The 57671-nt window shown below is 35.8% G+C and carries 58 protein-coding genes and 2 riboswitches (2 of these 60 only partly in view); of the genes, 37 read left to right on the top strand and 21 right to left on the bottom strand.

What is annotated here, in order from left to right; all coding sequences use genetic code 11:
• The 13 genes from dnaX to rsmI form a co-directional block, all read left to right on the top strand.
• A protein-coding gene (gene dnaX / locus BP17_RS11845) for a DNA polymerase III subunit gamma/tau (RefSeq protein ID WP_035054651.1) crosses the window boundary here: on the top strand, positions 1–760 show its 3' end. Its footprint begins 1070 nt before the window's first position; the window shows 760 of its 1830 coding nt (coding positions 1071–1830); its start codon lies beyond the left edge, outside the window; the stop codon is at positions 758–760.
• 27 nt (positions 761–787) lie between these two features.
• Entirely contained in the window at positions 788–1102 is a 315-nt protein-coding gene (locus BP17_RS11840) for a YbaB/EbfC family nucleoid-associated protein (RefSeq protein WP_198022534.1), read from the top strand.
• Between the two features lie 99 nt (positions 1103–1201).
• Positions 1202–1798, top strand: a complete 597-nt coding sequence (gene recR, locus BP17_RS11835) for a recombination mediator RecR (protein ID WP_035054637.1) — start codon at positions 1202–1204, stop codon at positions 1796–1798.
• Positions 1799–1832: 34 nt separating this feature from the next.
• Positions 1833–2069 carry a YaaL family protein gene (locus BP17_RS11830; protein ID WP_035054635.1) on the top strand — a complete coding sequence of 79 codons (237 nt, stop codon included), beginning with the start codon at positions 1833–1835 and terminating at the stop codon, positions 2067–2069.
• A 26-nt stretch (positions 2070–2095) separates the two neighbouring features.
• Positions 2096–3523 carry an aminotransferase class I/II-fold pyridoxal phosphate-dependent enzyme gene (locus tag BP17_RS11825; RefSeq protein WP_035054633.1) on the top strand — a complete coding sequence of 476 codons (1428 nt, stop codon included), beginning with the start codon at positions 2096–2098 and terminating at the stop codon, positions 3521–3523.
• Between the two features lie 103 nt (positions 3524–3626).
• The gene (gene tmk, locus BP17_RS11820; RefSeq protein WP_035054631.1) at positions 3627–4262 is read left to right on the top strand and encodes a dTMP kinase; all 636 of its coding nucleotides are present in this window, start codon (positions 3627–3629) and stop codon (positions 4260–4262) included.
• A gap of 23 nt (positions 4263–4285) precedes the next feature.
• Positions 4286–4615, top strand: a complete 330-nt coding sequence (locus BP17_RS11815) for a cyclic-di-AMP receptor (protein WP_035054629.1) — start codon at positions 4286–4288, stop codon at positions 4613–4615.
• Positions 4616–4627: 12 nt separating this feature from the next.
• Positions 4628–5614, top strand: a complete 987-nt coding sequence (gene holB / locus BP17_RS11810; RefSeq protein ID WP_035054627.1) for a DNA polymerase III subunit delta' — start codon at positions 4628–4630, stop codon at positions 5612–5614.
• A gap of 55 nt (positions 5615–5669) precedes the next feature.
• Positions 5670–6014 (top strand): initiation-control protein YabA, encoded by a 345-nt coding sequence (locus tag BP17_RS11805; RefSeq protein ID WP_035054625.1) that lies wholly within the window; start codon positions 5670–5672, stop codon positions 6012–6014.
• A gap of 175 nt (positions 6015–6189) precedes the next feature.
• Entirely contained in the window at positions 6190–7176 is a 987-nt protein-coding gene (locus BP17_RS11800) for an NAD(P)H-quinone oxidoreductase (protein ID WP_035054623.1), read from the top strand.
• 92 nt (positions 7177–7268) lie between these two features.
• Positions 7269–8021: a tRNA1(Val) (adenine(37)-N6)-methyltransferase gene (locus BP17_RS11795; protein WP_035054620.1), complete on the top strand. Its 753-nt coding sequence runs from the start codon at positions 7269–7271 to the stop codon at positions 8019–8021.
• The gene (locus BP17_RS11790) at positions 8008–8364 is read left to right on the top strand and encodes a GIY-YIG nuclease family protein (RefSeq protein ID WP_035054618.1); all 357 of its coding nucleotides are present in this window, start codon (positions 8008–8010) and stop codon (positions 8362–8364) included. Before BP17_RS11795 ends, BP17_RS11790 begins: the two co-directional genes overlap by 14 nt.
• Positions 8342–9220, top strand: coding sequence for a 16S rRNA (cytidine(1402)-2'-O)-methyltransferase (gene rsmI, locus BP17_RS11785; protein ID WP_035054616.1), 879 nt, complete (start codon positions 8342–8344; stop codon positions 9218–9220). The genes BP17_RS11790 and rsmI overlap by 23 nt, the downstream gene beginning before the upstream one ends.
• Before the next feature lie 114 nt (positions 9221–9334).
• Here the strand turns inward: rsmI and mscL are convergent, their stop codons facing one another.
• Complete coding sequence (mscL, locus tag BP17_RS11780) at positions 9335–9745, bottom strand: large conductance mechanosensitive channel protein MscL (RefSeq protein WP_035054614.1); 411 nt, start codon at positions 9743–9745, stop codon at positions 9335–9337.
• Positions 9746–9967: 222 nt separating this feature from the next.
• Between mscL and BP17_RS11775 the strand changes: the two genes are divergently transcribed.
• Positions 9968–10768: a hypothetical protein gene (locus tag BP17_RS11775; RefSeq protein ID WP_035054612.1), complete on the top strand. Its 801-nt coding sequence runs from the start codon at positions 9968–9970 to the stop codon at positions 10766–10768.
• 191 nt (positions 10769–10959) lie between these two features.
• On the opposite strand, the gene BP17_RS13780 is transcribed toward BP17_RS11775, so the two are convergent.
• The 4 genes from BP17_RS13780 to BP17_RS11760 all read right to left on the bottom strand — a co-directional run bounded on the left by BP17_RS13780 (position 10960) and on the right by BP17_RS11760 (position 14672).
• On the bottom strand, positions 10960–11088 hold the full coding sequence (locus tag BP17_RS13780) for a hypothetical protein (protein WP_269544545.1): 129 nt from the start codon (positions 11086–11088) through the stop codon (positions 10960–10962).
• A 9-nt stretch (positions 11089–11097) separates the two neighbouring features.
• Positions 11098–11541 (bottom strand): PepSY domain-containing protein, encoded by a 444-nt coding sequence (locus BP17_RS11770; RefSeq protein WP_035054610.1) that lies wholly within the window; start codon positions 11539–11541, stop codon positions 11098–11100.
• A 317-nt stretch (positions 11542–11858) separates the two neighbouring features.
• Positions 11859–12983 carry an NAD(P)/FAD-dependent oxidoreductase gene (locus tag BP17_RS11765; RefSeq protein WP_035054608.1) on the bottom strand — a complete coding sequence of 375 codons (1125 nt, stop codon included), beginning with the start codon at positions 12981–12983 and terminating at the stop codon, positions 11859–11861.
• Between the two features lie 258 nt (positions 12984–13241).
• Positions 13242–14672 carry an aspartate ammonia-lyase gene (locus BP17_RS11760; RefSeq protein ID WP_035054606.1) on the bottom strand — a complete coding sequence of 477 codons (1431 nt, stop codon included), beginning with the start codon at positions 14670–14672 and terminating at the stop codon, positions 13242–13244.
• 251 nt (positions 14673–14923) lie between these two features.
• On the opposite strand from BP17_RS11760, the gene BP17_RS11755 reads away from it, so the two are divergent.
• The gene (locus BP17_RS11755; RefSeq protein WP_035054604.1) at positions 14924–15361 is read left to right on the top strand and encodes an Lrp/AsnC family transcriptional regulator; all 438 of its coding nucleotides are present in this window, start codon (positions 14924–14926) and stop codon (positions 15359–15361) included.
• 156 nt (positions 15362–15517) lie between these two features.
• Here the strand turns inward: BP17_RS11755 and BP17_RS11750 are convergent, their stop codons facing one another.
• The 4 genes from BP17_RS11750 to BP17_RS11735 all read right to left on the bottom strand — a co-directional run bounded on the left by BP17_RS11750 (position 15518) and on the right by BP17_RS11735 (position 21713).
• Positions 15518–16762, bottom strand: a complete 1245-nt coding sequence (locus tag BP17_RS11750; protein WP_035054602.1) for a glutamate-5-semialdehyde dehydrogenase — start codon at positions 16760–16762, stop codon at positions 15518–15520.
• A gap of 18 nt (positions 16763–16780) precedes the next feature.
• Positions 16781–17602, bottom strand: a complete 822-nt coding sequence (proB, locus tag BP17_RS11745) for a glutamate 5-kinase (RefSeq protein WP_156956036.1) — start codon at positions 17600–17602, stop codon at positions 16781–16783.
• Positions 17603–18021: 419 nt separating this feature from the next.
• Complete coding sequence (locus BP17_RS11740) at positions 18022–20664, bottom strand: cation-translocating P-type ATPase (protein WP_035054597.1); 2643 nt, start codon at positions 20662–20664, stop codon at positions 18022–18024.
• Positions 20665–21194: 530 nt separating this feature from the next.
• Complete coding sequence (locus BP17_RS11735; protein WP_035054595.1) at positions 21195–21713, bottom strand: type 1 glutamine amidotransferase domain-containing protein; 519 nt, start codon at positions 21711–21713, stop codon at positions 21195–21197.
• 180 nt (positions 21714–21893) lie between these two features.
• Between BP17_RS11735 and mgsA the strand changes: the two genes are divergently transcribed.
• Positions 21894–22322, top strand: a complete 429-nt coding sequence (gene mgsA / locus BP17_RS11730) for a methylglyoxal synthase (RefSeq protein WP_035054593.1) — start codon at positions 21894–21896, stop codon at positions 22320–22322.
• Between the two features lie 49 nt (positions 22323–22371).
• On the opposite strand, the gene BP17_RS11725 is transcribed toward mgsA, so the two are convergent.
• From BP17_RS11725 to BP17_RS11705, 5 genes are all read right to left on the bottom strand, one after another.
• Positions 22372–24921, bottom strand: coding sequence for a vitamin B12-dependent ribonucleotide reductase (locus tag BP17_RS11725; RefSeq protein ID WP_035054592.1), 2550 nt, complete (start codon positions 24919–24921; stop codon positions 22372–22374).
• Between the two features lie 213 nt (positions 24922–25134).
• On the bottom strand, positions 25135–26328 hold the full coding sequence (locus BP17_RS11720; protein ID WP_035054591.1) for an amidohydrolase: 1194 nt from the start codon (positions 26326–26328) through the stop codon (positions 25135–25137).
• A 49-nt stretch (positions 26329–26377) separates the two neighbouring features.
• Complete coding sequence (locus BP17_RS11715) at positions 26378–27202, bottom strand: MetQ/NlpA family ABC transporter substrate-binding protein (protein ID WP_035054589.1); 825 nt, start codon at positions 27200–27202, stop codon at positions 26378–26380.
• A 21-nt stretch (positions 27203–27223) separates the two neighbouring features.
• The gene (locus BP17_RS11710) at positions 27224–27904 is read right to left on the bottom strand and encodes a methionine ABC transporter permease (protein ID WP_035054587.1); all 681 of its coding nucleotides are present in this window, start codon (positions 27902–27904) and stop codon (positions 27224–27226) included.
• A 13-nt stretch (positions 27905–27917) separates the two neighbouring features.
• On the bottom strand, positions 27918–28991 hold the full coding sequence (locus BP17_RS11705; RefSeq protein WP_035054585.1) for a methionine ABC transporter ATP-binding protein: 1074 nt from the start codon (positions 28989–28991) through the stop codon (positions 27918–27920).
• Positions 28992–29806: 815 nt separating this feature from the next.
• Positions 29807–29909, top strand: a riboswitch (THF riboswitch).
• A gap of 40 nt (positions 29910–29949) precedes the next feature.
• Here BP17_RS11705 and BP17_RS11700 point away from each other — a divergent pair.
• A complete protein-coding gene (locus BP17_RS11700) occupies positions 29950–30465 on the top strand; it encodes a folate family ECF transporter S component (protein ID WP_035054583.1) in 516 nt (171 codons plus the stop codon).
• Between the two features lie 131 nt (positions 30466–30596).
• The gene (locus tag BP17_RS11695) at positions 30597–31046 is read left to right on the top strand and encodes an NUDIX domain-containing protein (RefSeq protein WP_035054581.1); all 450 of its coding nucleotides are present in this window, start codon (positions 30597–30599) and stop codon (positions 31044–31046) included.
• A 65-nt stretch (positions 31047–31111) separates the two neighbouring features.
• Here BP17_RS11695 and BP17_RS11690 read toward each other — a convergent pair whose 3' ends face one another.
• On the bottom strand, positions 31112–31552 hold the full coding sequence (locus BP17_RS11690) for an organic hydroperoxide resistance protein (protein ID WP_035054579.1): 441 nt from the start codon (positions 31550–31552) through the stop codon (positions 31112–31114).
• Positions 31553–31698: 146 nt separating this feature from the next.
• On the opposite strand from BP17_RS11690, the gene BP17_RS11685 reads away from it, so the two are divergent.
• Positions 31699–31896, top strand: coding sequence for a 2-hydroxymuconate tautomerase (locus BP17_RS11685; RefSeq protein WP_156956035.1), 198 nt, complete (start codon positions 31699–31701; stop codon positions 31894–31896).
• A 62-nt stretch (positions 31897–31958) separates the two neighbouring features.
• Here the strand turns inward: BP17_RS11685 and yidA are convergent, their stop codons facing one another.
• From yidA to BP17_RS11670, 3 genes are read right to left on the bottom strand one after another with little or no spacing between them, the layout of a single operon-like run.
• Positions 31959–32798, bottom strand: a complete 840-nt coding sequence (yidA, locus tag BP17_RS11680) for a sugar-phosphatase (protein WP_035054576.1) — start codon at positions 32796–32798, stop codon at positions 31959–31961.
• Positions 32795–34189, bottom strand: coding sequence for an HD domain-containing protein (locus BP17_RS11675; protein ID WP_035054574.1), 1395 nt, complete (start codon positions 34187–34189; stop codon positions 32795–32797). Before BP17_RS11675 ends, yidA begins: the two co-directional genes overlap by 4 nt.
• Entirely contained in the window at positions 34186–35055 is an 870-nt protein-coding gene (locus BP17_RS11670) for a lipoate--protein ligase family protein (protein ID WP_035054572.1), read from the bottom strand. Before BP17_RS11670 ends, BP17_RS11675 begins: the two co-directional genes overlap by 4 nt.
• A 206-nt stretch (positions 35056–35261) precedes the next feature.
• Between BP17_RS11670 and BP17_RS11665 the strand changes: the two genes are divergently transcribed.
• From BP17_RS11665 to BP17_RS11635, 7 genes are all read left to right on the top strand, one after another.
• Positions 35262–35693 (top strand): DUF1934 domain-containing protein, encoded by a 432-nt coding sequence (locus BP17_RS11665; protein WP_035054569.1) that lies wholly within the window; start codon positions 35262–35264, stop codon positions 35691–35693.
• Positions 35694–35737: 44 nt separating this feature from the next.
• Positions 35738–36361, top strand: coding sequence for a DNA-directed RNA polymerase subunit delta (gene rpoE, locus BP17_RS11660; RefSeq protein ID WP_035054568.1), 624 nt, complete (start codon positions 35738–35740; stop codon positions 36359–36361).
• A gap of 262 nt (positions 36362–36623) precedes the next feature.
• Positions 36624–38225, top strand: a complete 1602-nt coding sequence (locus BP17_RS11655) for a CTP synthase (protein ID WP_035054565.1) — start codon at positions 36624–36626, stop codon at positions 38223–38225.
• 127 nt (positions 38226–38352) lie between these two features.
• Positions 38353–39210 carry a class II fructose-1,6-bisphosphate aldolase gene (gene fba, locus BP17_RS11650; RefSeq protein WP_035054562.1) on the top strand — a complete coding sequence of 286 codons (858 nt, stop codon included), beginning with the start codon at positions 38353–38355 and terminating at the stop codon, positions 39208–39210.
• Between the two features lie 530 nt (positions 39211–39740).
• A complete protein-coding gene (locus BP17_RS11645; protein ID WP_035054560.1) occupies positions 39741–41012 on the top strand; it encodes a UDP-N-acetylglucosamine 1-carboxyvinyltransferase in 1272 nt (423 codons plus the stop codon).
• A gap of 12 nt (positions 41013–41024) precedes the next feature.
• Positions 41025–42320, top strand: coding sequence for a transcription termination factor Rho (gene rho, locus BP17_RS11640; RefSeq protein WP_035054558.1), 1296 nt, complete (start codon positions 41025–41027; stop codon positions 42318–42320).
• A gap of 139 nt (positions 42321–42459) precedes the next feature.
• Entirely contained in the window at positions 42460–42729 is a 270-nt protein-coding gene (locus tag BP17_RS11635; RefSeq protein WP_035054556.1) for a type B 50S ribosomal protein L31, read from the top strand.
• 552 nt (positions 42730–43281) lie between these two features.
• On the opposite strand, the gene mnmH is transcribed toward BP17_RS11635, so the two are convergent.
• Entirely contained in the window at positions 43282–44325 is a 1044-nt protein-coding gene (gene mnmH / locus BP17_RS11625) for a tRNA 2-selenouridine(34) synthase MnmH (protein ID WP_035054552.1), read from the bottom strand.
• A 14-nt stretch (positions 44326–44339) separates the two neighbouring features.
• Positions 44340–45380 (bottom strand): selenide, water dikinase SelD, encoded by a 1041-nt coding sequence (gene selD / locus BP17_RS11620; RefSeq protein ID WP_035054550.1) that lies wholly within the window; start codon positions 45378–45380, stop codon positions 44340–44342.
• A gap of 403 nt (positions 45381–45783) precedes the next feature.
• On the opposite strand from selD, the gene BP17_RS11615 reads away from it, so the two are divergent.
• From BP17_RS11615 to BP17_RS11570, 10 genes are all read left to right on the top strand, one after another.
• On the top strand, positions 45784–47151 hold the full coding sequence (locus BP17_RS11615) for an alanine/glycine:cation symporter family protein (protein ID WP_035054548.1): 1368 nt from the start codon (positions 45784–45786) through the stop codon (positions 47149–47151).
• Between the two features lie 431 nt (positions 47152–47582).
• Complete coding sequence (locus BP17_RS11610; RefSeq protein WP_035054546.1) at positions 47583–48344, top strand: hypothetical protein; 762 nt, start codon at positions 47583–47585, stop codon at positions 48342–48344.
• A 235-nt stretch (positions 48345–48579) separates the two neighbouring features.
• Positions 48580–49680 (top strand): D-alanine--D-alanine ligase, encoded by a 1101-nt coding sequence (locus BP17_RS11605; protein WP_035054544.1) that lies wholly within the window; start codon positions 48580–48582, stop codon positions 49678–49680.
• 104 nt (positions 49681–49784) lie between these two features.
• Positions 49785–51173, top strand: a complete 1389-nt coding sequence (locus BP17_RS11600) for a UDP-N-acetylmuramoyl-tripeptide--D-alanyl-D-alanine ligase (protein WP_035054543.1) — start codon at positions 49785–49787, stop codon at positions 51171–51173.
• An 87-nt stretch (positions 51174–51260) separates the two neighbouring features.
• Positions 51261–51971 (top strand): Bax inhibitor-1/YccA family protein, encoded by a 711-nt coding sequence (locus BP17_RS11595; protein ID WP_035054542.1) that lies wholly within the window; start codon positions 51261–51263, stop codon positions 51969–51971.
• A gap of 486 nt (positions 51972–52457) precedes the next feature.
• A complete protein-coding gene (locus tag BP17_RS11590; RefSeq protein WP_035054541.1) occupies positions 52458–54050 on the top strand; it encodes a DEAD/DEAH box helicase in 1593 nt (530 codons plus the stop codon).
• 471 nt (positions 54051–54521) lie between these two features.
• Entirely contained in the window at positions 54522–54914 is a 393-nt protein-coding gene (acpS, locus tag BP17_RS11585) for a holo-ACP synthase (RefSeq protein WP_408605788.1), read from the top strand.
• Positions 54915–55191: 277 nt separating this feature from the next.
• Positions 55192–55440, top strand: a complete 249-nt coding sequence (locus tag BP17_RS11580; protein WP_035054539.1) for a hypothetical protein — start codon at positions 55192–55194, stop codon at positions 55438–55440.
• Between the two features lie 27 nt (positions 55441–55467).
• Complete coding sequence (locus tag BP17_RS11575; protein ID WP_035054537.1) at positions 55468–55818, top strand: type II toxin-antitoxin system PemK/MazF family toxin; 351 nt, start codon at positions 55468–55470, stop codon at positions 55816–55818.
• Between the two features lie 117 nt (positions 55819–55935).
• Positions 55936–55981: riboswitch (PreQ1 riboswitch) on the top strand.
• Positions 55982–55985: 4 nt separating this feature from the next.
• Complete coding sequence (locus BP17_RS11570; RefSeq protein ID WP_035054535.1) at positions 55986–56477, top strand: QueT transporter family protein; 492 nt, start codon at positions 55986–55988, stop codon at positions 56475–56477.
• 55 nt (positions 56478–56532) lie between these two features.
• Here BP17_RS11570 and cbpA read toward each other — a convergent pair whose 3' ends face one another.
• On the bottom strand, positions 56533–57174 hold the full coding sequence (gene cbpA, locus BP17_RS11565) for a cyclic di-AMP binding protein CbpA (RefSeq protein ID WP_035054533.1): 642 nt from the start codon (positions 57172–57174) through the stop codon (positions 56533–56535).
• Positions 57175–57395: 221 nt separating this feature from the next.
• Here cbpA and BP17_RS11560 point away from each other — a divergent pair, with 221 nt between their 5' ends.
• Positions 57396–57671, top strand: partial view of an O-methyltransferase gene (locus tag BP17_RS11560; RefSeq protein ID WP_035054531.1) — the start only. Its footprint extends 429 nt past the window's final position; only the first 276 of its 705 coding nucleotides appear in the window; it begins with the start codon at positions 57396–57398; its stop codon lies off the right edge, out of view.

Raw genomic sequence — 57671 nt, 5'->3', positions numbered from 1 at the left:
GACTCAATTAGCTGTTGCTAGTTCAGCAGGTAGAGCAACGGTTGAAGAGTCTAAAGTAGACAATAATAGTGTACAAGTTGAACAGCAAAAGTTTACCGATATGGAAAAAGAACTCCTAGAAATGAAAAAGCAACTGCAAAAGCTTGCCAAGAATGGTGGAACGCCTCAGCCATCTAAAAAAGCACCTAAAGCAGTTTCTAAACCAGGAAACAACCAATTTAAAACAAATACGACGATGATTCACAAATTATTAAGTGAAGCGACAAAAGAAAATTTAGCCCAATTGATTGATATTTGGCCTGACTTGTTGAATATGCTGTCGGTCACGCAACGAGCCATCATGAAAGCTTCAACACCAGTTGCGGCAAGTCCTAATGGCTTGATTGTTTCTTTCGAATATGATATTTTGTGTCAAAAGGCTACAAATGATAGCGAATTGCTTGAAGCTATCAGTGAAAATCTACGACGTTTAGTCGGGCATTCGCCGCAAATGATCTGTGTTCCAGCAGAGCAATGGCCAATTATTCGAGAACAATTTCTGAAACAAAATAAAACATTAGTGAAGAAAGCCCCTGTAGAAAAAGTGTCTTCCCCTTCTGCTTCTGGTAGTAAAGATGAGATCCAAGTGGACTTTGATTTTGAACAAGAAAATTTAGCTAGTTTAGAAACGGCTCTACCAGAGCCAGATGAAGAGGAAACGATTGTAACAGAAGCGATGGAAATGTTTGGAGAAAAAAATGTTGAAGTAAGAAATGATTAAAAATCAACCAATTGAAAGGAAGAGTAATTGATGCGTGGAATGGGAAATATGCAAGGTATGATGAAACAAATGCAACAAATGCAAAAAGAAATGGCGAAATCTCAAGAGAATTTAAATGTAAAAGAATTTAATGGAACAACTAATGGAGATTTGGTCACTGTAACGTTGACTGGAGAAAAGAAAATGAAAGATATTTCTATAAAACCAGAAGCTGTTGATCCTGATGATATTGAAATGTTGCAAGATTTAATTATTTTGGCAACGAATGATGCTTTAGAAAAAGTAGAAGCAGAAACACAAGCTGTCATGGGGAAATACACTAAAGGAATTCCCGGCCTTTAAACCACAACGAAGTAGATAATGACTAAAGATGGGATTCCTTGTGGGTCCCGTTTTTTGAATCCTATAATTCCTGTATAACGGATAAGAAAGGAAATGACTATGCACTATCCAGAACCGATATCAAAATTAATGGACAGCTATATGAAACTACCTGGAATTGGGGCGAAAACAGCTGCTCGCTTAGCCTTTTTCACGATTGATATGCGCGAAGAAGACGTAACGGATTTTGCTAAATCGTTGATCAGCGCAAAAAGAGATCTTCATTATTGCTCCATTTGTGGCCAAATTACAGAAGAAGATCCGTGTCAAATATGTCAAGATAAATCACGTGATAGAAGTGTTGTTTTAGTTGTAGAAGATCCAAAAGATGTGATAGCTTTAGAAAGAATGCGTGAGTATCATGGGTTGTATCATGTATTACAAGGAGTTCTTTCTCCAATAGAAGGAACGGGTCCAGAAGACATCAACATACCGAGTTTGATCAAACGATTGCAGTCTGATGAAATCAATGAAGTGATTATTGCTACAAATGCGACTGCTGAGGGTGAAGCAACAGCTATGTATTTATCTAGACTGATCAAGCCAGCAGGAATTAAAGTAACGCGTTTGGCTCATGGACTTTCAGTTGGAAGCGATATTGAGTATGCGGATGAAATCACCCTGTTAAAAGCAGTTGAAGGGCGTAGAGAACTTTAGAAAAAGTAAGTAGTAAGGAAGGGAGGCTGGAATAATGCTGTTCAAGAAGAAATACGCATTACGAAGAGAGTACGATGCAGCCTTGCTAAAATTAATGATAGAGACAAAAGGGAAATGGGAATACGCAAAAAAGATTGAGTATTCGGTCATTGAAAAAGATAGCCTATTATTTGCTCAAACAAAATTAGCAGAAGCAAAGTATTTCTATTTATTTAAAGAGGCCAAAAAAAGGCATATTAAAGGGGATACATCAACTTTAGAAACATTATAGCAATCAAAAATTAAGGAGGAGCGAGGATGAATGAAAAAAAAAATAGTGCAGAACAACATCGTCGCCCTCTATTTGATAGTTTAAATCAACATCAAAAGAAGGAAAAGGTCTCTTTTCATGTTCCTGGACATAAAAACGGTATAAACTGGGATGAATCGTTAGCTTCTTTTCACTCGATGCTTCCTTTTGATCAAACGGAAGTTTCAGGATTGGATTATTTACATGAACCGGTTGGTATTTTAAAAGAAAGTCAAGAATTGCTAAGTAAACTATATGGTAGCAGTAAAAGCTATTATTTAATAAATGGCTCAACCGTGGGCAATTTAGCCATGATCATGGGTGCAACGAATAAAGGAGACCAGGTATTTGTTGATCGAAGTTGTCATCAATCGGTTATTCATGCATTAGAATTAGCAGAACTGCGACCGATTTTTCTAACACCAGAAATGACTCAATCAAATACGACACCTTTGGGAATTTCTTTGGCAAGGTTAGAAGAAGCATTTGAGGAGTACCCATCTGTTAAGGCGTTGATCGTAACGTACCCTACATATGATGGAATGGTTTACCCTCTTAAAGAGTTGATAGATTATGCTAGAACAAGGAAGTGCTTAGTTTTAGTAGATGAAGCCCATGGACCGCACTTTACATTAGGAGACCCTTTTCCTGCTTCGGCATTAGATTTAGGGGCAGATGTGGTCGTGCAGTCTGCACATAAAATGTTGCCTTCTTTTACCCAGACAGCTTATCTGCATATCGGAAGACATGCCTCACTTTCTTTGAAAAATAAAGTTAACTATTATTTGCACATCTTCCAATCTAGCAGTCCATCTTACCCACTGATGCTTTCGCTGGAGTATGCACGTTACTTTTTAGCATTTTTTAATGAAAAAGACTTGAAAACTACGATAGAATACCGTGATTTATGGAAAAATCAATTTGAAAATGCGGGTCTAAAAATCTTTCAAAGCAGTGATCCGTTAAAAGTGAGGGTTTCTTGGGTAAATCATAGCGGTGAAGCATTAGCTACTCAATTAGAAAAACAAGGCATCTTTGGTGAAAAGACGGATCAAACTACGATACTACTGACGTTTCCACTTCTGAAGCAAGAAACAGAAATTAGCAAACCATTCACTATAAAATTGATACAGTATAAAGAAGAATGGATCGATAACAAGGAAACGGCATTGTTGATTGCACCTTATTCAGAACTAGACTTAGGCTATGAGGTTCAAAAAAGTCGAACAATTGAACAAATTCCCTTAGCAAAAGCTGAAGGAAAAATTACAGCACAAAATATCACGCCTTATCCACCAGGAATCCCTTTTGTATTGAAAGGTGAAAGACTAACAATTGAGAAGATTAGATGTTTGGAGGATTATTTAGGCCAGTCGGTGAGAGTTGTTGGACTTGGAAATAGTATGGAGCTTGCTGTCTTTTCTGAAAAGGATTGACGCTATTGTTGGCAATGGGTAAAAGCCATTAGACTGTCAGACATAGATACAGTATAATGAGAATAGCTATAAAGCTAGAAGAAGAAGTAAGGGGCTTAGAATAGTGAAAGGAATATTTATTACAATTGAAGGTCCAGATGGTGCAGGGAAAACTAGCGTTATAAAAAAACTTATTCCAATGCTAGCTAAAACAGTTCAACAAGAGATTGTTGCAACAAGAGAACCTGGAGGCAGTCGGATTGCCGAAGAAATTCGTGAACTTATTTTAAATCCAGAGAACACTGAAATGGACATACGCACAGAAGCATTATTGTATGCAGCCGCAAGAAGGCAGCATTTAATAGAAAAAATCATTCCAGCTTTAGAAGCCGGAAAAGTAATTATATGTGACCGATTTGTAGATAGTTCATTGGCTTATCAAGGTGTGGCTCGTGGTATTGGTGTCTCTGAAGTAGCAGAAATCAATCAATTTGCAACAGGAAATCTTTCTCCTGACCTAACGCTCTACTTAGATATAGAGGCACATTTAGGTTTGGAACGGATCAATCAAAATAAGAAAAATCGTCAGTTTGATCGTTTAGACCAAGAGACATTAACGTTTCATGAAAAAGTTCGGTCTGCCTATTTAGATATTGCAAAAGAACAGTCTGATAGAGTCGTTCAAATCGATGCAAGTCAAGAATTAGAAAAAGTTGTTGAAGATTGTTATCAAGTTATTATTAGAAACATCACAGGATAAAAAGGAAGAGGAGTTGATTTTAAATGAAGTTAATATTAGCTATAGTCCAAGATAAAGATGGAGGACGTTTGTCGAATGAATTTGTAGATGCGGGAATACGAGCAACTAAGCTTTCAACAACAGGAGGCTTTTTAAAAGCTGGCAACACAACATTTATTATAGGAATCGAAGAAGAACGTATAGATGAAGTATTAGATCTTATTCGTAGAAATTGCCAATCAAGAGAACAATTTATGACTCCTCCTGTTAGCGTAGATGTTTCAATGGAAACAAATATGCCTTATCCAGTAGAAGTTCAAGTTGGTGGAGCTACTGTATTTGTATTGCCTGTTGATCAATTTCAACAATTTTAAAAGCGGGTCGTGATGAATATCGAAGAAAAATTAAATTGGCTACAGCCTATATTGTTCAAACAATTTAAAAAAACAGTACAGCAGAAACAATTGGCTCATGCGTACCTTTTTGAAGGTGTTTCAGGAGCAGGAAAAAAAGAGCTGAGTTTATGGCTAGCAGCTAGTTTGCTTTGCCAAAAAGGGTCAGAAAATATTCCTTGCGAAAGTTGTGAAAATTGTCGTCGAGTCTTTGAACATCAACATCCGGATGTAATTGAAATTATACCAGATGGCTTATCTATAAAAGTAGAACAAGTTCGCAATTTAAAAGCTGAATTTTCAAAAAGTGGTGTGGAAAGTCACCAAAAGATTTTTATTATCGAAGATGTTGAAAAAATGACCACCGGTGCGGCAAACAGTTTACTTAAATTCTTAGAAGAACCTGAAGGAAGCGCAGTGGCCTTTTTATTAACTACCGCTAAGCAACGGATTCTTCCAACTATTTTATCTAGGTGTCAACTGATTCATTTTCAATCGTTGACTAAAAAAAAATTAATGGCAGAGCTCGAAACTAAAGGACTTTCTATTAATCAGGCTTCTTTATTGGTACAATTGACTAATAGTGTAGAAGAAGCACTCGAAATGAATGGAAATGAGTGGTTTCAAGAGGCAAAAACAATCGCTTGGAAATGGTTTACACTGATTACAAATAAAGATAGTCAAAGTTTTATTTATGTACAGACGACTATTATGCCTCATTTTAAAGATCGCGATGCACACAGAAGATTGCTGGATTTGATTTTATTGGCCTACCGAGATGTATTGATGATGCACTATCACACAATTGATGTACTGGCTTATGCACGTTATCAAAAAGAACTTGATCACATTAAAGCAGTAGGTACGGGAAAAGGAACAATACAAGCTATTGAATCCGTCTTACTTAGTCGTAAAAAACTAGAAAGCAATGTCAATGCGCAAGGTGTTTTTGAACAGCTTGTTTTACAATTAATAAAATAAAAGGTATAAAAGATGATTAAAACAATGATCATAGTAAAGAGTGGGTGAAAAATGGATGGACAAAAAAACTTTATATGATAGTTTTACTCAAATAGAACTTGATACTGATACAACTCTCCACCAGATTTCTAAAATTAAAAAAGAGGTTGAAACATTAGTCGAAGAAAACGCTACTCTCCGCATTGAAAATCAACACTTGAGAGACCGTTTGAGTGATCTTGAAAAGCAGCAACAATCAGATGAGGAAGTTGTAGAACCAGAAATGAGTAAATCACGTTTAAATCTTGAAAAGTTGTATGAAGATGGGTTTCATGTGTGCAATGTTTTTTACGGTTCAAGAAGAGTGAATGATGAACCATGTGCCTTTTGTTTAGATGTTATTTATGGTGAAAGAAGATAAAACATGAATTTGATAAAAAAACTTGTAACCGTAATGAAAATGGCTACAGGTTTTTTGTTATTTACCATTATTTTGATTAATAAGTTATTGATTTACTTAGTCTTAAAAAAATTCAGAAGATACAATTCAATTAAAGGAGTAAAATTCAAGCTACAATAAGGAGTCGATAAAAGTAATGAAAGCTATCTCAATCAAAAATCCGGGTAATTCTGAACAATTAGAAATTAAAGAATATACGATACCTAAGCTTAATGAAGGAGATCTCTTGATACAAGTTAAAGCAAGTGCTGTAAATAGGACAGATATTATGACACGTGAAAACAAACAATTGGCTGAGCCTTATCCAATATTAGGAGTTGAGGTCGCAGGAGTTGTGGTTGAAAATAGCAACAATTCTGACAACCAATTGGTTCCTGGGACTCGTGTTGCAGGGTTAGTAAATCATGGTGGGTATGCAGAGTATGTCGTTATGCCGTCTAATCGAGCTATACGTATACCAGATAATATGAGTTTTGAATCAGCAGCAGCGATTCCAGAAGTTTTTCTAACAGCTTACCAAACACTATACTGGTTAGGAGAGTTAAAGCCAGATGAGACTGTTTTGATTCATGCAGGAGCCAGCGGTGTGGGAACGGCAGCGATTCAATTGGCAAAAAAAATGACTAAGGCACGGGTTATCGTAACAGCTGGTTCAAATGAAAAATTGCAATTTTGTAAAGAATTAGGCGCAGATAAAGTGATCAATTATAAAGAAGAAGAGTTTGATCAGATTGTTTTGAATTATACAGAGCAAAAGGGCGTTGATTTAATATTAGATTTTATCGGTGCTTCATACTGGGAAAAAAATTTAACGAGTCTGAAAATAGATGGACGCTGGGTACTTATTGGTGTATTGGGTGGGGCAATAGTTGAAAATATCAACTTAGGCAAGTTACTACAAAAACGAATTACGTTAAAAGGAACTCTTTTGACTTCTAGAAGTGATGACTATAAGGCAAAATTAACGAATGAGTTTGTTGAACATGTTATGCCTTATTTTGAAAAAGACTTGATCAAGCCGATTGTAGATACTGTTTTCTTATTAGATGACGCAGCAAAAGCTCATCGTTATATGGAAGATAATAAAAATAGTGGGAAAATTATTTTGAAGGTCGAAGATTAAATTTGGTGAGAGTTGGTTTTACTTATTTCATGTTAAAGCAGTTCACCATATGGTATAGTAAAAAATGATTATAATTGAAGGAAGTGTCAATAATGAATCAGTGGCTGCAAGGTGACGAACGAATGGATCAATTGCTCAGTCATAACTTATCCATTATCCAAAGTCCGTCCGTTTTTTCATTTTCATTAGACGCAGTGTTACTGGCAGATTTTGCTCAACCAGCAAAACATGATCGTGCAAAAATTGTTGATTTATGTGCAGGGAATGGCGTTGTCGGCTTGTTGCTCAGTCAAAAAACAAGCAGCTCTATTATTGGAATTGAAATACAAGAAAGATTAGTTGATATGGCCAATAGAACCATTCAAATGAATGATTTAGCAGATCAAGTTTCTATTAAACATGGAGATTTAAGTGATGCGACTAAGTGGGTTAAAAAAGATACGGTAGATACGTTAACGTGTAACCCACCGTACTTTGCTGTGGGAGAAAAAAGTATAAAGAATCCTAATTCCCATTTGGCTATCGCCAGACATGAGCTGCAAACAAACCTGGATGAGGTCATGAGGGTCTCAAGTGAGTTACTAAAAATGAATGGAAAAGCTTATTTTGTTCATCGGCCAGATCGATTGATTGAGATCTTAGAAACAATGAAAAAGTATCAGATTGCTCCTAAAAAAATGCGTTTAGTTTATCCTAAAGACGGAAAAGAAGCTAACACATTATTAATTGAAGGCATAAAGAATGGAAAAGATGCAGGTTTTCGCGTTTTACCGCCACTTTTTGTTTACAGTGAAGCCAATGATTATTTGCCAGAAGTGAGAGAGATGCTCTATGGAATCCATTAGTTATTTTTATGTCTTGTATTGTCAGGACGGAAGTTTTTATGGTGGATATACAACGGATCTTACGAGAAGAGAACTGGAACATAATCAGGGAGCCGGAGCTAAATATACAAAGCCACAAACAAGAAGACCCGTGAAGCTATTTTATGCTGAGGGCTATGGAACTAGAAGTGAAGCTACAAAAGCGGAATATGCTTTTAAGAAACAAACAAGGAAAAACAAACTAGATTATTTAATAAATCAGGGTGTTAAATTTCCTATTCAAACAACAATGCCTTGTTTATTAATCATGCAAAAAATGGAAGTAAAGGAAGGTGAAAAAAATGCAGAGTCAAAAAAGTTTTGAGCAAACTCAGGGTGGAAGTTTATACCTTATCCCCACTCCTATTGGAAATTTAGAGGATATGACATTTAGAGGAGTAAGGTTACTGAAAGAAGTCGATTTGATTGCTTCTGAGGATACACGTACGACTCAAAAATTACTAAATCATTATGAAATAAAAACACCTCAAATTAGCTTTCATGAGCACAATACACAAGAAAGAATTATTCAATTAATTGAAAAATTAGAAGCGGGTATAACAATTGCACAAGTGAGTGACGCAGGAATGCCGTCTATTAGTGATCCTGGACACGAGTTAGTTGTAGCCTGTATTCAAGCTGGAATCTCGGTCATTCCTTTACCAGGAGCGAGTGCCGGATTAACTGCACTAGTTGCATCTGGAATAAGCCCACAGCCTTTTTACTTTTTTGGTTTTTTACCGCGCAAGAAAAAAGACCAGATAATGGCTTTAGAAGAATTGAATCATCGACCTGAAACGATTATTTTATATGAATCGCCACATCGTTTAAAAGAGGTTTTAAAAAACATGTCAACCGTTTTTGGAATGAATCGAAGGATCGTTTGTTGTCGCGAACTGACGAAACGATACGAAGAATTTATAAGAGGCACGATTGAAGAAACAATTGAATGGTCAATGACAAATGAAATAAGAGGCGAATTTTGTTTGATCGTTGAAGGAAATAGTGCAGGATCACTTTTAGCAGAAGAAGATACAAGTTGGGAAAGCTTGTCTTTAAAGGAACACGTTGATTTGATGATCACTGAAATGGCATTTACTAGTAAAGACGCTATTAAAGAAGTAGCTAAACTAAGAGGTTTAAAAAAGCAAGAAGTCTATGCAGCTTTTCATGAATTTTAACATAAAGACAACTAAAAACAGCTACCCTCTTTGTGGAAAAGTATTTCCGAAAAGAGGGTAGCTATTTTTTAGTAGTACTATTACGTGGGTTAACACAGTGAATCTAATTAGTAATTAGTGATCGTCATGGTTTATTTTATCGTCTGCTAATAAATCACGAATTTCTTTAAGGTATTTTTCAGCTGCTGGAATTTCAATTTCCTCACTAATATCTTCTGTCTTTTTGAATTTATTCGCTGCATTATTGATGATTTTAATGAAAATAAAAATAACAAATGCAATCAGAATGAAATCAACAACGGCTTGCAAGAAAGCGCCATATGCTAAGGTAGCACCGCCAACTTCTATCGATAATCCTTGAATATCTTTTCCACCAGACAGAATACCGACAATGGGCATAATAATGTAGTTTACAAGAGCAGTAACAATGCCAGTAAATGCAGAACCAATGACAAGCCCCACGGCTAAATCAAGAACATTTCCACGAAAGGCAAATTCTTTAAACTCATCCATAAATTTTTTCATATTTTTCTCCTCCTTACAAATAAACTTAGCTAGCATTAGCTAAAGCAAACCCAACTATAACAGAAGTACGTTTTTATAGTCCACCTTTATGGATGAATTTTAAAATGATTCTTTTTAAGATCAATTCAAGACAGAAAGTATGAAATTATGAAAATTAATGTGGAGTATGGATAAAATAAGGTATAATGAAGAAGAAAATAAGTCTTATAAGGGGGAAAAGAAATGAAGAAAAAGTGGAGTAATCTAATGATCATCTCTTTAGGTCTATTGGTATTAAGTGCTTGTGGAACAAATAATGGAGAAGAAGGAACATCAACTGAAACAATACAAGCTGAATCAGTTGTATCTGAGTCAACGTCTTCACAAGCAGAAGAATCTTCAACGGAAGAAATTTCGTTGCAAGAAGAATATAACGAAATTTATACAGATGGATTAGCTCAATATGATGCTGGAAAATATGATGAAGCAGCTGGTACAATTGGACTATTGCTTCAAAATGACTTGTCACAGTACGAGGAACTTAAAATAAAAGCTGTAAGCTTGGAAGAAAAAATCAATCTTGTTCAAGCTGAAGAAGCACAAGCTGATGAAGAAGCTACCGCAATCATAGAAAAATCAACTTATAAAACAGAGCGGACATCAGATTTAGCGAATTCTGAATTTACAGAAGCAACAGGGAAAGACATTAATACTGTATCAGATGATGAAATTAGTACTTGGATAAGCGATAAAGAAGCTGAAGTAGAAGAAGTACTTAAAGAAACAACACAAGCAACACCAGAAGAAGAGATGACGGAAGTATTGAACCAAGTAGTTGCAATTTCTGGGATAGCTGCAGAAGACAATCAATTTTATGCAACTAAAACAGATGAACAAACATATACTATTGAAATCCGCCATTCACACGAAGTAGATGGTGTAGGAATTTCAAATATGGTAGGGATGTTTAAATATGATTTAACAACAAAAGAGTTACAAAAGATGGATCCATTAACGGGTGAATACAAAGTAGTGACAGAGTAAGCTTATATAAGCTAATATTTATGACAGAGTTATACTGTTTCTTTTTGAGAATCAGCTAATAAATGTAAAGAGCTACAAGAAACCAGATCTGGGTTTCTTGTAGCTCTTTTGCATGAAAAAACTCTAACAGGAGAAAAAAATCAATCTGATTTAATTACTTCTCCAGTTTCAGCATTGATCAAGACTTCTGATTAGTCAGATGATTCGGCCTCATCGACATTTTTATCGATACTGATTGTGTAGACCGGCTTGTCGTCTATTGTTTCCAACTTCAAGCTTTTGACAGAAGCCGTAAAGCTTTCTCCAAGTGTTGTAGACATAGCTGCGCTTTATGTAATCAGATCTTCTAGTATCAATTTCGTTTGGTCACCATTTTCGTTTTGCTCTTGGTTTTGTTTAAGGATAGATCCGTTGTCAGCATAAATGGTCAGATCGTACTCATTTTCACTATCAAAACCATCAATTTTGTACTCGTATCGTCCATCATCATTTTCTTCCATTGCAACTGATTCAATATATGAATCAGGGAAGGTATCAAAATACATGCTGATAGCGGTACCGAAAGAAGTATTGAAGACAACTGGATTGATCCCAAGCGGAGAACCGACATTTTCCGTTGCGTCACTGTTTTGGGCAGTCTCACTGCTTACAGTTGAACTCGTTACACTTGAAGCTGTACTGCTCAATGAAGAATCTTCTTCATTTGTCCCGCAAGCTGATAGTAAACCTAAACTAAATAATGCTGTCAAATACAATGCAGCTTTTTTATACATTTGTCATCTTCCTTTCTCCCACTCTTCCTATCTTTTTTGTGACCGATTGCATCATTATTATTGTATATTGTTTTTTTAAATTCAAAGAATAGGTTTGGAGACTGGGGTTATCGTACCTGGAAGTGATGAGTGTAAACAGGAGATTTATAAACTGGAAAAATTGCAAATATTAATAGATTACACGTTTAATTAAAAAATTACTCTGCATAAATAATAATCTTTTTAATATCTGGTAACATAGTCCCTGGATCATGGCAAAAAAAGACTGATAAAGTTCCACTTTTTAGTGGTTACTTTATACAGTTCAGTTTATTTTGCTAGCTTCTTTTAATGTAACGTTCAACAGGGTAATCAGCTAATGGCAAGTCAGTAGAGTCGCCTGAGATAATTTGACTTAGCATATGACCAATTAAAGGCCCAAAAGTCAACCCAGATGAACCTAAACCACTAGCTGTTAAAAGGTTGGGGTGATCGGGAACTACTCCAAAAAATGGAGCAAAATCAGAAGTGTAGGCTCTCGTCCCTACGCGAATTCCTGTAATGGTAGCATTTTTTAATCCGGGAGCAAGCTCTATCGCTTCTTCTAACATAAGGTTTAATTTTTCTTTAGTAGGTGTTAAGTCATAGCCGCAATCATTTTCATGTGTAGCTCCTACGATTATTTTCCCATTTGCAAAAGGAATAATATCTTTTTCACCCTCTGGCATAATAACAGGCCATTGGGACATATCTTCTGGTAAATGAAGCTGGACCAGTTGTCCTTTTTGAGGACGAATATCGACAGCTAAATGAAGTGGATCGAGTAATTCAGGTAACCATGCTCCTACTGCTAAAACAACTGTATCATAAGTTTTTTCCTGAGTGGTAGAGCGGATAAGATAGTTAGTTGAATTGGTTTGAGATAGAGCTATCTTATCAGGATAATAATGTGCACCATTTGAGATGGCTTGATCAATTAGCTTTTTGGTCAATAGAGAACCATCGACACGTGCGCCTCCTGAAGCAAATAAAGCTGATTCTTCTGAATCATACAATGGAAATTTAGCTTTGATTTCTTTGGGAGATAGAAGTGAGATCTCTCCCATTTCTGGAGCATCTTCAAGGCGTTTAAGAGCTATTTTCTCTAATTTTTCTAGTAAGCTTGCCTTTTTTTTGAAGACAAGTGTTCCTACTTGTTGGTAAATATCTGAATCATCAAGAGGTTCATTTAAATCCCGCATCAATTGGGGGTAAAAAGCCGCTCCTTTAGAAGCTAATTGGTACCATTCTTTGTTTCGTCGCTGAGATAACCAAGGACAGATGATTCCAGCAGCAGCAGAAGTAGCTTGTCCCACACCATCATCGTAAATATCCACTGTATAATTTTTTTGACTAAGGTAAAAGGCAGTAGTAGCTCCTACAATACCACCACCAACTACTGCAATTTTTTTTGTTTTGGCCATTGATTCTCATCCTTTTCGTATGCAACTAGATGTATGAACTAATTTATATTTAAGCACTAATATTGCATGAGGTAGATTACGTTTTATAAAAATTCTTTATACTACTTTTGGTTAACTTGTCCAAGATCAATAAAAAGAACGGTAACCTTAATAAGTATAAAGCAAATTCAAATTTTAATAAATGAGTTTTACTCATAAAACCAAAACCTTAGATGATTCTGTTTATAAACAATAATGATCACTGGTAGTTGCTACTCGTTAATACAGTTCTGTCAGCACCCTAAAGTTGGCATCATTTGACGGGATGATTCCTTCAGCTATGTTTCTTAAATTAAGTATTTCATCGATTTTTTCTTCACTTAGCCAGTTTCTTTTAATCAGGATATGTCGAATAGAGCTACCGGTTGTTAAGGCTTCCTTGGCTACTTCACTTGCTTTTTTGTAGCCGATAAACGGACAAAGAACAGTGGCAATCCCAGGACTTTGCTCAACTTGGTTCCGACAATGTGCCTCATTGACAGTGATTCCACTAATGCAATTATCTGCTAATGTCATTACAGCATTAGTTAGCAGTTCAATAGAGCTGAAAAGATTACGGAAAATAATAGGCTCAAATGGATTTAATTCGAGTTGACCGGATTCGGCAGCCATAGTAATAGTCACATCATTACCGATAATTTGAAAAGCGACTTGAGAAACAACCTCAGGAATGACTGGGTTGACTTTTCCAGGCATGATGGATGAGCCATTTTGCTTAGCTGGCAAATTAATTTCACCAAATCCTGCTTTGGGGCCGCTAGATAATAATCGAAGATCATTGCACATTTTTGAGAGCGTGACAGCGGCTGTCTTTACGACTCCTGAAACGCGAACAAATCCATCCACATTTTGAGTGCCATCGTACAGATCATCAGATTGTTTTAAGGGAAGCTGTAGTTCAGAAGCAAGATTTTTGACAATAATCGAGGAGTAACCGGAAGAGGCATTTATGCCGTTTCCGATAGCTGTAGCACCAATATTAAGGGTATGCATTTCACCCATGATGGCAATTAAATGATGAATATCGCGATGAATAGCAGAATGATAGGCTTTGAAAGAATGCCCCAAAGTTGTAGGAACTGCATCTTGTAATTGAGTTCTGCCCATTTTAATGACGTCCGAAAATTCAATAGACTTTTGTTCCAACAATTCTTCTAAATATAAAAGACTCGAAATAAGTTGTGGCATAAGTTCAAGAACCGTTAGTTTTCCAGCTGTTGGAAAAACATCATTTGTTGATTGAGAACAGTTAACATGATCATTTGGGTGAACCAAATCATAAGTTTCTTTTGTTCCGCCCAAAATTTCACTAGCTCGGTGTGCAAGAACTTCATTCATATTCATATTTGCAGAAGTTCCGGCACCTCCTTGGATAGTATCGACAATAAAATCAGCTTGAAATTTTCCGGCAATAATTTCATCGCTTGCTTTGCAGATAGCATCTTTAATAGTAGAGGATAGATTTTTTTCTTGATAATTAGTAATAGCAGCTATTTTTTTTATAATAGCTAATTTTTTTATGAAGGTAGGATGCATCATTTCTCCAGATATTGAAAAATTATTTTTAGCCCTTAAAGACTGCACTCCATAATAAGCTTCACATGAAACGGGCAAGCTACCAATTGAGTCAAATTCTATTCGTGTATGCATGGTCTTTGTCACGCTCCTTCAATGTATTGTTTAAATATAATTAAAAAGATACCATGCTTGAAACAGGGAGTAAATGGGTATCAAAAAGAAAAAAACAATTAATTGGTATAGGTTGTTTTGAAATTATAAAAGTCCTAATATTCCTTATTAAACTTTATTTTATTAAGTAGAGGAAAGGTTTGACTTGAAATGTCTTCTTCATTCTGTATAATTTTAATATAAAGATGATTCTTTGAAAAGGAAGGGATAAAATGGATAGGATTGATAAACAGATTATTCAACTACTAGAAGATAATGCAAGAGCATCATTGAAAGTAATTGCAGCTAAGACATTTTTATCTTCTCCAGCCGTTTCTGCACGAATCTCTCGTCTTGAGAAAGAGGGGATTATTACAGGTTATGCTGCTCAAGTAAACTTACATAAACTCGGTTATCATATTACAGCCTTTATAAATCTCGAATTAAGTCCTAAGCAAAAACCTATATTTTATCCATTTGTTAAGGAATGCCCAAATATATTAGAATGTAATTGTGTAACTGGAGAGTATTCGATGCTTTTAAAGGTTTCTTTTCCAAGTACTGTTGAATTGGATAAATTTATTGGCGAGCTTCAACAGTTTGGTAAAACCTCTACGCAAATTGTTTTTTCAACTAGCGTAGAGCCTAGGGGGATCCAATTAGAAGAATAAGGTGAAAAGGTTAATAAAGCAAAAAAATTGGCAACTTCACATCAATTTCGCCTCCAAATATAGATTGAACCAAAAAAGCTCACTCTTCAATAGAAAAGTGAGCTTTTTTGGTGTGAGACTAGGTTGTGTCCATCTGTTTTTGACTGAATTCCTGTTCTAACGAATTTGACCTTCTCCAAAAATGATGTATTTTGATGAAGTTAATTCATTTAGACCCATTGGGCCACGGGCATGTAACTTTTGAGTGCTTATCCCAATTTCGGCACCAAAACCAAATTCAAAACCATCTGTGAAACGAGTAGAGGCATTGATGTAAACAGCAGCAGAGTCTACCTCACGATGAAATTGAAGACCAGCAGCGTAATTATCGGTCACGATTGCTTCAGAGTGACCCGTACTATAGCGATCAATGTGTTCAATTGCTTCATCTAAAGAGGAAACTACTTTAACAGCTAAAATGAAATCTAAAAATTCAGTTTCCCAATCCTCTTGAGTAGCCGGAACGGCCTTTTGTAAGTAAGAAAGAGCTTTTTCATCGGCTCTTAATTCAACATTCCAAGGAGCCAATGCTTTTTCGATAACGGGTAAGAAAGTTTCTGCTACATCTTCATGGATCAACAACGTTTCAGCAGCGTTGCATACGGAAGGCCTAGAACATTTGGCATTAACAATAATATCAGATGCCATTTTCAATTGGGCATCTTTATCAATATACACGTGGCAGTTTCCAGTACCTGTTTCAATTACGGGTACTGTAGCTGTGTTCATAACTGTTTGAATCAATTTTGAGCCGCCGCGAGGAATCAAAACGTCCAAGTAACGATTTAATCGCATCATTTCTGTTGAACTTTCACGTGTCGTATCTTCAACTAATTGAATTACGGTAGAAGGAAATAGAGTTGGTTTAAGTGCATCTTGCAAGACGCGGACTAATGCTTTGTTTGAGTGGATAGCTTCCTTACCACCGCGTAAAATAACCGCATTGCCAGCTTTAAAACATAAAGATCCAGCATCAGTGGTCACATTTGGACGAGATTCATAAATGATTCCAATAACGCCTAAAGGAACGCGTTGTTTGCCAATCGTTAGACCAGCTTCGTTTTTCCACATGCCATCGACTTTTCCGATTGGATCTGGTAAATCAGCTATTTCAATAATACCATCAGCCATTGCTTGAATGCGTTCTTCCGTTAGAATCAAACGGTCTACCATATTTTCTGATATCCCATTTTCTTTAGCATTAGTTAAATCTGATGCATTTGCTGTGAGGATGGTTTCTGTATGATCGATCAAAGCTTGGCTCATTAATTTTAAGGCTTCGTTTTTTTCAGATGTTGTAGCTTTTGCAAGTGAGCGAGCCGCTTTCTTTGCTTTTTCACCTAATTGAATCAAGGTTTCCATAAAGACACCCTTTCTAATTTAGTTGGCAGAAAATAATGTTCCGATTTCTTTGCCTGCAATAATATCAAAAATAATTGTAGGATCTTCACCATTAGCCAATACCATTCGGCTAGTGTTTTTTAAGATATGATCAGCAGCTACTAGTTTACTAGACATACCGCCAGTTCCAAAGCGTGATCCTTTTCCACCAGCAAGAGTATATAACTCATCTGTGACAGCATGAATTTCGTGAAAAAGAACTGCATCTGGTTCATCACCGGGGTTTTTATTATAAAAACCATCGATATCTGATAACATAATCAATAAATCAGCATCAGTAATTTCAGCAACAATAGCAGACAAGCGATCATTATCACCAAATTTAGTCAAATGATCTAGTTCATCTACTGCAACAGTATCATTTTCATTTACGATAGGAATGATACCCTTTACAAGCAACTGTTCAAAGGTGTTGATTGCATTTAGTCGGCTAGTTGGAAACTCGATTATATCGCGGGTCATCAAAACTTGGCCGATAATTTGGCCATAGCCATAAAAGAATTTACTATATAAATTCATTAATTCAGTTTGACCCACTGACGCTACAGCTTGCTGTTCAGGGATGGTCTTTGGTCGTTCGGTTAATTGCAAGCGAGAAATTCCGACCCCTACAGCTCCAGAAGAGACTAAAATAATTTCTTTTCCTTGATTATTTAAATCAGATAAAACAAAAGCTAATTTTTCTAAACGTTGTAAATTGATGGCACCATTGGCATACATGATCGTGCTGGTTCCAACCTTTACAATTATCCGTTTACATGAAGATAATAATTGTCGAGAAGTAGTCGTCATTTTTTTCATCCATTCTATACTTAATAACCCTAAAAAATTCGGTTTAGTCTAATGAGTTTGTTCATTAATCAGTAAGACAGTCTATTCCATTTATTCTACCAGTTTCTAAGGTAAAAAACTATTTTTTCTGGCTTTTGACTTAAGAGACAAACTAAAGAGATAAAAGAAGAAAGGCTGTATATTTGTTAATGTTGATAAATCATTTAAATCGATTAACCAAAATTTTGGAGGAATAGGGAGTGCTTGTAGACTTGAAAGTCTAAAGATTATGAATCTCAGGCTTCAGACGGTCCCGTGGCTACAATCAAACCCATCCATTCCAGAAAAAAATTATTTTATCGTACCAACAGTATTTGTTAAAGAACCAAAAGAAAGGCCCTGGCAAATGCCTAGGACCTTTTCTTCTTTCTTTAGTTTTTTCTGATAACTTAAAATATTTTATTCATTTTACGCATAATGAATTTTTGAAGTTCAACTACTATAAGAATAGTAAGAGATAGTCCAATAGCAATTATCCAATGCGTTATACTAATAGCAACTAAGTTAAAAATACCAGCTAAGAATGGCACAGTAGCCACGAGGGTAATCAATGCAATTGAGAGCATTGCTAACCAGAACAAGTTCATGTTGGATGTAATCCCAACTTTGAAAATAGATTCTTTACTGCGTGCATTGAAAATGTGCAGTACAGAAGACCAACCAAGAATTAAGAAAGCCATTGTTTGACCAACGTCATGACTTGCGGAGATTGTAGAATCGATATCAATAAATGAACCCACGTAGAAACCAATAAGAGTCGTAATTGTGAACGTTAAAGCTGCAATTGCAATATTCCGATAGCCGCCTTTAGCGAAGATACTTTCACCTTTAGCTGTTGGTTCATTATCCATAATAGTCGGATCAGCTTTTTCTTTGCTCAATGCAAAACCAGGAATTCCATCCGCTACTACATTAACAAATAGTAGTTGGATAGCAATGACTGGTAATCCCCAGCCCATAATAACAGCAATTAACATAATGAGAATTTCTGAAATGTTACATGATAATAAAAAGTATACAGTTTTTTTGATGTTTTCGTAAACACGTCGTCCTTCTTCAACAGCATGAACAATGGTATCAAATTTGTCATCGGTCAAGATCATGTCAGAAGCACTTTTAGCAACCTCAGTACCGGTAATTCCCATAGCAGTACCAACATCAGCCGCTTTTAAGGCTGGTGCATCATTGACACCGTCTCCGGTCATGGCTACAACTTCTCCATGTGATTGCCAAGCTTTAACGATTCGAATCTTGTCTTCAGGAGAAACACGTGCATAAACGGAATAATCACGAATTGTTTCTTTTAGTTTTTCGTCTGAAAGTTTACCTAATTCAGCACCTGTGATTGCTTTATCGCCTTCTTCAAAAATACCGATTTGTTTAGCGATAGCAGAAGCTGTAGCAGCATGGTCACCAGTAATCATAATGGTTTTAATGCCTGCTGACTTGGCTTCTTTAACTGCTTGAATACTTTCTTCTCTTGGAGGATCAATCATTCCGACAATCCCAGCAAATGTAATCCCATCTTCAAGTTCTTCGGGACTTAAATCTTCTGGAAGTGTATCGTATGTTTTATATCCAACAGCGATAACGCGTAAAGCATCATTAGCAAATGAGTCATGGATATCTCGTGCATTTTGACCTGCTTCATCTGTAATAGACGAAAATTCAACTGGTAAACGATCAAAAGCTCCCTTAGTAATGGAAATGTAATGACCATCTATCTCATGAACAGTCGTCATCAACTTACGACTAGAATCAAAAGGTATCTCGTGTACACGTGGGTAAGACTTATCTAAATCATCTTTTTGAAGTCCTTTTTTCTGTAACAAGCGGATAATCGCTGTTTCAGTAGGATCTCCACTAATAACTTCCTCGCCATCACGATCTTCAATAGTCGCATTTGAGGCTAGGCTCATCATCTTAAGAACCCATTTTTCATCATCACCAAACTCATTTTTTACATTTATTGGTTCATGAGGAAAAGCCCAAAGTTTTTGAATGGTCATTTGATTTTGAGTTAACGTTCCTGTTTTATCTGAAGCAATAACAGAAGCACTACCCAGTGTTTCAACGGAAGGGATGGTTCGGATAATCGCATTGCGATCTACCATATTTTTCACACCATTAGCTAATGAAATAGTGACGATAACAGGTAAGGTTTCAGGAACGGCTGCAACAGCAAGTGATACAGCAGTCATTAAGCTAAGGATAAATGCTTCTCCTTGAAGGAAGCTTAAAATGAAAATAATAACCCCAGCAATTAAAGCGATGACACTTACTTGTTTTCCTAAACTATCCATTCTAGATTGTAAAGGTGTTTTTCCTTGTTTGGTACTGTTCAATAAGTTTGCAACAGAACCCATTTCTGTGTCCATACCAGTTGTTACAACAATAGCTTTTGCTCGTCCATTGGTAACCAAGGTTCCAGAAAAAACAGTATTAAATACATCACCAACAGGGCTGTCTTCTTCAATTTCTGCATTTTCGTCTTTTTCGACAGGCATACTTTCACCAGTTAATGCAGACTCTTCGACTTGTAAATCACTACTAGAAATTAAACGAGCATCTGCAGGTATTTGATCACCTGCTTCTAATAGTATAATGTCTCCTGGTACTAACTCGGCAGCGTCAATAACGTCTTCTTGACCATCTCTTATAACGCGTGCTTGTGGAGCAGATAGACTTTGCAATGAATCCAAAGCTTTTTCAGCTTTTCCTTCCTGCCTAAGAGCAATAACAACATTGATGACAATAATAGAGAAGATTACAATAGGTTCTGAGAAATCGTCGGGGTGTTCAGTAATGGCAATATACGTGGAGATAATTCCGGCAAGGATCAAGATAATAACGGTGACATCTTTTAATTGATCAAGAATCTTTGAAAATAAAGAAACACTTTCCTCTTCATCAAATTGGTTGGCACCAAATTGTTTTTTGTGTTCTCCTACTTCCTTCGGGGATAACCCTGTTTCTGCGGTACTGTTGAACTGTGATATAATGGAATCTAATTTTTTTGTTCTAAAATCCATAACATTCCTCCTAATAAGTATTTTTAACATAATGGATGAAACAAGCAAGTTAGGCAAGTAACCACTTGTTTGTTTCTGTAAGTATACCAATGTTTTTTTGCTTTTGTCAAGTTAGGAGCTTGAAAAAAAGTAAGTAATATTAAAATATTAGTAGAGCAATATTATTTTAGGTAAAAAAACCACCCATATAAAAAGGGTGGTAGAGGAGTCATTGCCATTTACTTTGGAGGAGAAAAGGCAATATAAAAAAGTTGGTTGTTATTGGTATAAGTAAACTATAACGATATGTTATGAAGAAAATGAGATGAAATTTATATATATCCCTTAAGGTAATGATAAAAGATAAAAAAGCTATCTCAATTAAGAGATAGCTAAGGGGGTAAGACTCTTTTCAATAGGGGGAGAAAAGAGAGTGAAAATAAATTCAGTACTATTTAACAACTTCTTTATTTTATCATAGGATATTTAATAGACTATGATAGGAAAGTGAAAATTTTAATTGAATTCAATTAAAAAAATCTTGTTTAGGATCAACCAGCTAAAGCCTTTATGATTGCTTTGTTGAAAGCGGGAAGGTCTTCAGGTGTACGACTAGAAATGATGCCGCTCTCGTCTTCTACAACTTCGCTATCTTCGAATAAAGCACCTGCATTTTTTAGATCAACGCCAACTTGTTTGACAGCAGTCATTTTTTTGCCTTTGACTACTTCAGCGTTAATAAGAAGTTGAGGTCCGTGGCAAATTGAAAAAATAGGTTTTTTTGCATCAGAAAAAGCTTTAGTAAAAGCTAAAAATCGATCATCAGATCTTAATTGATCAGGTGAAAAACCTCCTGGAATCAATAATGCATCAAAATCTTCTGGTGAAACGTCATCAATCCCTTTATCAATGGTAATGGTAGCTTCCCCTTTTTTTCCTGTAACTGTATTGCCTGCTTTTTTCTCAATTGTAATCACTTGGTGTCCTGCATTTATTAAAGCTTCCTTTGGCGATGTGAATTCGACATCTTCAAATAAATTGGTAACGACTGTTGCAATTTTCTTTCCCATGTACAATCCCTCTTTCCTAATAGTTTAAGTTTAACAATGCTTATTTTAACGCAGACAAAAAAGCACTTCAAGTAAAAGGGATTTTCTATTACTAATGAAACCGGTTATATAAACTTATCTTTTTATCAAGTACATGTTACTATTAGCTAAACAGCTTTTTGAAAGGAGTTGAAACCGGATATGAATATTGCTTTTATTGCACATGATAAGAAAAAAGATGAAATGGTAAGATTGACCACAGCTTATCGAGAAATTATTAAAGAGCATCAAATATTTGCTACAGGGACAACCGGACAACGCATTATTGATGCAACTGGTTTAAATGTCCATCGTTTTAAATCTGGTCCACTTGGAGGAGATCAACAAATCGGAGCTTATGTATCTGATAATAAAATAGATTTAGTTATATTTTTGAGAGATCCTTTAACACCCCAACCACATGAACCAGATATTTCGGCCTTGCTAAGATTATGTGATGTTTATGAAATCCCTTTAGCAACCAATCTTGGAACGAGTGAAGTTTTACTGAGAGGTCTAGGAAGTGGCTTTATTGAATGGCGCAAAACACAACAAGAATCTCAATTAAAAGGATTAGAAGAATTCGAATAAAAAAAGAAAAAGGAGCATTGGACAAATTAAATTGTCCAAGCTCCTTTTTTTATAAACCACATTTTAATTGGGCGTTACAATTGATACAAGTATTGCAACCGCCTAAATCTTCCACTGTTCCTTGACGACAGATTGGACAAGTATCTCCAACTTCATTTCCGTAGTTTTTTTCTTCACTAACGGCAGCCACTTGAATCATACTTTGTTCTGAGAAATTTGATTCTCCACTCATTTCTTCATCCCAAACCGTATCTTCAGCTTTTAAAGTCAGTACTTGTGAGTCACGACTTCCGTCTACATAAACTGTACCACCTTTTGCTCCACCGTTATAAAGACGTTCATAAATTTTTTGAACTTGTTCAACTGAATAACCTTTAGGAGCATTGACCGTTTTAGAAATAGAGCTGTCGACCCAGCGTTGGATCGTACATTGTACATCAACGTGTGCCTCAGGTTTTAGACTCATAGCTGACACGAATTGTTTTGGCAATTGTTCAGGATCTGCTTCTGGATGTTGATCTAGGTATTCTTGAACAATATCAGCTTTTACCTCGATAAATTTGCCTAAACGTCCACTTCTAAAATAACTAAAAGAATAGTAAGGTTCAAGCCCGGTTGAAACACCGACCATTGTACCTGTTGAACCAGTGGGAGCAACAGTTAATAAATGTGAATTGCGTATGCCATATTTTATAACGCCTTCTTGGATGTGTTTTGGCATTTTTTTCATATAACCGGATTGAATGAACTTTTCTCTCAGATTAGTTGTTTCTGCATCAGTTTTCCCAATTAAGAATGGGAAACTGCCTCGTTCTTTTGCTAACTCAATAGAAGCCTCATAAGCTGAAACAGCGATGGTTTTAAAAATTTCATCGACTAATTGATTGCCTTCTTGAGAACCATATTCTTCGCCACAGTAGATTAGTAAGTCAGCGAGCCCCATGATGCCTAAACCAACGCGGCGTTCTCCTAATGCTTGTTTTTCGTTATCTGCTAAGAAGTAAGGAGTAGCATCAATTACATTATCTTGCATCCGTACACCGATTTTAACGGTTTGTTTTAATTTAGCAAAATCAACTGTGCCAGATTCTTTATCGGCCATTTCAGCTAAATTCACAGCTGCTAGATTACATACTGAATAAGGAGCAAGAGGCTGCTCGCCACAAGGATTGGTAGCGACAACTTTTTGGCCATAGGCAGTAGCATTTGTCATCTCGTTTGCATTATCAATAAAGAAAATACCTGGTTCAGCAGCGTAAGTGGCACAAGTAGTGATCAGTTTCCATAACTCCCGAGCCTTGATAGTCCGGTAAGTATGAACATCATGCCCTGAAGCTTCCCATTCACGAACATCGCCAACTTCTGGCCAACGAGTGTTATATTCTTCCATATCTTCTTTACTGTATGTCTCTACGGCAGGAAAACGAAGTGCATAATCGGTATCTTTTTCAACAGCTTCCATAAAGTCAGTCGTTAAACAAATCGAAATGTTTGCTCCAGATAAGAATTCCGGATTATGAACACTATAGATGCCACCTGTTTTTAATTTCTCAGCAGTTTCTTTCATCATTGTCGCGTCAAATCCACCATAACCGGGTACGTTTTTATAATTTAGAATACTTTGATACATAGCGATTTCGCGTTGTGTAAAAGGTGTGAACTTTAATTTTTCACTTGCTAGCTTTCTTATGTGTGTGTCGGTGGTGGTTTCAATTAAATAACGCAAAATACGAGGGTTCTGCATTTTTGAAATAATAAATTCAAGAATATCTGGATGCCAATCAGCTAACATGATCATTTGTGCTCCGCGACGGCTACCGCCTTGTTCAACTAAGTGAGTTAACTTAGCAATATCATCTAACCAAGAGACAGCTCCTGATGATTTTCCATTGACACCGCGAGCTAAGGTATGGCGTGGACGAAGAGTAGAGCCATTCGTTCCCACACCGCCACCACGACTCATGATTTCCATAACTTGTTTTCGATGATCCGAAATGCCCTCACGAGAGTCTGGCACAAACGGCATAACATAACAATTGAAATAAGTGACATCGGTTTTTGAACCTGCTCCATACAAAACGCGTCCTGCAGGAATAAAATTCAAGTTTTTTAATTCTTCATAAAAAGTAGTGTAAGCCGCTTTTCTTTTTTCAGGCGTTGTTTCTATAGCTGCTAAGCCGGTTGCATTTCGTTTAGCAATTTGTTCATAAAAAATTTCAAGTGGTTTTTCAATCACATCTAAACTGCAAGTAATGATCCCAGTTTTTTGCTCATCTTGATCTTCAATTGATCCTCGGAACTCTTCATCAATCAAAATTGAAGCCGTATGGTTAGAATGGTTGATTTGTGTAACAAATCCAGTGCCTCTAGTAGGGTATTGTGGATCTGGCTTAACGGTAAGAACAACTAGATCTCCGATAGAAAGAGTCGATTTAGAAAGGTCTTTAAAGGAATAGCGGTCTAACATTACTAAGCGAGATACCCCTTTATAGGTTAATTTCATATCATCAGTTATTGGATGAACTTGAGGGAAAGCCTTGATATCTTCATTTAATTTTTCAATAGTTAGTTCTGCTTTTGCAGAGATGTTTGTAATCATAAATACCACTCCTTAATAAATTAGTTATGTAACCAACTGATACTAATAATGTTTGTTTTCCTGTATATAGCTATCGGTATTTTATTCTACACTACATATGGTGTTTTTGCACGATTAAAAATCATCATTTTAGAAAAAAACGAAAAAAAAGAAACGAAAACAACTCGCTTCAATCTTTTCAAGGAAATACTGACCAAATCTTTTTTAGTATGGTTATTCATTTAAAAAATCTAGCGCATATTTGACATGTAACTCGGTTGCTATAGCTAATCCACGTTCATCAATATCAAAATTTTCATGATGATGTCCATACCAAGTCTGCGGGTTAGCAGGATCTTTCGTTCCAACACGAGCATAAACGCCTTGTGTAACGGCTAAGAAGTCGGCAAAATCATCTGCTCCTAAACTTTTTGGATTGTCTTGAATAATATTTTCTGCTCCCACGATACCCGCACCTACTCGAGCCGCACGACTTGCAGCCAGCGGGTTATTGATAAGAGGAGCAGCGGCATCGTAATTTTCAAATTCAATTGATGTGCGATGAGCGTTAGCAATCTCTCGTGCCACGCGTTCTACAGCTGCTAATACAAATTGGCGTGTTGTATGGCTGAAAGTACGAACGGTTCCTTCAAGAGTGGCTTCATTGGCAATAATATTGTAACGGGTCCCAGCGTTCAATACGCCGACAGCAACCACGACATTATCCAATGGGCTGACTTCACGAGCCACAATGCTCTGCAATTCAACAGTAATGGCAGCAGCAGTCAGTAAGGCATCTTTTCCTAAATCAGGTCTAGCTGCATGACCACTTTCACCTGTCACTTTTATTTTGAAAATGTCACAAGAGGCATTTGTAGGACCTGCAGTAGAAACGATTTTTCCAGTTTTAATAGAGGAATCAACATGGATTCCAAAAACTTGATCGACATGGTTAACAAATCCACCAGCAACAAATTGTCTTGCTCCAGCTCCAATTTCTTCAGCTTGTTGAAAAGCTAATTTAATGGTGCCAGAAAAATCCGCTTCATGTTTCTTTAAAATTTTTGCAGCTCCTAATAAAGCAGCCGTGTGGCCATCATGACCGCATGCATGGTGTAACCCTTTGTTAAGTGATTTGTAGGGTTTATCTTTAGCATCTTCTAGTTCGAGAGCATCAATATCGGCTCTCAAGAGAATCGTTTTTCCAGCTCCTCTTTGACCAGTGATCGTTCCGATAGCTCCTGTTTCACCAACCGCTTCATAAGGAATGTTTAGTTTTGTTAACTCATTTTTAATGTATTTGATTGTTTCATACTCTTTCAAGCTAGGTTCAGGATGTTGGTGAAGGTATCGACGCAATGCAATAACCTCTTGAGCTCCTTGTTGAACTTCTTCGTGTACTGTAGATCGAGTGAGTACTTTTGTCATAATCCATCGTCCTCTCTAAGTTAGGTTGATTTTTGCTGGCTGTTTCTAATTACCATACTGGGATAGAAGAGCCTTTTGATGTTTCATCAATGACTTCTTTCGTGTCTTCTGCTTGGTAAGCTTCTATGATTTGTTTGAAAACGGCATTGTCTTTATCTTCATCTCTTGAAACAATCGCATTGTAATAAGGATCCGATGAGTCAGTGACTGGTTCTAAGAAAACAGCATCTTCAGTTGGAATGAATCCAGCATCCACAGCCATTCCGCTATTGATAACGGATGCATCCACATCTTCTAAAGCGCGAGCCGTTTGTGAAGAATCTAATGTTTCAAAAGTTAAATTTAACGGATTAGAGGTGACATCTTCAACTACAGGTACTTGATTTTTTGAAGGATCTACTTCAATTAGACCTGCTGTTTGAAGTAGAAGTAAGGCTCTTCCTTCATTCGAAACGTCGTTTGGAATAGCAATCACATCGTTTTCTTTTATCTCAGAAACATCTTGAATATTGGATGAATAAATACCAAGCGGAGCAATAACCGTATCAGCGATAGCGACTAAATTTGCACCATGATCTTCGTTAAAGGAATCCATAAAAATCTTCGTTTGAAAAGAATTTAAATCTAATTCGCCTTCAGAAAGAGCAACATTTGGAGTGGCGTAATCTGTAAATTTAATCAGTTCGATCTCAACACCATCCGCGGCTAGCTTTTCTTGCACGAATTCCCAAACTTCATTTACTTCGCCAACGACCCCAATTTTAATCGGTTCGGCTTTTTCAGTATCTGTAGCCGCATCCGTTCCACAAGCGGTTGTTACAAGAAGTCCTACTGCTAACGTTAACCCTAAAAGACCTTTTTTAAATTTTTTCATCTTCTTTTCCTCCAATGTCATCTAGTGACTCGTTTTTTTAACTAAAGCATTTCCAATCAATTGACTAATAAAAACAATGATCAAAATAATAACCGTTGCGACTAAAGTGACATCATTCTGGTAACGATTGTACCCTCGGGAGATGGCTAGATTTCCTAGACCACCGCCACCAATTGCTCCGACAATGGCCGTTAACCCAATCAAATTAATGATAGTTACAGAAGAGACCCGAATAATAGCTGTTAGTCCTTCTTTTAGATAAACCCGAAAAATAATTTCCAATGGGCTAGAACCCATAGATTCTGCAGCTTCTATAACACCAGGATCAACTTCTAACAGAGCGTTTTGTATTTGTCTGGCAAAGAAAGGCACGGTCCCAATAACCAGAGGAACAATAGCAGCTGTTGTCCCGATAGTTGTATGGGTAATTAATCGGGTTAAGGGAGCAACTAAAGTCAGCATGATAATGAAGGGCAAAGAGCGAAAAAGATTAACGACTTGATCAAGCAAGCCATAAAGTCGCGGACTTGCTAAAATACCTCCGCGATCGGTTGCAACAAGAATGACGCCTAAAAATAAACCGAGGATACCTGCAATCAAGCCTGTAACAGTAACCATGTAGAGTGTTTGTAAAGTACTTTCAATAATTTCATCTTTCAATGGGATAACATGTTCAAAATAAGTTGCAAAAAATTCAGTCATAGTCATTCACTCCTTAAATAATAGTTTGTTCTTTTTTTAATGGGATAACTTGTTGACGATGGTGGATCAAGGTTACTTTTACATTTTTTGACGTTAAATAAGCAATGGCTTTTTCTCTGCGTCCAGGATCGCCACTCAAAACAACAATAAGATTGCCGACAGGCGTTTCTTGCAAAATCTCCACATTTCCAAATAAAATATTGGTTGTAACGCCAAATCGAGTCGTAAGGGTAGCAATTAATGGTTCGCTCGTACTTGAACCAACGTAAGAAATAGTAGCTAGTACATCATTAGTCTGTAAATCAAGTAAAGTAGGATGGCTTAGAATGCTTTCTAGTGCTTGTTCAACATGAGTCGCAGTATTGATGAATTCTTTTGTGATTCGTTCTTTAGGTTTAGTGAAAATAGAAACGAGATCGCCTTCTTCGACAACATGACCATTTTCCATTACGGCTACTTTGTTGCAAATTTCTTTTACGACTTGCATTTCATGAGTAATGATCACGATAGTCAAAGCCAATTTTTGATTTAATTCTTTAAGTAGTTCCAGAATGGAAAGGGTCGTTTTTGGATCTAAAGCACTTGTCGCTTCATCACATAACAACACTTCAGGGTCATTGGCTAAAGATCTTGCAATAGCCACACGCTGTTTTTGTCCACCGGATAATTGAGAAGGGTAGGCAGCGCTTTTGTCTGTTAATCCGACTAACTTCAATAAATTGGCTACCTTTATTTTGATTTCCGTTTTTGATAAACCGGATTTTCTTAAAGGATAGGCTACATTTTCAGCAATCGTACGCGAGCCCATTAAGTTGAAATGTTGGAAAATCATGCCGATTTTTTTACGAGCCGCTCGTAATTGTTTTGGCTTTAAGCTCAATAGATCTTGGCCAGAAACAATGACAGCTCCTGCTGTAGGCCTTTGAAGAAGGTTAATGGTACGGACTAGAGTACTTTTTCCAGCTCCGCTGTAACCGACGATTCCAAAAACATCCCCTTTTTCAATGGTTAACTGAACTTTCTCGACAGCTTTTATAGTTGTTTCTTTCCCTGCAAATGTGACACTTACATTATTTAATGTAATCATGTGAATTCCTCCTTAAAATAGAAAAAAGCGCTCATCCATTAACCTACTGCTGTAGATTAAAGGACGAACGCTTTAACGTCGTGTTACCACCTTCATTTGAATTGTTTTTACAAACAATTCCTTATCAAGTACGAGAAAATCAATTCTGATACTCTAGCACTGTAATGGGTGCACCCATGATAGCCTTATGTCTAAAACACTCGGTATCCTGCTCAGAGGCCATTTTCTTTTCACTCCTGCAAACCTGTTCTCAGTATTCAGGCTCTCTGTTAGTGCATTCTGTGGAAATACTTTTCTCTTCATTGCGTTTAGCTATATGGTTAGTAAAAAATAAAAAGTCCTTACAAAGAAACAAATGAATCTGTTTCTTTGTAAGGACGAAAGTCAGTTAGCTGCTTCGTGTTACCACCTTAGTTTATAAGTATATTGCTATACTTATCTTATCCAGTACACCAGAGTGTTTTATCTGTTCATACTGTGGCACTGTAACGGGTGCTCCCGTAGTAAGCTGACACTTTACGCAAGTGATTCGCTAACTCCACTCAAAGACCATCTTCGGTTCAATTTGACTGCCCTATTTTCAGCAATTACTAGGTTCTCTTCTATAGACAAATTTAAACGTACTCTTCTTTTCATAGTGTTTCATCATGTATTATTCATAATTTTTTAACTTGTTCTTAATATACAGAATCAATAAATAAATGTCAATACTTAAATTGGCTATTTATTTTAATTAAAACGATTTCGCTACTATCAGAGAAAGACAGAATGTGCTATAGTGAATGAGCCTAAATGATAAAAAATTTAGGTAATCTATCAGAGTAGGAAATAAAGCGTTAAGTGTCGCTGGGATGGGATGTTGCCCGCGGACGAAAAATTGTTTGTACAATTTGCGGTTTTGTTTCTGCATTCGCTGCATAATTATTATGTGTGGAGCTCTTCAAAGGAGATCTTCAAAATGAGTGGAAATAAGTATGATGCAAGAAGTGTTTCAAAAATTGGATTACTAATGGCGTTAGAAATCGTTTTGACCCAATTTATTTCAATTGAAACGCCAATTGTCCGTGTTGGTTTTGGCTTTTTGCCAATAGCCATTATTGGGATGCTGTATGGTCCTTGGATAGCGGGAATGGCTTCAGCGATAACAGATGTCGTAGGAACAGTATTATTTGGTGGGGGAGTGTTTTTTCCAGGATTTACCCTATCTGCTTTTATCGGCGGAATGATTTATGGTCTTGTTCTCTACAAGAAACCTAAATCATTAAAAAGAATTGTCTTAGCGATTCTTTTAGTCGCCGTTTTTGTAAACCTAGGGTTGAATACGGTATGGTTAACGATGCTTTTAGATAAGGCAATAGTTGTCATTTTCCCAACTCGTTTGCTACAAAATATGATCTTAGCACCCCTCAACATAGCCATGCTGTATTTTGTTGTTCAGAATAAAACATTGCGAAAAGCAATTGGAATTGAGTAAACTTTAATTAAATAAACAATGCAACATCCAATCTAAGACAGCTTAAATTTAAGCTGTCTTTTTTTCGTAGATATAATATAATAAAAGCAAAGATGATAGTATGATGAGAGGATAGGAGGTGCGAAAGAGTAATGGAAACATTTGGCTTAAAAATAAGGGATCAAGCTTACCTTACCCGTACTGGTGTGCACTTGGTAATTTTCGACCCAAAAATAAAAAAAATACTCCTCGTTTCGCCTCCAAACGGCTCTTATTTGCTGCCAGGTGGAGAAATAGAAGAAAATGAAACACATAAAGAAACGGCAAAAAGGGAATCCATAGAAGAATTAGGTTTTGAAATAGAAATAGAATCATTTATTGGGGAGGCAGAAGATTATTATTACTCAAAATACCGGCAACACTATTACCATAATCCTGCCTATTTTTATACAGTTAAGTTATGGAAATCAGTCTGCGAGCCTTTAGAAGATTTCAATCAATTAGAATGGGCATCTATTCCTGAAGCGTTAATTAAATTAAAAAGAGGTAGCCATAAATGGGCTGTAAAACAATATGAAAATAATTTTTTGAAGACAAATTAATCTATTGAATAGTAAAAAGAAGAAGGCGAGGACAGTTGTCCGCGCCTTCTTTTTGAATAATCGGTTTATTTGTCTGCTTCATAAGCAACAGCGTTAACTGAAACATCAATATTACCGCTAGTAGCTTTAGAGTAAGGACAATAAGCATGAGCTCTTTTTGCTAAATCTTGGGTAGTAGCATCATCTTGACCATCAATCCCAACATCTAATTTTACTGCAAGCTTAAAGCCGCCATCAGTTGGGTCTGAATGCAATTCAACAGTAGCCGTAACTTGGCTTTTACCAGAGACTTTATCTTCTTTCATCATATGTTCTAAAGCTGAATTAAAACAAGCACTGTAGCCTAATGCGAATAATTGTTCTGGGTTACTTCCTTGACCAGGACCACCCATATCTTTTGGAGTAGAAACTCGAACGGAAAATGACTTATCTGGTAAATGACTTTCCCCATTTCTTCCACCAGTATTGATTGCTGTAGTTTGATACATTAATTTTGAATCCGCCATATTTGTAATTCTCCTCTCTAATTTATCGTACTTACCAAGTATACTAATAGTGAGGATAAAACTCTAATAATCTGTTTGAGGCAGTTAAAAATGAAGAAATTAGTTGAAAAATAAAAAATGTATCGCTAGAATTGGGAGAAGAACATATGGGAAGGAGAGATTTTATGCCATTAGTACACATTGAATTAGTTGAAGGACGGACCGCAGAACAAAAAGCAGGTTTAGTTAAAGATATTACGCAAGCAGTAGTGAAAAATACCGGAGCAACAGAAGACCGAGTTCATGTCATTATAGAAGATATGAAAAAAAGTAATTATGCTGTCGGTGGAAAATTGCTAGGCTAAAAGAACAGAAAAATAAGCTACGAGTTGCAGTGCATACTCGTAGCTTATTTTTCTGTTCTTTTTTATTTAGAGTAGCTATCAATGGAGATGTTTTCGAAAGCAATGGTTTCAATTGCTGTAGCAACGCCGTCGTACTCATTTGTATCGGTAACATAATCACATATTTCTTTTACACTGGCGATAGCATTCCCCATGGCAACACCCATTCCAGCATATTCAATCATGTCTATATCATTTTCATTATCGCCGATCGCCATAATATTTTCTTTAGGTATGTCTAAAATTTGTGCTAAATCTTTTAGTGCTTGTCCTTTACTGGCAGCTTTATTCAATACTTCAAGATAAAAAGGTTCACTTTTTAAAATCGTATATTTATCGTGAAAGCTTTTTGGCAATTTAACAATAGCAGCATCTAAAAGATCTGGTTCATCGATCATCATCATCTTGCTGATCACAAGAGTTGGATCCATCTCCTCTATTGTACGGTATCGAATAGGCATGTTAACTAAAAATGATTCTCTTACGCTAAATGGGCTAATGTCTTTGTTAGCAGTATAAATATGTTTTTCATCAATAGCATGGCAATGAATTCCAATTTGGCGACTCATTTCTTCAATTTCCAGAAAACTTTCAAAGTTTAGAGTATGGTGTGAAATAGCTTTACCATTTTGTGATTGTTGGACTAGCGCGCCATTATATGTGATGACATAATCGCCTTCTTCTTGTAAATTCAAGGCTTCTAGAATTGGAAATACGCCTGGCAAAGGTCGGCCAGTGCAAAGAACGATTTTTATGCCTTTCGTTTTGGCTATTTCAATTGTTTTTTTAACTTTAGCGCTTATTTTCTTTTCAGGGGTTAATAATGTGCCGTCTAAATCGATAGCGATTAGTTCTATTGTCATTTAGGTGAGTCCTCCACTAATTTATTTGGGTCAATAATAGTCCCATTTTTAATATACCGATTAAATTCATCATATAAATGTTCAAATAAAGTGATTTCATCAGATATTCCCGGCTTTAAAAATTCTTTTGGTACATAAAATCGTTCATCACCACGGACCTTTCCAGTAATAGAAGAGACAATTTCACTTAGTTTAGAAAGTTCCACAAGTGAACCATCTTGACGAACCAATTCTATTTGTGTGCGATTAGTATCTTGATTTGGCCGGTAAAAATCATAGGGAAGGTCATAGCTGTTATTGATAGCTGTATAATAATCTGTATCGTAGCCAGCTTCACGAATAATCGTTTTCAAATTCTCAATCAAAGCCATATCTGTTTTACTAGAAAAATTAACTGACTTGAACGGATGACGGTCAAGAAAACGTGTAGCTAGATCACTTAAAATCGGATCTTTTTCTTCTTTCCACAAGGTGAAATAAGTTGCTAAAACACCATCATCTAATTTCAGATAATCCTTAAGAGTAAAATTTTCTTTAAAAAAAGGAACGAGTAAGTTTAGTTGGTCTGTAAATTGGATTTTTGGATCAGCATACATCTTTTTTGCTCGTTTCAGTAAATGATCTAGAATCACTTCCATGCCTCTGGAGACTGGATGAAAGTAAACTTGCATGTACATTTGGTAACGACTAACGATGTAATCTTCAACTGCATGCATACCGGACACTTGAAAATAGATACCTTCTTTATAAGGACGAATAACCCTCAGAATTCGGGTCAAATCAAATGTACCATAGTTGACACCTGTATGATAGGCATCACGCAATAAATAGTCCATCCGGTCTGCATCGATTTGACTAGAAATGAGTTGAACTACTTGCGGATTAGGATAAGTTTTTTTAATCACACTGGCAACTTTTTCTGGGAAATCTTCGCTCACTTTAGACAATACTTTATGAACCTCAGTTTCTGGCGAGGTAATAATAGCTACCGTGATTTTTTCATGATCCGTTTTAAAAATACGTTCAAATGTATGAGAATAGGGACCATGGCCAATATCGTGTAAAAGGGCTGCACATAATGCAACTAATCGTTCATTATCATCCCAGCCGCCGTCACCAGGTGCTTGAGTGGCATAATTGCGTTTGAATTTATCACAGATGCGACGAGTGATTTCATATACACCCAAAGAGTGAGTGAAACGTGTATGCTCTGCACCATGAAAAGTTAAGGAAGAGGTACCTAATTGTTTGATTCTTCGTAATCTTTGAAATTCACTTGAATTGATCAAATCTAAAATAATTTGATGTTGAACATGAATATAATCATGGACTGGATCACGAAAAACGTGTTCGATTGGCAGTAAAATATTACCCTTATAAAGGCTGCTCATTTCATTAACTCCTTATCAATTGAAGTGCCAAGCATTTGTTGATTGCGGCGGATCATTTTTTCAAAACCTTCATTATAGTCGGTTAGTATTTCCGGTGAATAGTCACCAAGTATGATGGTGCAGTTGTTTTTAAGAAGGGTGGCTTGAATGAGATTTTTCATTTTGGCAACAGTTAAAGAAATATGAAGTAACTCTTCTAATGTAGCCATTACAGTAGGATCAATTGATGGGAAATGCCATTTTACAGTTTCTCCTTTTAAACCAGCTTGATAAAAATCGCGAATCATTTCAGCTCTTTTCAACTGGCTTCCATTCACACTAATGTAAATCATGATTGCTACGCCATTTTTTAAACGCCTTTGTGAGATGCCGGCAAATTTTTTCCCGTCAATACTTAAATCATAATCTCCCGGACAATAAGAATCCTTTATCTCATAAGCCAAGCAGGTTTTGCCATACGATTTTAGAGAATCATTGATTAGTTGCAGCATATACTCATATCCAGCGTTTATAGTCATTTTTTGTTTAGGATTTTCAGGTAGTATTAAAGAAAAGTTTAATACACCTTCATCTCCAACTACAGCTAATCCTCCAGAATTGCGTACAATGTACGGGTAGGAATAACGTTCGATAACGTCTAAAGCATCTTTGAAATAAGGCAGTTTTGTATCCATCATACCGAGTATGACTAAATTTGAAATTGGCCAAAAATGCAAAATGTTTTTTTGATATTTTCCAGCATAGCGCAATAAACTATCCGTTAAAGCAAAATGAGAAATAGTTTGATTAGCAAAAGGCATCGTTTCAGCTTGGTAAAGCTCATAAGAATGATCGGTTAAAAAGCTTTTATTATCATTGATCTTCATTTTTTTACTTCCTTTATCTAATTGAGAAATAGCGTTTCTATTCTATTATAGCAAACTTTATTGCAGTCTTCTTCCTTAACTGGTTCAAAAAAACAAAAATCTCCTTTTATTTATGATAAGATGGATATGCAATAAAGTGAAAAATAGTAGTTAAAATCATTAGACCTATAACGAATATAGGAATTAAAAATTATGAGGTGAAACAAGTGGATCTATCAAAAGGAAGAGTGGCTCAAATACATTTAGAAACGATCATTTCTCAAGGCAATGAAACCGAAAAACATGTATTTGATGAAGCAGGGAAAGTCGTCCAAATGAATTCGTCTTATTACATTCGCTTCCAAGAAACCTATGAATCAGGAATTGTTCCCGTAACGGTTAAAATCGATCCTGCTGGAATTGTTACCCTAACGCGTAAAGGTGAAACAACCACGCGCATGAGGTTTGATAAAGGAGAAAGATTTGAAACACTCTATCATACGCCACAAGGTGCCGTATCTATTGAAACAATGACTAAAAATATGCAAATTAGTTATACTGATAAACCTTTTTCTGGAAGAGTATATATTGAATATGATTTATTTTTAGGGAAAGAAAAATTAGGAGATTATAAATTAGAATTGCTTTTTACTATTTAAATATTGTATGATAAAGAATAGACTGTTGAAAGGACGTGGCTTTCGTGAAATTAACACAATTTGACGGGCAAAATAAAGATGAATTGTCAATGATTGAAGTAGCTCATGCTATCCTAGATCAAAAAGGAGAAATCTTAGATTTCGTAACTTTATTAAAAGAAGTACAAGATTTTCTAACTATAAACTCAAAAGAACTTGCAAGTAAAACTTCTCAATTTTATACAGACTTAAATATTGACGGCAGTTTTATTTCCTTAGGAGAAAATCGTTGGGGTCTGCGTTCATGGTATCCGATTGATTTTATTGATGAAGAAGTCACTCAAGGAAATGAAGATGAAGCTCCACGTCGTAAAAAACGCAAAAAAGCTAGTGCATTTGTTACAGGTGAAGATGATATTGATTACAATGATGATGATCCTGAAGACGATGATTCTCCCGAAGAGGAAGAAGATGACAATGCAACTACTTACGGGGGACGTGTGAACGTTGATGAGCATGGCGTAATGGTTGAAGATGAAGATAAAGAAGATCTTGGCGAATACAAAAAAGATTTATCTGAACTTGGTACGGATGATGAAGAAGATGAATTACCCGATGGTGTTGAAGGGGAACTTACAATCATTGAAGATGAAGATGAAGACGATTCTGACGAAGAAGAGTATAAGTAACCCTTTTAATAAAATGATTTTCTAATAATAGCTTTCAGAAAAATCCTGTCTATAAAAATAACTTGACGTTTTGTGCAAGAATGTGTAATATCTACATTGGGCTCCCTTGAAACGTTAAAGGGACAGGAACTGTAAGTAATCAAGAAGCTCCCTATTCTACTAATGGATAGGGGGCTTTATTTTTTTATTACTACCCAAAAATAGCAAGCGGTCAATATCATTTTTTTCTTTTACGCCAATAAATATAAAAGGAGCCGGCAAAATGACAAAATATATTTTTGTAACAGGTGGAGTAGTATCTTCCATAGGTAAAGGAATTGCAGCGGCATCTCTAGGGCGATTACTAAAAAACCGAGGATTAAAGGTGACGATCCAAAAGTTCGATCCTTACATCAATGTTGATCCAGGAACAATGAGTCCTTATCAACATGGAGAAGTTTTCGTGACAGATGATGGAGCTGAAACCGACTTAGATTTGGGTCATTATGAACGCTTTATTGATATCAATTTAAATCAATATTCAAATGTAACGACGGGGAAAATCTATTCTGAAGTTATACGTAAAGAACGCAAAGGAGAGTATCTGGGAGCAACAGTACAAGTTATTCCACATATTACCAATGAAATCAAAGAAAAAATTATGCGTGCAGGTCAAACAACTGATTCTGATATCGTAATAACCGAAGTTGGCGGTACAGTAGGGGATATCGAGTCATTGCCATTTCTAGAAGCTTTACGTCAAATGAAAAGCGATGTTGGTGCAGACAATGTTATGTACATTCATACAACGTTGATTCCTTATCTTGGTGCAGCTGGTGAAATGAAAACAAAACCAACCCAACATAGTGTGAAAGAATTACGTGGATTAGGAATTCAACCCAACCTGTTAGTTATCCGTACAGAAAAACCTGTTCCACAAAGTTTGAAAGATAAGTTAGCTTCATTTTGTGATGTGAATCCAGAAGCCATTATTGAATCACGAGATGTAGCCACTTTGTATTCTATTCCTTTAAATTTGCAGAAACAAAATATGGACCAAATCGTTTGTGACCATTTCAAAATTGATGCACCGCCTGCTGATATGTCAGAATGGATCGACTTGGAACAAAAGGTGTTGCATTTATCGAAGAAAACAAAAATTGCATTAGTAGGAAAATATGTTGAATTGCCGGACGCATATCTATCCGTTATTGAATCATTAAATCATGCAGGATATGCTGTAGATTCTGAAATTGAAGTAGATTGGATCAATGCTGAAGAAGTGACAGCAGAAAATGTTGCAAGTAAATTGAAAAACGTAGATGGAATTCTAGTTCCAGGTGGATTTGGTGATCGCGGTTTAGAAGGTAAGATTTTAGCTATTCAATTTGCACGGGAAAATAAAGTTCCGTTCTTAGGTATTTGCTTAGGCATGCAACTAGCATGTGTCGAATTTGCACGAAATGTTGTAGGTTTAGAAGGTGCTCACTCAGCAGAAACAGATCCAGATACGCCATATAATATCATTGATTTAATGTTAAATCAAAAAGATGTAATCAATATGGGAGGTACTTTACGCTTAGGACTATACCCATGTAAATTAAAATCTGGTTCCGTAACGGCACAAGTATATGATAATGCTGAAGTTGTTCAAGAGCGCCACCGCCACCGTTATGAATTTAACAATGAATACCGGAATGTAATGGAAGAAAAGGGACTGATTTTTTCAGGAGTTTCACCAGATAATCGTCTAGTTGAAATCGTGGAGTTAGCTGATCATCCGTTTTATATAGCTTGTCAATTCCATCCAGAATTCATCTCTCGTCCGAATCGTCCGCAAAAATTGTTCTTGGGTTTTGTAAAAGCAGCATTAGACAACAAATAATAAAAAAGGCATAAAACGGGGTAAGTTTATAATAATCTAGATATTTTAATGTTTTTTTGTTATAATAGCATCGTTGACTAAGAACATCTTAGTAAATAAAAAGATTTCCTTAAGGAGGAAAAAATATATGAGTCGTTTAGTTAGTATGACAGATATGTTAAATAAAGCATTAGAAGGTAAATATGCAGTAGGTCAATTCAACATCAACAACCTTGAATGGACACAAGCTGTATTAGCAGCTGCTGAAGCAGAAAAATCACCAGTTATTTTAGGTGTTTCTGAAGGAGCAGGTAAATACATGGGTGGCCCTGTAGTTGTAGCAGCAATGGTTGAAGCTTTGATGGAAACAATGAACATCACAGTTCCAGTTGCACTACACTTAGACCATGGTTCTTCTTTTGAAAATTGTAAAGCTGCAATTGATGCTGGTTATTCTTCTGTAATGATCGATAACTCTGCTTTTGCAATTGATAAAAACATTGAAGCAACTAAAAAAGTTGTAGAATATGCTCATTCAAAAAATGTATCAGTAGAAGCAGAAGTTGGAACTGTTGGTGGTACTGAAGATGGCGTTACTGGCGGAGTAAACTACGCAGACGCACAAGAATGTCTACGTATGGTTACTGAAGCTAAGATCGATGCTTTAGCTGCTGCTTTAGGATCTGTACATGGTGACTACGAAGGAGAACCTGTTTTAGGTTTTGACGAAATGAAAATCATCTCTGATTTAACTAAAGCTCCTTTAGTATTACATGGCGGATCTGGAATCCCAGAATTCCAAATTAAAAAAGCAATTGCAAATGGACACTCAAAAATCAATGTAAATACTGAATTACAACAAGTTTGGACAAAAGCAGTACGTGAAAAATTAAGCACTGACAACAAAGTTTATGACCCACGTAAAGTTATTGCACCAGGTAAAGATGCTATCGTTGCAACAGTTAAAACAACTATGCAAAGATTTGGATCTTCTAACAAAGCTTAATTAAATAACAAAAAAGTCCTTGCCTTTCAGGTAAGGACTTTTTTTGTTTAGTTAAATCAGGGCTCTAGGTCAAAGAGTGCAGATGCTTCAAGTTTAAATTTCTTCTGGAATGGACGGGTTTGCTTATGAAGCCATGGGAACCACCTGAAGCCTGAAGACCACAGTCTTAAGGTTTTTAAGCCTCAACAGAGCGTTAAAGCTCTGTTGTTCGCATTGAATCTAATGCACGGCTATAAGCAAATTCTATTCCTCCAGAATTTTTAGGTGAGTAATTGGATTAAATCTATCAACGCTAAAAATTATAGACCTAAATAAGATAGTAATTGTAAGTTGTTTTGAGTTATAGTAAAATTGAAATATCCTGTTTATACAAAGGGAAAAAATCGCTAATAGCTATCATAAAATAAAGCTATTTAAGTTTGATAAAATCAACCCGTTAGTTTAGGGTATTAGGCATCAATAAACAGTTAATTGAAAGTTCTGAAATAAAAATAAAACTAACTTTTAGAAGATAAAATGGAGGTATAATCATGAAGAAATTAGTCATTAATGGTGGGAAAAAATTATCTGGAGAAGTGACCATCAACGGGGCTAAAAATAGTACAGTTGCTTTGATACCAGCTGCAATCCTAGCCGATTCACCTGTTATTTTAGAAGGTGTACCAGATATTCAAGATGTCCATTCATTAATTGATATTCTGAATGTTATGAACGTAAAGACTACTTTCGACGGCTCAACACTGACTATTGATCCAACGCACATCGTTTCTATCCCAATGCCAAATGGAAAAATAAAAAGTTTGCGTGCATCTTATTATTTTATGGGCGCGTTGCTAACTAAATTTGGAAAAGGTGTTGTAGGATTGCCAGGAGGATGTTTTTTAGGACCTCGTCCAATAGATCAACATTTAAAAGGCTTTCGCGCATTAGGAGCTACTGTCGATAATGAAATGGGTGCAATGTATTTAAGAACCGACGAAAAAGGTCTAGTTGGAGCAAGAATCTATTTAGATGTCGTTTCGATAGGAGCGACAATCAATGTTATGCTAGCTGCAGTAAAAGCAAAGGGTAAAACGATTATTGAAAATGCAGCACGTGAGCCGGAAATTATTGATATTGCAACACTATTAAACAACATGGGAGCAAAAGTAAGAGGTGCAGGAACAGATACCATTCGTATAGATGGAGTCGATGAGCTTCACGGTTGCCGACATACTATTATACCGGATCGTATTGAAGCTGGTACTTACTTATCTATGGCAGCAGCAGCTGGAACAGACGTTTTGGTGAATAATGTCATTGTAGAACATTTAGAAGGATTATTAGCTAAGCTAGAAGAAATGGGTGTGCCAATGGAAATTGGAGAAGATAGCATCCGAGTAAAAGAAGCCACTCATTTAAAAGCTATAAATATAAAAACACTTCCTTATCCTGGATTTGCAACTGATTTGCAGCAACCTTTAACACCGTTGTTATTAAAGGCGACCGGAACCTCTTTAATTACGGATACAATTTATCCTAAACGTGTTAAACATATACCAGAATTGGTTCGAATGGGTGCGAATGCACGTGTTGAAAGTGATATGATTTTAATTGAAGGACCAACAAAACAATTACAAGGCGTAGAAGTAGAGGCAAGCGATTTAAGGGCAGGAGCGTGTCTTGTAACTGCTGGTTTAATGGCAGAAGGGACTACAACCATTACCGGTGTTGAAAACATTTTACGTGGTTATGATCATATTGTTGAAAAATTAACAGCTTTAGGTGCAGATGTTCAAATGATTGAAGATGACAACAAATAGGAGTTAACTAAAATGAGTGAATTATTAACATTAACTGAATTAGAGTTGAAAACATTAAAAGAGATCTATAATTATGCAAAAGAACTGAAAATTCCTTATTACAGTCAAATGAATAAAAAAGAATTAGCATTAGCTGTTATCCGGGCACAAGAAGAAAAACAAGGTTTCTTCATCGTAGAAGGAGTGCTAGATGTCATGGCACAACAGGATTTCGGTTTTTTGCGCCCAATCAATTATACACCAAGTAAAGAAGATATTTATATTTCTTCTTCTCAAATCAAGCGTTTTGGATTGAGAAATGGCGATAAAGTTTCTGGAAAAGCAAGACCGCCAAAACCCTCAGAGCGCTATTATGGTCTGATGCATGTGAACTTTGTAAATGGCAAAGACCCAGAAGATGCAAAAGAACGTCCTCATTTCCCTGCATTAACACCTCTATACCCTGAAAGGCAAATTACTCTTGAAACAACTCAAGCAAAAATCTCAAATCGAATGATTGATATTTTGGCTCCTGTAGGTTTTGGGCAGCGTGGATTGATCGTTGCGCCTCCAAAGGCAGGAAAAACAACTTTATTAAAAGAAATTGCCAATGGAATCGCTGAAAATTATCCAGATGCTGAATTGATTATTTTGCTAATTGACGAACGTCCAGAAGAAGTGACGGATATTGAAAGAAGTGTTAAAGGGGAAGTTGTCTCTTCAACATTTGACCAACAACCACAAAATCATGTGCGGGTAACAGAGTTGGTTCTAGAAAGAGCTATGCGTTTGGTAGAAGATAGACGTGACGTTATTATTCTAATGGATAGCATCACTCGGTTAGCGCGTGCCTATAATTTGGTTCTTCCTCCAAGTGGCCGAACGTTAAGTGGTGGTTTAGATCCAGCAGCATTATATCGGCCTAAACGCTTCTTTGGGGCAGCGAGAAATATTGAAGAAGGTGGCAGCTTAACCATTTTAGCTACCGCTTTGGTAGATACCGGTAGCCGAATGGATGACATGATTTATGAAGAATTTAAAGGTACAGGAAATTCTGAATTGCATCTATCGAGAGAGCTTGCAGAACGTCGTGTTTTTCCAGCTATTGATATCAAAAAATCAAGTACTCGAAAAGAAGAACTTCTATTGGAAAACGACCGGTTAGAAATGATATGGAAATTACGCCATGCAATGACTGGAGATGCTTTGGATCTAACCGATCAATTTATCAAAGCTTTACAAAAATCAAAAAATAATGAAGAGTTTTTTGAGAACTTTACAGATAAAACCATTATCCAAACAAGAAATAATAGAGGTTCGCACCGTTAAATATGACCTTTCACAGTTAGGATTTTGATGAAAAGTATTGAATCATATTGAAGAATATGGTATTATGCTATTATTGTCTAGAGACAAAAAATCAACTCTGGTTCAGCAAATGCATCAGGGCACAAGGAGAGATACACTTATGAAAAAAGCAATTCACCCAGATTACAGACAAGTTGTGTTCATGGATACTACTACAGGGTTTAAATTTATATCAGGATCTACTAAAAATTCAAGCGAAACAGTTGAATGGGAAGACGGTTCTACTTACCCAATGATCCGTGTCGAAATTTCATCTGACTCACACCCATTCTATACAGGACGTCAAAAATTTACTCAAGCAGACGGACGTGTGGACCGTTTCAACAAAAAATATGGTATTGCAGATGCAAACAAACAAGAAGAAAAATAAATTTTTGTTTTCAAAAAAGAGATTGGACAATTGTCCAATCTCTTTTTTTACTATTTTGTATGCTTTTTTAATGTGTTTCTTGACGGTTATTGTCCAAGAAAAAGCTAATTCAAACAGAATACTTCGCAAAAGTTCTTTCTTTGTACAAATAGTAGTTTTTTTAAAAGTACTGATGAAAAGCAACAAGATTTTAGCCGGTCAAGGCAGAAAACTTGTTGCTTTTTTTAGTTTTTGAATAAAACAAAGGACTCTAGGTTAAATAGTATGGATGCTTTAAAAGTAAAATTTTTTCTGAAAAAGATGTGTTTGCTTATGAAGCTATGGGAGTTTAGACATAGCTATAAGCAAGTCTAATCCTCTTGGAATTTTAGATAAGCAATTTAATTATCAACACTAAAAATTATAGACCCTAACAAAAAAGCTAGATTATTTTGTGAAGTGATTGAGTACAAGCGTAGAACGAATTGCTAGTTCCCTTTTTAAAAAAAATTATTTATCTAAAAAATGTTGTCTTAACATCAATTTGGTACGTTATGGTTAATTTGTTTGGGGTCATTCCCTTTTCAAGTTAATTTTCTTTGACGGAAGATACTGTTTTACTTTTTGTTTCGCATCCTCTACGGATAATTCTTTAATCGATGTGATCAAATTTTCAGAACAAGTGGTTGAATGATTGTAACGCAAGTCATAATAATGAGTCAAAAGATTCTTTATAACTAATGAATAATTTTTTTCTTCAAGTGCTTGTGCAGTCGCATTCGCTACGGGTGTATGAATGCGACGTTTAATCACTTGAAAGGATTCAACAAATTGAGCGTGATAGCTATCAGGTGAATAATCTGCTAAAATATTTTTTACTCGCTCGACTAAGGGAAGATCAATAAATAGTTGAGAGCCTATTTCTTTATGATGGTAGAAGCTCTCGGGTATCGTTATGTTGCCGATTCGTGAACTTTCCCCCTCAATGAGTATGAAAGGTTCGTCTTGGTAGCGTAACAATGCTTCACCTAGTAACAGGTTAAACGTTCTTTGATTATTTGGTTTGAGTCCTATATGACCGAAAATCGAACCTCGATGATTGGCCATGCCTTCTAAATCAATTACAGGGTAGCCTTCTTCCTTCAGCTGAAGAAGAATGTTTGTTTTTCCGTTTCCAGTATGGCCGTTCAAGACATATAGAGGTGGAATGTGAATTGTGTTGAACTGCTCTTTATTCCAATTGTGATAAGCTTTGATCCCGCCTTTTAAACGATTCACTGGAATGTTCATCAAGTTTACAACTGTTGCGGCGGTCTCGCTACGCATACCTCCACGCCAACAAAAAACGGTTACTGGTGTCTTTAATTGCTTGAAGTGCTGAATAAAGGCAGGTAATTTTTTTGAAAAAATTTCTAAACCAAGATCTTTTGCGGCCTCTTTACCTTCTTGTTTGAAGGTTGTTCCAACTGCCGCCCGTTCTTCGTTTGTGAAAAGAGGAATATTGATCGCGCCTGGAATCGTTGCTTCTTCGTATTCTTTTGGTGAACGTACATCAACTATGGTATTTCCCAGTTTCTTGAGCTGGTAGAGGTTACTTGGTGTTATATCTTTAAACATAAAAGTATCCTCTCTTATTTAACATAGATATGACCAGCATCGCCATCGGATACTTTCCCAATCAATTTAGCATCAATTCCGCTGAGTTTAAGAGATTCAAGTAACGCTGAAGCATCCAGTGAACTTACGGCCATTAATAATCCACCAGAAGTGACCGCATCTGCTAAAATAAGTTGATCGATTTCATCGCAATAGTTTTCAAAATGGACAACATCTTTTACATGTTTTAAATTATTTCTTGATCCACCAGGAATGGCACCTTTTTCTGCAAGATCACGTACACGAGGTAAGGTAGGCACGTCGTTTTTTATAATGGTTAACGCTTGCTGACTTTCGGTGGCCATTTCACTGAGATGGCCTAACAGCCCAAAGCCGGTGATGTCGGTACAGGCATGAACGTTATACTGATTCATAACTTTTGCGGCTGATTTATTTAGGGTTGCCATCACGCGGGTAACGTTTTTAGTTTCTTCTTCGGTCAACAATTCTTTTTTGATAGCAGTGGTTGAAATTCCCACCCCAATTGGTTTTGTCAGAATAAGTTTATCACCTTTTTCTGCTCCAGCATTTGTGTGGATGTGATCAGGGTGAATAGTACCGGTTACTGCAAGACCAAATTTAGGCTCTTCATCATCGATTGAGTGACCCCCAACAAGACTACAGCCTGCTTCTTGTAATTTGTCGCTTGCACCACGTAAAATCTCAGTAAGGATTGCTTTATCTAAGGTGGAAATGGGGAAAGCTACGATGTTTAGTGCGGTAATTGGCGTTCCACCCATAGCATACACGTCACTCAATGCATTTGCAGCTGCAATTTGACCAAAATCATAAGGGTTATCAACAATTGGAGTAAAAAAATCAACTGTTTGGACAATTGCCAGTTCATCCGTTAAACGATAGACGCCTGCATCATCGCCCGTTTCTAAACCAACAAGAAGATTTGGGTCCTTTTTTATTGTGGGAAGTTGTTGAAGGACCTCGCGTAAATCACTTGGACCAATTTTGCAGCCACAGCCGCCTTTTTTAGTGAGAGTCGTTAATTTGATTTGAGTCATTTGTTTTGCCTTCTTTCATTTTGATTGATGTAGATAGTTATATTTTAACACTCTTTTTTAGTGTTCTGTAATTAATTAAAGTGATTTCTTTCTTTTCAAAAATATTTGAAGCGAATGCGTGTAGCAAAGGTGAAAAGCCATTTTTCTTATTTCTACTATATCAATTTAAGCTGATTTTAAGCCGAACGGTATGTATTTTTGGCCAAGCAATAGGGAAAGAAAAAATAGATTTTCTCAATTTGTATTTATTGAATTTAAAGATTAAAAGGAAAAATAATAAACTCTTTATATTTAATTTTTCAACTTAAATAAGAGTGAAAATTGCGAGAAATATTTGCAATGCCGATAGTAAATAAGGTATATTGTTAAGATTGCAAATAAGAAGAACATTAAGGGGAAAAATATGGAAACTTTTACAAAGATAAATGAAACGATTAATGGGATTGTATGGGGGTGGCCGCTTTTAGTTCTTATTTTAGGAACAGGTATTTACTTGACGGTACGGACGAATTTTATATCCCTCACTAAAATTGGTTATGTTATGAAGCAAACACTTTTCAAAATGTTCGCTAAAAAACAAAAGGGTGAAGGAGAAGTCACAGCTTTTCAAGCGGTAGCGACGGCTTTAGCAGCCTCAGTTGGTACGGGAAACATTGCCGGCGTTGGTACAGCTATAGCTATAGGTGGACCAGGTGCTATTTTTTGGATGTGGCTTGCTGCATTGTTTGGAATGGCAACAAAATTCGGTGAGGTTGTCTTGTCTATCGAGTATAGAGAAAAGACTAAGGAAGGCCACTTTGTTGGCGGACCAATGTACTACCTTGATAAGGGAGCAAACAAGAAGTGGCTGGGTGTGTTATTTGCCATCTTCGGTACTGTAGCGACTTTTGGAATTGGTAATATGGTGCAGTCAAATTCTGTCGCGGCTTCACTTAAAAGCACATTTGATATTGATCCTTTAGTGACGGGTATCATCTTAGCGATTGCTGTCAGTTTAGTTACGTTAGGCGGTATCAAGAAAATTGGAATGGTAACTTCAATACTAGTACCCTTAATGGCCGCTGTTTACATTCTTGGTGGTTTGATTATTATTATTCTTAATATCGAACTTGTCCCTGCAGCATTTGGCGTTATATTCCACGATGCCTTTACAGGAACAGCAGCTACTGGTGGGTTTGTCGGTTCCACAATGGCAATGACTATCCGCTTTGGTATTGCTAGAGGAGTCTTTACAAATGAAGCTGGACTAGGAAGCGCACCTATCGCTCATGCTGCAGCAACAACAGATCATCCTGTCAGACAAGGTCTTTGGGGTATTTTTGAAGTATTTATCGACACACTTGTCATATGTACCATTACTGCTCTAGTTATTGTTATGACTGGTGTCTGGGAAACTGGTTTAGACGGCGCTGCTTTAACAACAGTGGCCTTTGATAAAGGAATGCCATTTGGTGGAAGTATCGTGACGTTCGGTCTAATCTTCTTTGCATTCTCAACATTGTTAGGCTGGTCATACTATGGTGAACGTTGTATGGAGTATTTATTTGGACCAAAATCAATTATAATATATCGACTTATTTTTATTCCACTGATTGTGGTTGGAGCAGTCGGAGGATTACGCGTCATTTGGGCTATCGCAGACACACTGAATGGCTTGATGGCATTACCAAACTTAATCGGATTGTTATTACTTAGCCCGGTTATCGCCCGCTTAACTAAGGAATACTTTGGTAAAAAGGGTATTTATGAAACAGAGCGAAAAGAAAGTTAATAAATAGATTGAAAAAATAAATCAACTTATCTTTATCAAATGATGAAGATAAGTTGATTTTAATTGATAATAAAAGTTTGTTTAAGCAGTGTGAGATAATTTTCTCACGCTGCTTTTTTTCGCTTTAAAACTAATTTAGATATTGATAACCAATACGTTTAGTCGTTTTCGACTATAATTTTTTGCAATCATACCAAAAATTATATAGTCTAATTGCAAGGCTCTGCCAAATAATTTGACAGTTAAATCGCTCTATCCTGCTTAGTAAAAAGAAGATTACTTTAGACATAACAATTTTGATTGTCATAGTAATGTCTTAATAGAGCGGTTTTATATCGTGCTTGTAACCATAATATTATCTAACTGATACAGATTAATTTTTGTTTGCGTAGTATAATGTAAGGGATATAATACAAGGGGAGAAATGTGTCGTGCCATCAGAAACAACTTATGTCCATTTAGATACTATTACAAATGCCGTGTTGATGAGTAAAGGTTTTACAATGAGTGAATATAAAGATGCCGTTAATAAACCAATCAAAAATATATTATTGTTAAGTGCTCCCAAAGGTGTTGGGGAATATGACTCCCATACTGGTTTTCGTATGATTCGAGGAATAGCAAAAATACAAGAATACTTCGAGCAAAGCCAAAATACAAATGTAGTTCCTTCTAAATGGATCGATTTTGAAAGTGTTGAGTTGATGAGACAGTTGACGCCGGTTGAAATTTCTGAACTACTGTATATTGCACATACCTATACACATTTACATTCACCATTCTATTATAAATTACAAAATAATTATATCCACTTAACGTTGCCTGAAGGAATAACCAAGGTTTATTACCGAAAATTAGATCAATTTTACAGTCTTTTATCGGTTAGTATAACAAATAATCTAGAGAAAAAAATAAATGATAAAAGAAACGTATTTCTTTTCAAAAAAAATAAAAAAATTATGCGTCTACCAATGTCTGAAGTAAAAAAATTGCTCCCACTGCTTAAAGAAGGCGTTGTCTTTTCCTTTAAAAAATTGAAAATGGATCAAGAAGTTTATGAGATTCCCATTTATTTAGCAGAAGATCGTTTGAAATTTGTCAATCGAGATTTTCCGGAAAAAGACTTATTGGGTAATCTTTGTTTTGATGAGAAAAAGCAAAAATGGTTTTTCAAAGAAGAAAGAGGTTTATAGCCTTTGTGAAAAAAAGTCCTAAGAGATACCTGAATTTGGCTGCTATTTTAGATGTATAATAAGTTGAACAGATAAGTTGCCTAAAGGGCTTTTTTTTAAAACTGTTTATACAATGTATAAGAATAGCGGTTCTAAACAGGTATGCTATTTTTCTGTAAAAAAATATGATACAATAATTTTTGAATTATAAAGAATGTAAGGTAAGATGCCTAAGTAAATTCGGAGGATAACTAAAATGAAAATCTTTCTAGTATATGGCGGAAAGAGTGCGGAACATGATATCTCAATTCTGACAGCTTTTTCTATCATTAAAGAAGTATATTATAATTATTATGAAGTAGAACCGATATATATTACAAGAAGTGGCCAATGGGTAAGAGGCGCCATTGTTAAAAAAGCAAGCGATATTATGAGTTCAAATGCCTTGAAATTAGAAATTTCTGACAAAGTACAATTTGCAACTGATGAAAATCAAAGTTCTGAAGGTGTGCTTATTCAACCGTCTGATATAAAAGAAGAAAATGCTGTAATTTTTCCAGTTCTACATGGACCTAATGGAGAAGATGGTACGGTTCAAGGATTATTTGAAGTTATTGGGATGCCTTATGTAGGTGCTGGTGTTTTAGCTAGTGCATGTGGTATGGATAAAATTATTAGTAAGCAGCTCTTTCAACAAGCAGGTTTACCGCAAGTTCCATATGTACCCATACGAAAAGTTGAGTGGATCAATACTAAAGAAACTATTTTCAAGCAATGTGAAGGTACATTACTTTATCCTATGTATGTAAAACCGGCAAATTTAGGATCAAGTGTTGGAATTAGCAAAGCTGAAAATCGAGATGAATTGATTGAAGCCATTGAGTTAGCTTTTCAGTATGACCGACGAGTGGTTGTTGAGCAAGGGATTGAAGCTAGAGAAATTGAAGTAGCTATTTTAGGAAATGATGATATTCATATCTCAGTACCCGGAGAATTAGTGAAAAGTGTTGATTTTTATGATTATGAATCAAAATATCTCAAGAATGATGTGGTGTTACAAATACCCGCATTAATTTCTGAGGATGTTAGTGCTCGGCTGCGCGAATTTGCAGTACGTGCTTTTCAAGCTCTTGATGGAAGTGGGTTGAGTCGGTGTGATTTCTTTCTAACAAGTAATAATGAAATATTTGTTAATGAAATAAACACTATGCCAGGTTTCACACAATTTAGTATGTATCCTACACTATGGAAAAATACGGGATTAAATTACGGTGATTTAGTTGAAGAGTTGATTCAACTGGCACTAAGAAAACATCAAGAAAGACTGTCTTTTCAAAATAAAAATTATGAGCAATAAAGCTTATTGCTAGAAACAGAGACTGGGATAAGTTTCCCAGTCTCTGTTTCGTTCAAGAGGCGTTATTTTTTTGGCAATTCATTAAATTTAAAAGGAGTGTAAGTATGATTTCTTTAACAGTAAAAGAAATTGCAACAGCAGTTGGAGCATTAAATGATACGAATAAATGGTCCGACAAAGAAATAATTTCAGTTGATTTTGATACACGTAAATTAGTGAAAGCCTCATTATTTGTACCACTAATTGGAAATAACGATGGCCACAATTTTATTTTAAAAGCTATTGAGAATGGCGCAGGAGCTTCTTTATGGAATAAATCATTGAAAGAACTTCCACTCGAAGTGGAGAATGATTTTCCTGTTATTCAAGTAAAAGATACGCTAAAAGCTTTACAAGATTTGGCTAAGTTCTATTTAGCCAAAGTTGATCCAAAAGTTGTCGGAATCACGGGAAGTAATGGAAAAACAACTACAAAAGATATGACAGATGCGGTGTTATCCAGTAAGTACCGAGTGCATAAAACACAAGGAAACTTTAATAACCATATCGGCCTTCCAATAACAATTCTTGAAATGCCTATAGATACTGAAGTCGTTATTTTAGAAATGGGCATGAGTCGTGCTGGAGAAATCAAGACTCTATCAGAGCTAGCTAAACCAGATGTAGCCATTATAACCATGATTGGTGAATCTCATATTGAATTTTTTGGTTCGAGAGCTGGGATTGCAGATGCAAAAATGGAAATTTGTTCAGGCTTAAAAGATAATGGAGTATTGATCTATCCAGGTGAGGAACCGTTGTTACAGGAAAGAGTGGCAGGATTAGTAAATAAACAATTAAAAACATTTGGGTCCTCTTCTAAAAATGATTTGTATCCACTAGCGATAGATGCTCAAATGAATCAAACTAGTTTTACAACCAATAAAAATCCGGATTTGACGATAAATTTGCCTGTTCTAGGAAAATATAACGTGAATAATGCCTTAGCTGCATTGATGGCAGGTATGGTTCTAGGTGTACCGATTGAAAAGTCGGCCCCCGAACTTGCGAAATTTCAGCTAACTAAAAATAGAACAGAATGGTTAAACGGATTAAATAATAGCAGTATTTTAAATGATGCTTATAATGCGAATCCTACTGCTATGAAAGCTGTGTTAGATAATTTTAGTACATTTAAAAATAAGGGTAAGAAAATGGCTATTTTAGGTGATATGCTAGAATTAGGGAATCAGACTTCAGAATTGCATTTAAGTATTAAAGATTCTCTAAATCCTACTCAAATCGAAAAAGTTATTCTCTATGGTGAGAAAATGAACGTACTTTATGAAGCCTTAAAGGAAACGTTCGACGAAAATAACCTATTTTACTTTGTTGGTGATAAGGAACCGTTGATTCAATTTGTCAAAAAACAAATTGAACCAGGAGATTATGTTTTAGTGAAATCAAGTTTAGGAACAGATTTGCTTTCCGTTGTGAGGGCAATTCAAATATAATATAAAAAATATGTCTAAAGACTGAGTAATAAATAGGGAAAATTTGTTATACTATTACTAGAAAAAGAATTGGGAGGATCGATTAGTGTGAGTACATTTAGAAGAGAAGTTTCCAATCAAGTAGAAAATACAACTAGTTTATCTAAATTTTTTGCTTCAATTTATATTTATATGGCATTAGGCTTATCTATAACGGGTATAACAGCGTTCTATGCATCTCAAAGTCCGTTTATTTTAAACTTAGTTTTCGGTACGCGATTCGGGATGATAGCTTTTTTTATTGCTGAAATAGCCTTAGTTATGAAATTAGCTTCGAATGGTGCTAAATTAAGATCAGCGAGTGCGTCAATTATCGGATTTATTGCTTTTGCAGTTATCAATGGAATCACGTTATCGTCTATTTTCTTGCTATATGATTTAGGAAGTATTGGAGCAGCGTTTATTTCCACAGCAGCTTCATTTGCAGGTATGAGTTTAGTGGGCTTTACAACTAAAAAAGATTTGAGTTCTTTAGGTGGACAATTAAGAGGAGCGCTGATTGGGTTGATTATCGCCATGCTAGTAAATGGCATCTTCCTACAAAGTGGACCGGCGGATATGGTGTTATCGTTCATTACTGTTATTATTTTTATCGGCTTTACAGCTTACGATACTCAAAAATTAAAAAGACTTTATACGCAGTATTCTGGAGAACAAAATTTAGGTGCGCTGGCTATTAGTGGAGCATTAAGTTTGTATCTAGACTTTATCAACATTTTTATCGGTTTACTACGTATCTTTGGTGGCGGAAGAGATTAAACTAACCTTTTAGGTAATAGATAAAAATTAAATCAAGTTAAAAACTAAAAGTATCGTGTGAAAACACGGCTTTTAGTTTTTTTTATAAAAAATTCTGTCATTAAGATGAGCAATAAGCGATGAAAATGCAAACTAGAATAGGTGAATTCACAGATTAGAAAAAAAAACAAAAAAGGAAACGTGTTCATACCAAACAAAAGATCAAATCGATTGAATAAAAAAAATATACATGATAGAATAGTATAGATTGAAGAATAATCTTTAATAAAAAATGAGACCATCGAGGGTTTTGTGAAACTAGATAAGCAGATAAACTTGAAAATATTTCAAGTTTTTTATATGAAATGAAAAACTTGGTGTACATTCAACCGAACGGACATCGAGTTTTTATATGGAGTTACAGCAACAGGTGCATTGATTAACTAATGAAGGTGCCTGTATTTCGCAAAAATCTCTCTTAAGGTTTTAAAATTGGGAGGAAATATATTGAAATTTTCAGAATTAGGATTAGCACCTGAATTATTAAAATCAGTAGAACGTTTAGGATTTGAGGAAGCAACACCAATCCAAGCACAAACGATTCCACTAGCACTTGATGGAAAAGACGTTATTGGTCAAGCACAAACAGGAACAGGTAAAACTGCTGCATTTGGGTTACCAATGTTACAAAAAATTGACGTAAACAATCGCAACGTACAAGGATTAGTTATTGCACCAACTCGTGAATTAGCTATCCAAACACAAGAAGAATTATTCCGTTTGAGCCGCGACAAAAAAGTGCGTGTTCAAGTAGTATACGGTGGAGCTGATATCAGCCGCCAAATTCGTGCATTAAAAGATGCTCCACATATTGTTGTTGGAACACCAGGTCGTTTATTAGACCATATCAAACGTAAAACATTGAAATTAGGACATGTTGAAACATTAGTATTAGATGAATCAGATGAAATGTTAAACATGGGATTCATTGATGATATCGAAACAATCATCCATGAAGTTCCAGCTGAACGTCAAACACTATTATTCTCTGCAACAATGCCACCTGCTATCAAACGCATCGGGGTACGTTTCATGAATAATCCTGAACATGTTCAGATCAAAGCAACAACATTATCTGATAGTTTAATTGAACAATTCTTCGTACGTTGTAAAGACTTCGAAAAATTCGATATTATGACTCGTTTATTTGATGTTCAAACGCCAGAATTAACAATTATCTTTGGTCGTACAAAACGTCGTGTAGACGAATTAGCTCGTGGTTTAGAAGCTCGTGGGTACCGTGCAGAAGGAATCCATGGCGATCTTTCTCAACAAAAACGTATGAGCGTACTGAAATCATTTAAAACAGGTAAACTAGATATTTTAGTTGCAACCGATGTAGCCGCTCGTGGATTAGATATTTCCGGAGTTACACACGTGTACAACTATGATATTCCTCAAGATCCAGAAAGTTATGTCCACCGTATTGGACGTACTGGTCGTGCAGGAAAAGAGGGTGTTTCTGTAACTTTCATTACACCTAATGAAATGGGATATTTACGTGTTATTGAAGATTTAACTAAAAAAACAATAACACCATTACGTCCACCAACAAATGCAGAAGCTTTTGAAGGTCAAATTAAAGCATCAATCGATGAAGTAAGTTCAATTGTTGACGCTAATGGTTTGGACCGTTACGAAAAAGCTGCAGCACAATTACTAGAAACTTATACAGCTGAAGATCTTGCTGCTGCATTCTTGAAGAATGTAACAAAAGATGCTGATGAAGTTCCAGTTAAAATTACACCAGAACGTCCATTACCAGGTCGTAAAGGCGGAAGTCATGGCGGTGGCGGAAGCAACCGTGGTGGAAGTAGCAGTAAAGGTGGATACCGTGGCGGAAATAGCCGTAGTGGAAAACCAGCTGAACGTCGTGGTGGCGCAAGCGGAAGCACAACTGGAAGCGCAAGTGGAAAATGGAATAAAGATTCAAAACGTAGCGGAAGTGACAGTCGTCGTAAAGATAGTCATAGTAAATCTACTGATAATCGTCGTAAAGCTGGCGGAGAACGTAAATTTACTATTCGTGATAAAGACTAAAATAATTATAGAAAAGGCTGAGATGTATATCTCAGTCTTTTTTTATTTGTTTTAGTCTTTTTTTGGACTATACCTCAAATTGCGTGAATTCTTTAAATACATTTTTTTGAACTAAACGTTTTGCTTGTGAAGCTAAAAAATCTTTTGCAAGCCTGTAGATCACATTTATTATAAATTTAATAGCTTACAAACAAGAAACATCTTGTCATTAATTTCTATAATTCTTCCTTTAAATATATAATCAAGTCTATTCCACTAAAAATTTTAAGTGAGTAACTTTGTTCATTTGTTATCAACACTAAAAAATATAAATCGTTTTTAGATAGAAATAGAAGAGTGGAGTTACTTTTCTTGGTTAATTTGTAAATATATGAAAATAAACCGTTAAAAGTGGGTTTTATTCCTTTATTATAAGTGACATTAGAAGTATTATTTGATAAAATAAATCTAATAGTATTAAATATTATTTAAATGAATAAAAAGAGTCGAAATGGATATGTGGGGGTGCTTAAAGTGATTGTGGGTATCGGGTTAGATATAGCAGAAATTTCTCGTATAAAAGAAGCTTATTTAAAGCGAGAAACTTTCTCTAGACGAGTACTTACTCCAGCAGAAATAAAAATTTTTTCTGGGTTAAAAGGCAACCGACAAATAGAGTTCTTAGCAGGAAGATACGCAGCAAAAGAAGCTTTTTCAAAAGCGATGGGAACAGGAATTGGAAAGTTAGGCTTTCAAGATATTGAAGTTATACCGGATAGTTATGGAAAACCAGTAATTACAAGATGTCCTTTTCAAGGAAATGTATTTCTTTCTATTACCCATACAGATTCAATTGTGGCAGCACAAGTAATATTGGAAAAATAGGATAGCTTTTAATTAGCTAATAGAAATAAAACTGTACATATAATTATTTTAGAGTATTAAGTCGAAAGATTAATTTTGGTAACCCTGTTTAATAATAGCGAAATAAATTAGTCAATACTTTAATATACTTAGAAGTAAATTAAATTTGTCTGTAAGGTGAAACTTAATTCTTTATGCTATCTACAGTTTCAATGTTCGTCATTTCATGGTACCATGAACTTGAAGTGAATCCTTTTTATGGGGTATAAAAAGGTAATCTTTTAGGAGGTATGGGGTAATGGGTGAAAATGATAACATAATGAAAGTTAATTTAGCACCAGCAGTTTACAAAGAAGTTAAAGAATATTGTGCCATTGCAGATATTGATGAAAATGAATTTGTTAATTCGGTTATGAATTATTTTTTAGATGAAAATTTAATAATCTATGATACCATGCGTAAAGGATATGCGGAGATGTCTCGTATCAATCTTGATATTTGTAATGAATTTGAAGTTTGTGAAAAAGAGGTCGGTGCCCAATTCTAACCGGGTGTTGTAAGGAGGAAAATACCTATGGTAAGACGGGGAGAGATTTATTACGCTGATTTATCGCCAGTTGTAGGTTCGGAACAAGGTGGGATGCGACCAGTTTTGATTATTCAAAATAACGTCGGTAATCATTATAGTCCAACCGTTATTATTGCAGCTATTACAGCTAAAATCCAAAAGGCAAAGATGCCTACCCATGTTGAAATATCAGCAGAAGAGTACAATCTCGAAAAAAATTCTGTTGTTTTATTAGAACAAATAAGAACAATTGACAAACAACGATTACATGAAAAAGTAACTCAATTAGACTTTAAAATGATGAAAAAAATAGACGATGCACTTGAGATAAGTGTTGGATTATCAAGACAGGTATAGCAAGAATGCAACTAACTTTTAGCATTCGTAAATGAACGGATGCTTTTTTTGTTTTGAAAAAACATATTTAAATAAAAATGAATAAATAAAGATTAGATGATATGCTGTAAAAGTTATTAAAACGTGGTTCGTTGACCATCCCACGGAAAAAAACTAGGAGGAACAAAATGAAAACTAAAAATTTAGTAACAAATGCTGTAGTCGCAGCATTGTACGTTGTAATTACTGCGCTACTTAGTGTTATATCTTTTGGAGCAATTCAATTTCGAGTAGCTGAAATGCTGAATCATTTAGCTGTATTTAATAAAAATTACATTTTTGGGATTGTTGGTGGAGTGTTTATTTCAAATCTTTTCTTTTCAACTATGGTTGCTTATGATATTGTATTTGGAGTTGCGCATTCATTGTTATCATTGCTTATAATGAGTGGTATAACTAGGAAGATAACGAATGTTTGGGCAAAAATGAGTGTCAACACGATTGTTTTCACTCTTGGCTCAGCTTTGATTGCGTGGGAATTATACTTAGCTTTAGAATTGCCATTCTGGTTTAGTTATTTTACTGTGGCAATCGGAGAATTTGTTGTAATGGGTATTGGTATGCCAATTATGATCTATCTTGATAAAAAAATTAATTTTAATAAGCGAATTGAAGCATAAAATAAAAAAAGCTAAATGCGCTAGCATTCAGCTTTTTTTATTAGAAAAATATAGATTAAACAGCATTTTTCAAATCTTCTACTTCAACGACACGAAACCCTTTTTTACTTAAAGAGCTGGTTAATTGCTTAACGACATCTTTTGTAACGCCGGATTCTAAAGTGATCATTGTGCGACGAACTAAGTCATCATGTTCAACGTCTAATGTAATACAACTTGAGATAGAACAAAAACGGCTAATGATTTTTGCCATATTTGCTAAATCGCCTTTGTGGCCAGTAGAAGCAATGGTTAATACATAGCTCCCAGTATTAACGTTCCAAGATTGTTGTAGCATGTTAAGCAATGAACTGTGAGTTAAAATTCCGTAGAAACGGTTATCATCATCTAATACAGAGATATAAGGCAATTCTTTAATTGAGAAAAAGACTTTGAAAAATGAGGCATTTATAGAAATAAATTTTGTGGCATTTTTTAATAAATGAGTTACCGGCAAATTCATATCTCCACCATTAGCTTTGTGACGATAAATGTGCATTTTATAAATATTTCCTCTAAATATTGTTCCAGATTCATCTAAGATAGGTACACAGCGGAATCCAGACTCTTCAAGAATATGAATAGCCTCTTCAAGTGTCACGGTTTCGCTTACTGTAGTTAGTTTATTCTTAGGAATACAAAGTGATTTTATAAGCATAGATGTATCCTCCTTTAAGGATTAATTTGTTTAATTTGATAATAACACATAGTAGTTAAGGTATCCAATGCTTTTGAAAACGAATGAAAAAGTTCTAAAGGGTATACAATTAGGTAGACAACGGCAAGTTTAGCTTGTTTGAAAGGATTTAGCATTTTATAATGAAAAAAGAATCCGGTTACTAATTAAAAATAAATGAATAGAAAAGTGAGGAATATGTAATGAGAAATGAAATGATGTATCGACCAGTTGTAGATAAGGAAGTAGTAGAATTTCTTCGACATGCGCAAAAACCACTTGAAGGAAGACTTGGAGAAATCGAACGTCAAGCAAACAAAGAGGGTGTTCCGATAATACCTCATGAAACAGTCGTATTTATAAATCTGCTATTAGGCCAAATAAAACCAAAGCAAATTTTGGAAATTGGAGCAGCTATTGGATTTTCTTCAAGTTTAATGGCACAACATGTAGGTGACGATGGCCACGTTACTACGATT

Origin of the sequence: Carnobacterium pleistocenium FTR1 (assembly GCF_000744285.1) — a bacterium.
Lineage (GTDB): Bacteria > Bacillota > Bacilli > Lactobacillales > Carnobacteriaceae > Carnobacterium_B > Carnobacterium_B pleistocenium.
The sequence above is the reverse complement of the archived record's forward strand: the minus strand, read 5'-3'. Positions and strand labels throughout refer to the sequence as shown.

Coding starts and splice junctions, on each gene's coding strand:
- BP17_RS11720 (WP_035054591.1), bottom strand. CDS start 26,328: ATGACAAAAGTACTCACTCGATCTACAGTACACGAAGAAGTTCAACAA.
- BP17_RS11615 (WP_035054548.1), top strand. CDS start 45,784: ATGGAAACTTTTACAAAGATAAATGAAACGATTAATGGGATTGTATGG.
- BP17_RS13780 (WP_269544545.1), bottom strand. CDS start 11,088: ATGTCTACAACACTTGGAGAAAGCTTTACGGCTTCTGTCAAAAGCTTG.
- BP17_RS11770 (WP_035054610.1), bottom strand. CDS start 11,541: ATGTATAAAAAAGCTGCATTGTATTTGACAGCATTATTTAGTTTAGGT.
- BP17_RS11830 (WP_035054635.1), top strand. CDS start 1,833: ATGCTGTTCAAGAAGAAATACGCATTACGAAGAGAGTACGATGCAGCC.
- BP17_RS11805 (WP_035054625.1), top strand. CDS start 5,670: ATGGACAAAAAAACTTTATATGATAGTTTTACTCAAATAGAACTTGAT.
- cbpA (WP_035054533.1), bottom strand. CDS start 57,174: ATGCTTATAAAATCACTTTGTATTCCTAAGAATAAACTAACTACAGTA.
- mnmH (WP_035054552.1), bottom strand. CDS start 44,325: ATGTTTAAAGATATAACACCAAGTAACCTCTACCAGCTCAAGAAACTG.
- BP17_RS11575 (WP_035054537.1), top strand. CDS start 55,468: ATGGTAAGACGGGGAGAGATTTATTACGCTGATTTATCGCCAGTTGTA.
- BP17_RS11690 (WP_035054579.1), bottom strand. CDS start 31,552: ATGGCGGATTCAAAATTAATGTATCAAACTACAGCAATCAATACTGGT.
- BP17_RS11765 (WP_035054608.1), bottom strand. CDS start 12,983: ATGGCCAAAACAAAAAAAATTGCAGTAGTTGGTGGTGGTATTGTAGGA.
- BP17_RS11790 (WP_035054618.1), top strand. CDS start 8,008: ATGGAATCCATTAGTTATTTTTATGTCTTGTATTGTCAGGACGGAAGT.
- BP17_RS11705 (WP_035054585.1), bottom strand. CDS start 28,991: ATGATTACATTAAATAATGTAAGTGTCACATTTGCAGGGAAAGAAACA.
- BP17_RS11710 (WP_035054587.1), bottom strand. CDS start 27,904: ATGACTGAATTTTTTGCAACTTATTTTGAACATGTTATCCCATTGAAA.
- BP17_RS11825 (WP_035054633.1), top strand. CDS start 2,096: ATGAATGAAAAAAAAAATAGTGCAGAACAACATCGTCGCCCTCTATTT.
- BP17_RS11735 (WP_035054595.1), bottom strand. CDS start 21,713: ATGGGAAAGAAAATTGCAACAGTCGTTACCAATTTATTTGAAGATGTC.
- rsmI (WP_035054616.1), top strand. CDS start 8,342: ATGCAGAGTCAAAAAAGTTTTGAGCAAACTCAGGGTGGAAGTTTATAC.
- BP17_RS11600 (WP_035054543.1), top strand. CDS start 49,785: ATGATTTCTTTAACAGTAAAAGAAATTGCAACAGCAGTTGGAGCATTA.
- BP17_RS11715 (WP_035054589.1), bottom strand. CDS start 27,202: ATGAAAAAATTTAAAAAAGGTCTTTTAGGGTTAACGTTAGCAGTAGGA.
- BP17_RS11755 (WP_035054604.1), top strand. CDS start 14,924: ATGGATAGGATTGATAAACAGATTATTCAACTACTAGAAGATAATGCA.
- BP17_RS11760 (WP_035054606.1), bottom strand. CDS start 14,672: ATGCATACACGAATAGAATTTGACTCAATTGGTAGCTTGCCCGTTTCA.
- fba (WP_035054562.1), top strand. CDS start 38,353: ATGAGTCGTTTAGTTAGTATGACAGATATGTTAAATAAAGCATTAGAA.
- BP17_RS11580 (WP_035054539.1), top strand. CDS start 55,192: ATGGGTGAAAATGATAACATAATGAAAGTTAATTTAGCACCAGCAGTT.
- BP17_RS11645 (WP_035054560.1), top strand. CDS start 39,741: ATGAAGAAATTAGTCATTAATGGTGGGAAAAAATTATCTGGAGAAGTG.
- BP17_RS11635 (WP_035054556.1), top strand. CDS start 42,460: ATGAAAAAAGCAATTCACCCAGATTACAGACAAGTTGTGTTCATGGAT.
- BP17_RS11605 (WP_035054544.1), top strand. CDS start 48,580: ATGAAAATCTTTCTAGTATATGGCGGAAAGAGTGCGGAACATGATATC.
- mgsA (WP_035054593.1), top strand. CDS start 21,894: ATGAATATTGCTTTTATTGCACATGATAAGAAAAAAGATGAAATGGTA.
- BP17_RS11775 (WP_035054612.1), top strand. CDS start 9,968: ATGAAGAAAAAGTGGAGTAATCTAATGATCATCTCTTTAGGTCTATTG.
- BP17_RS11655 (WP_035054565.1), top strand. CDS start 36,624: ATGACAAAATATATTTTTGTAACAGGTGGAGTAGTATCTTCCATAGGT.
- BP17_RS11800 (WP_035054623.1), top strand. CDS start 6,190: ATGAAAGCTATCTCAATCAAAAATCCGGGTAATTCTGAACAATTAGAA.
- BP17_RS11700 (WP_035054583.1), top strand. CDS start 29,950: ATGAGTGGAAATAAGTATGATGCAAGAAGTGTTTCAAAAATTGGATTA.
- acpS (WP_408605788.1), top strand. CDS start 54,522: ATGAATAAAAAGAGTCGAAATGGATATGTGGGGGTGCTTAAAGTGATT.
- selD (WP_035054550.1), bottom strand. CDS start 45,380: ATGACTCAAATCAAATTAACGACTCTCACTAAAAAAGGCGGCTGTGGC.
- rho (WP_035054558.1), top strand. CDS start 41,025: ATGAGTGAATTATTAACATTAACTGAATTAGAGTTGAAAACATTAAAA.
- proB (WP_156956036.1), bottom strand. CDS start 17,602: ATGAAAAAAATGACGACTACTTCTCGACAATTATTATCTTCATGTAAA.
- mscL (WP_035054614.1), bottom strand. CDS start 9,745: ATGAAAAAATTTATGGATGAGTTTAAAGAATTTGCCTTTCGTGGAAAT.
- BP17_RS11695 (WP_035054581.1), top strand. CDS start 30,597: ATGGAAACATTTGGCTTAAAAATAAGGGATCAAGCTTACCTTACCCGT.
- yidA (WP_035054576.1), bottom strand. CDS start 32,798: ATGACAATAGAACTAATCGCTATCGATTTAGACGGCACATTATTAACC.
- BP17_RS11570 (WP_035054535.1), top strand. CDS start 55,986: ATGAAAACTAAAAATTTAGTAACAAATGCTGTAGTCGCAGCATTGTAC.
- BP17_RS11815 (WP_035054629.1), top strand. CDS start 4,286: ATGAAGTTAATATTAGCTATAGTCCAAGATAAAGATGGAGGACGTTTG.
- BP17_RS11725 (WP_035054592.1), bottom strand. CDS start 24,921: ATGATTACAAACATCTCTGCAAAAGCAGAACTAACTATTGAAAAATTA.
- BP17_RS11795 (WP_035054620.1), top strand. CDS start 7,269: ATGAATCAGTGGCTGCAAGGTGACGAACGAATGGATCAATTGCTCAGT.
- BP17_RS11670 (WP_035054572.1), bottom strand. CDS start 35,055: ATGAAGATCAATGATAATAAAAGCTTTTTAACCGATCATTCTTATGAG.
- BP17_RS11750 (WP_035054602.1), bottom strand. CDS start 16,762: ATGGAAACCTTGATTCAATTAGGTGAAAAAGCAAAGAAAGCGGCTCGC.
- holB (WP_035054627.1), top strand. CDS start 4,628: ATGAATATCGAAGAAAAATTAAATTGGCTACAGCCTATATTGTTCAAA.
- BP17_RS11675 (WP_035054574.1), bottom strand. CDS start 34,189: ATGAGCAGCCTTTATAAGGGTAATATTTTACTGCCAATCGAACACGTT.
- BP17_RS11685 (WP_156956035.1), top strand. CDS start 31,699: ATGGGAAGGAGAGATTTTATGCCATTAGTACACATTGAATTAGTTGAA.
- BP17_RS11740 (WP_035054597.1), bottom strand. CDS start 20,664: ATGGATTTTAGAACAAAAAAATTAGATTCCATTATATCACAGTTCAAC.
- recR (WP_035054637.1), top strand. CDS start 1,202: ATGCACTATCCAGAACCGATATCAAAATTAATGGACAGCTATATGAAA.